A 56,365-nucleotide genomic window follows, 5' to 3' on the forward strand; every position below is an offset into this window, starting at 1 on the left:
CACCCCCCGGATCATGGACGACTGGGGGCAGGAATCATGCCGGACCTGGCTGGCCAGAGTCCCGACTATCTCGGGACAGGAAGATAGTAACGGGGTTGTCATGGCAGTTCCTCCTGCCCCGCCCGAAGGCAGGGGCGACGTACGCTTTACCGATAATTCACATTGGGATAGGCATTCTTCAGGTATTCGATCAGTTGGCGTTCCGTGCTGAGCGGATTCTGATGAAGCAGGATCTGGTGATTGCTCGACAACGGTTGCGTGATCGCAGGGATCGGCACGAGTGGCGCGGCTTGTCTGGTTTCGGTTTTCATGGCGTTTCCTCTTTGGGGCGGTGATCCGCAGGAAGGAGAGCCTGCCTGCGGAAGCGCTACCCCGGTTTATACGTACGTGCTGTGCGGCGTGGTGCCGTAGTAATCGTGAATGCTTTTTTCCCAGATGGGATCGGCCATGTCGGGCCACTGGTCTTTCTCGAAACCAGGGGCTTGCTTCAGGCGATCTTTGCTAGCGTCCAGGACAAAGCATTTCTTCGTGGTGTCCAGTGTCAGGGCGTTCCATGGCACGGCGAACAGCGAGGTGCCCATGCCCAGGAATCCACCGAATTCCAGCACGGCGTAGCTGACGCGGCCATGGCGCATATCCAGCATGATTTCCTTGATGTCGCCAAGTTTCTCTGCCTGCTTGTTGTAGACATCGTTGCCGATCAAGGTTTCGGCGCCCATGAGAGATGGTCCCGGACCAGTTTCATTACTGTTATGCGGCGCACTGGGCTGGAGTGATTTGTACATGCCGAAAGAATCTCGAGTTTCGTAGTTCATGGCGGATCTCAGTGAATTTGCTGCGGTTTTGTCAGGACATGCCACGATTGGCAAAGTCAGACGATACGCACTCACCGTACCTGCTCCGGCCGGATCGGTCTGTGCGGTACCCTACACAGCTGAACAATGAGGCTGCCGTGCGGTATTTTTCGCGCTGCTCTGTGCGCCATCAGACGGACGGGCTGTCGGCTTGCTGGGACACTTGAGCCAACGAACGGAGGTTCATGCCATGCATACAGTGACGACAAATGACAATACCCGCCTTTATGTCAAAGATTGGGGGGAGGGAAGTCCGATTATTCTGATTCATGGCTGGCCCCTGTCCGCCGACAGTTGGGACGCACAGGCGATGGCCTTGGCGCAGGCCGGGCACCGGGTCATCGCCTACGACCGGAGAGGTTTCGGGCGCTCCGGCCAGCCGTGGGAAGGCTATGACTATGACACGCTGGCCGACGATCTTTCCGCGGTGATTCAGCAGACCGGCCTGCAAGATGTCACGCTGGTAGGTTTTTCCATGGGCGGCGGCGAGGTGGCCCGTTATATGTCCCGCCACGGCGGCCGCTCGGTGTCCAAGGCCGCGCTGGTATCGTCGGTATTGCCGTTTCGGTTGCGCACCAGCGATAACCCAAGCGGAACGGAGCAGGCTGTGTTCGACAAGACGGAACGGGCGTTGATTGCAGACCGGGCCAAGTTTTTCACCGGCTTTTTCGACACGTTCTTTGGCGCCGCGCAGAACGGCCACATGATTAGCGGAGAATTGCTGGAATGGGCGCGCAGCGTCGCCATGCAAGCCAGCCTGAAAGCCACAATCGCCAGCCTGAAATCGTTTTCGTCCACGGATTTTCGCGGCGATCTGGCGGCGTTCAACATCCCCACGCTCATCGTTCACGGGACAGCGGACAAGACCGTTCCCATCGACCAGTCCAGCCGGCTCGCCGCCAGGGGCATCGAGCACAGTACGCTGATCGAATACGATGGCGCGCCGCATGGCCTGTTCGTAACCGACCAGGGGCGGTTGACCAAAGACTTGCTCGCATTTATGGCCTGGTGAGCCGGGCGATGGCGTCGCTTCGCGCTTTCGCATGGCGTTTGCGCGCATGACGGGCCCAGGCCTGCGGATAACATGCGGCTTCCCGCCGTGGGGGATATTGGTGCTATCCTAGCCATAGCTGCCGGTGGCGATCGACGCCCGGGTTGGCGCCTGCTTGCATAGGCCTTTTCATTGGCTGCAACCTTCAGCTGCACGCCGGGCTGGCTTGCCGCAGTCCATAGCCCTGGCTGGTATTCCAGGTTTTCCGCTTTACTTCTTTCTTGGCCGGTCTCTCTTGTGTGGCGATCGACGCATCTGGCGTTCTCGTCGCGGCCTACAGGTGTTTTCTGTGCAGCGCTCGTGGGGTATGTCATAGACAGCCAGTTGATGGCCTGATGCTGAACGCCATCGCTATGTTCTTCTCCGGGCGCCACTAAGGAGTGTCATATGCCTACTATGATGGATCCCCGGAGCAACAGCCTGCTCGCGGCGCTTCCAGAGGCCGAGTGGCTGCGGTTGAAGCCCATGCTCGAGCCGGTCGAGCTGCCGCTGGGCCGCGTGCTGTACGAGTCGGGCATGAAGTTAAGCCATGTCTATTTTCCTACCACCGCGATTGTCTCGCTTCTTTATGTGATGGTCAATGGCGCTTCGGCGGAAATCGCTGTGGTGGGCAGGGAGGGGCTGGTCGGCATTTCGTTGTTCATGGGCGGGGAAACCACCCCAAGCCGGGCCGTTGTGCAAAGCGCCGGCCATGGGTTCCGGCTCAGGGCTGACTGCATGAAGGACGAGTTCAACCGCGCCGGGCCTGTGCTGCACCTGCTGCTGCGCTATACCCAGGCCTTGCTCACCCAGATGGCGCAAACGGCGGTTTGCAACCGCCACCATTCTCTGGACCAGCAACTGTGCCGCTGGCTGCTTCTGAGCCTGGACCGGCTGTCTGGCGATGAAGTCGTGATGACCCAGGAATTGATCGCCAACATGCTGGGCGTGCGCCGCGAAGGGGTGACCGAGGCGGCCTCAAGGTTGCAGGCGGCGGGCTTGATCCGCTACGCGCGCGGCCACATATTCGTGCTTGACCGGCCAGGACTGGAAAGCCGCACCTGCGAATGCTATGCGGTGGTCAAGAAGGAATATGATCGTCTGCTTCCCAGGCAAGAGGCGCTCTGACGCGCTTAGTCCGCCAGTTCAAGCGCATGCGCCAAGCGTGAAGGCCGTTCGCCTGTCTCTTGCCGGGATGCGCTCGACATCGGCCTGGATGTCCGGGGCCACGTCAAAGGCCTGAGCCCGATGCAATACCGGATGCAGGCCTTCTTGTCTTGGCTTCCAATACCCAGCTTTTTCGAATCAGCTCATCTTGACCGCGCCACATCTGCGCCGTGCGGCGCATGGTGATGCAGAGCCAGCCGGGCAAAGCCGCTACCGATCAGCAACGTGCTGAGCGGCAAGCGGAAAGCGTACGTTACTGTGGGGTACGCTGCTTTTGCGGATCCGATTGCCCCAGCTTGTTCGAGGGGTCGGCCTTGTGCGGATCCGGTTGTCCGGGCTTGCCCGTGTGATCGGTCTTTTGCGGCTTTTGATCCTCATGGAACTTCTTTTCGGGCGAAGGCGATTGCTCCTGGTTGCGCTTGTCGGTTGCGCCTGGAGTCGGATTGTTTTGGTTGGGGAATGTCATGGGACTACCTCTTGTGTTGTTGTGGCCGATTGCCACCCTTTCAACATGCGCCCTAATCCCGTAACTGTCTATCGACCAGTTGAAACAGTTAATCTTTTCTCATTGATGCCGGCAGCCTTCAGTTGGCTCGTGTTCGCCAACGCACAGACGGGCGAAGAGATTGGTTCCATAGTGGAGCCATCCACGGTAGAAGCGCGACGCCGATCTGCGCAATGCCGCCACCGGAAACTCTGTGCATAAAGGTCAAAACCATGAAAGTTTCATACCGCTTCCCGATGCTCGTGCTGGCCGCGGCAGCTTTTGCGCTGCTCGTTGGCTGCTCTTCGACTTCCTCGCGGGAAAGTACCGGCCAATATCTGGACGATACCGCCATTACTGCCAAAGTCAAAGCCGCCATCTTCAATGAACCCACGCTGAAATCGGCGGAAATCAATGTCGAGACATACAAGGGCAGAGTACAACTGAGCGGATTCGTGAGCACACAAGCGGATATCAATACCGCCGTGTCCGTCACCAGGTCCGTCAGCGGCGTGACCTCTGTCAGAAATGACATGCGGCTGAAGTAAACAGCCGCTCCAAGTCAGGAGAATCATCATGCTATATACCGTTGCCGTCGCCATTTTCGTTCTTTGGCTGCTCGGCCTGGCCACCTCCACCACTCTTGGAGGCTATATCCATATTCTGCTATTGATCGCGCTTGCCGTCGTCGTGATCAGCTTCCTCAAGGGCCGACATCCTTTGTGACCATGCGCCGAAGCGCAAGTTTCGTTGTTCACGATTGGGTCAAGCTGCCATTGTCCGCATTCGCCCTTCTTCTACGAGGGAGTTTCTTCAGCGCCCGCACGCCCTTGCAATGTGTGCCAGCGCCGCTTCCACCTGATCAATCAGGATCAGGCACAGATCGTCCGGCCGCAGGCGCGCGAGCGCGGTATCGATGGCCAGAAATTCTCCATTGATTTCATCGACATGCCGGGTGCGGGCGGCCTGGGCCAGGCCCTGGCGCAGCAGGGCGACGACCTCGCCGTCGGCGCGGCCGCGCTGGCAGGCGTCCTGATAGAGCACGGCCTCGTCGAAGGCCTGGCCCAGGATTTCGGTCTGCCTGCGGATATCCTCGTCGCGCCGGTCGCCGGCGCCGCTGATGACCACCAGGCGGCGGGCCGCCGGCATCGCTTCCACGGCCCGCACCAGCGCCTCGATGGCATCGGGATTGTGGCCGTAATCGGCGATCAGCGTTGCGCCCCTGTAGTCGAACACGTTGAAGCGGCCGGGCGCGGTCACCGCGTCGCTGACGAAGCCGGCCAGGGCCTGTTCGATGATGTCCCACGACAGGCCCAGGGCCCAGCCGGCGGCCGTGGCCGCCATGGCGTTCTCGACCTGGAAGCCGACGCTGCCGTTGCGGGTCAGCGGAATCCGGCTGAAAGGAATGGCATGTTTCTCGCGGCCGTCCTGGCAGACCAGCGCGCCGGACTCGGCATAGACGACGCGCCGGTTCTGCGCGCGGTGCGTGGCCAGCACCGGGTTGGCCTTGTCGCGCGCGAAGAAGATCACATCGCCGGGACAGTGGCCGGCCATGCCGGCGACCACGGGGTCGGCGGCGTTGAGCACTGCGGTGCCGCCGGGGGCGACGTTTTCCACGATGACGCGCTTGACCACGGCCAGCTCGTCGACGGTGGTGATGTAGTTCAGGCCCAGGTGGTCGCCCTGGCCGATGTTGGTGACCACGGCCACGTCGCACATATCGAAGCCCAGGCCTTCGCGCAGCACGCCGCCGCGCGCCGTTTCCAGTACGGCGGCGTCCACGTCAGGGTGCATCAGCACATTGCGCGCGCTGCGCGGACCTGAGCAGTCGCCTGTATCTATGCGCCTGCCTTGCACGTAGATGCCGTCGGTGCTGGTCATGCCGACGCGCTTGCCGCCGGCTTCGAAAATTCGGCCGATCAGGCGGCTGGTGGTGGTCTTGCCGTTGGTGCCGGCGATGGCGACGAGCGGGATGCGGCCATTGTCCGGCGCTCCGTTCGGGCCGTTGCGGAACATCATGTCGATGATGGCCTCGCCCACCGCGCGGCCTTTGCCGAAGGAAGGATCCAGATGCATGCGCAGTCCGGGCGCCGCGTTGACCTCGACGATGCCGCCCTGCTGTTCTTCCAGCGGACGCAGGATGGTTTCGCAGACGACATCGATGCCGGCGATGTCCAGGCCGACCGTCTGGGCGGCGGCGATGGCGGCGGCGGCCAGTTCCGGATGCACGTCGTCGGTCACGTCGGTGGCAGTGCCGCCGGTGGACAGATTGGCGTTGTCGCGCAGGGCGACGCGCGCACCCAGCGGCGGCACCGAGTCGGCGCTATAGCCTTGTTCGGCCAGGCGGCCGAGGGCGACCTCATCGAAACGGATCTTGGTCAGCGAAGTGGAGTGGCCGTCCGAGCGGCGTGGGTCGCTGTTGACGATGTCCACCAGCTCGCGGACCGTATGCGCGCCGTCGCCGACGATTGTCGGGGGATCGCGCCGGGCGGCGGCGATCAGCTTGTTGCCGATGACCAGGATGCGCCAGTCGTGGCCGGGCAGGTAGCGCTCGACCATGATGTCGTCGTACAGATCGCTGGCCAGCCTGTAGGCCGCGCGCACCCGCTCTTCGTTGTCCAGATTGACTGAAATGCCTTTTCCCTGGTTGCCGTTCTGCGGTTTGACGACGACAGGCAGGCCCACTTCCTGCGCCGCGCGCCAGGCATCGTCCTCGTCTTCGACGGGACGGCCGATCGGCACAGGTACGCCGGCCGCATGCAGCAGACGCTTGGTCAGTTCCTTGTCCTGTGCGATGGATTCGGCGATGGCGCTGGTCAGGCTGGTTTCGGCGGCCTGGATGCGTTTCTGTCTGCTGCCCCAGCCGAACTGCACCAGACTGCCGCGCGTCAGCCGGCGGAATGGGATGCCGCGCGCCTGCGCCGCCGAGACGATGGCGCTGGTGGAAGGACCGAGCCGGATATCCTCGTTCAGCTCGCGCAGTTCCCCGAGCGCGCCCGCGAGATCGAACGGCGTGTCGTTCAGCGCCGCCAGGCACAACTGCTCGGCCCGTTCGAAGGCCAGCCGCCCAACGTCTTCTTCGGTGTATTCCACGACCACCTGGTAGACGCCGGCGTCGATGGTCCGGGTCGTGCGGCTGAACGTCACCGGACAGCCGGCCTGAGCCTGCAGGCCCAGCGCGGCGAATTCCAGCACGTGCGCCAGGGACACGGGATCGAGGGAGTCGTCGGGAACCAGGTGGCCGACTTCGGGAAAGCGCTCGCGCAGGCGGGCTTCGAAGCCGGGGAGCTGCTCGATGGCGCACTCGGCGCCCTGGCAGGTGACGATGGCCTGGATGGCCGTGCGCCGGCTCCACAGATTGGGGCCGCGCAATGCGCGGATGCGGGAAATATCCATGACGCCTGTTCTTCTATCCTGTTTTTCCGGTCGGTCTCGTGAAATGTTCGTGAGTCACTCCCGCCTGAAGTCGGGAGCTTCCTCGCCACAATACGGGGGCGCCTTCGGCGCCTTAAAAACACTGCCTCGCTCGACCTCGTCGTAAACGACGAGGCTTGCGCTTTGGCGCGTGGTCAAACGCGCGCGACGGCGGGCTCGGGCAATTCCAGGCCGTAGGTCTTGATGCCGGTGGCGATCACTTCCTGCGTCAGGTCCAGGGCCCAGCCGGCGGCAACGGCGGCCAGCACGGCGGCGATGTCCTCCGACCGTTCGTCCTGGCCGATCATCGGCACGTCGCACGGACGGCACAGCCGGATTTCGTCGTTGCCGACGGCCAGCGCGATGCGCCCGTCGACAACGAAGACGCCGCGCTCACCTCGGCCCAGATGGGCGTCCAGCGTGGCGTTCCGGCGGTCGGATGCGAAAAAGATCACTTTGCCGTCGCAGAGCCCGGCCAGGCCGGAAACCCGCTCGTCCTCGGCATTGAGCACGGCGCAGCCGGACGGCAGCACGACGTCGACCTGGGTGCGGTAAATGGCGCGCGGCGTCGTGTAGTACTCGCCGCCATCCGGCTGGACATCCCAGTGCGACAGATCCTCGGCGTGCGGCAGGATGTTGGTGACGATGCCGACGGAGCAGCGGTCGTAGGCCAGGCCCTCGCCCAGGATCAGTGCTGCGCTGCTTTCGATGACGGCGGCGTCGACAGCGCTGTTGAGCAGCAGGCGATGGCCGGCCGCCCAGTTGACGGCATTGCTTTTCTGCACTTGCCGGCGTCCCAGGTACACCCCGTCGGCGCAGGCCAGGCCGGTATGCCGGCCGGCCAGAAACAGCATGTGCGCGACCAGACGGGCGACCGGAGTGCGCCCCTGCGTGCCGCAGACGCCGACCAGCGGAATGCGGCCGCTTTCCTGCGGCGCGAACAGGTTGGCGACGATGGCCTGGCCGACCGGCCGCGTCTTGCCTTCGCCGGGCTTGATGTGCATCAGCAGGCCGGGACCGGCATTGACTTCGACGATGGCTCCGCCCTGTTCGGCCAGCGGCCTGCCGATGTTCTCGCAGACCAGGTCGATGCCGGCGATGTCCAGGCCTACGACGCGGGCGGCCAGTGCCGCGGCCTCGGCGGTGTCGGGGTGGACTTCGTCGGTGCAGTCGAAGGCGTGGTTGGCATTGCGCTGGATCAGCACGACCCGGTCCGGCGCCGGGACAGCCTCGGGGCTCAGGCCCTGGCGTTCCAGCTCGATGCCGGCGGCGGTGTCGATCCGGACGATGGACAGGGGATGCATCTCTGTGGCGCCGCGGCGAGGGTCGCTGTTGATCTGGCTGTCGATCAGTTGCCGGACGGTCTGCCGGCCATCGCCGGTGACGGTGATGAAGTCGCTGCGGTTGGCGGCGACCAGGCGGCCGCCGACGATCAGCAGGCGGTGCTCGATGCCGGCGATGGAGCGCTCGACCAGCACGCCCGAGCCTTCCTCCACGGCGATGGCGTAGGCCTTGGCCACTTCCTCCGGGCTTTTCAGGTCGATGAACACGCCGCGCCCGTGGTTGCCGTCGACCGGCTTGACCACGACGGGAAAGCCGATGTCGCCGGCGGCTTCGATGGCATCCTCGGCGCTGGCGACTTCGCGGCCTTCGGGCACCGGAACGCCGACCGAGCCGATCAGCTGCTTGGTCAGGTCCTTGTCGCGTGAGATGGCTTCGGCGATGGCGCTGGTCCGGTCGGTTTCCGCCGTCCAGATGCGGCGCATCGCGGCGCCGTAGCCGAGCTGAACGAGGTTGCCGTCGTCGAGCAGGCGGATGTGCGGAATCTTGCGTTCTTCTGCGGCCTGGACGATGGCTGCGGTGGATGGGCCGAGATACTTGCGGTCCACCAGGCGGCGCAGCGGCCTGAGCGCTTCGGCCACATCGAACGGCGTATCGTGGATGGCGGCCAGCAGCAGCTCGCGGCCGATCTCCAGCGCCAGACGGGAGCATTCCTCGTGGAAATTGCTGACCACCAGTTTGTAGACGCCGCGCTCGCTGGTTTCGCGGGTGCGGCCGAAACCGTCCGGCAGCCCCGCCAGCACCATCAGTTCGATGACGATGTGCTCGAGGATATGCCCGGCCCAGGTGCCTTCCCGCAGGCGGCGCAGGAAGCCGCCGCGCTCGTCGTAGTTGCAGCGGTGCTCGACCAGCGACGGCATCCAGGACGAAAGCCGCTCGTAGAGTCCGGGGATCTTGTTGGAGGGAAAGTCCTCCAGGTCGCCGATGTCTATCCAGGCTTCGATCGACGGATGATAGGTCCAGATGCTGGGACCGCGCAGCGAAATCGTGTTTCGGAAAACAACGTCATGCGTCTTCATGCTGGCTGGACCCGGTGATTCCTGGAATCTGTTGATGGGCTGTTCTGCGCATTATCTGCGCTTTCCCCGAGCGGCGGATTGCCGATAAAAAGAATAATTTGATACTTTTCATGACAGGATCGAAATCACAGAAAACGATCGAGCAGCTTCTTGCTGCGCCGGTCCAGCGCGCCCACATCCCGCACCAGGAAATGGATGCCGTGACTATCTGCGATCAGCAGCCGCGTGCGGCTCAGGCGGCGGATGTCGTCTTCGCCCTTCAGCCTCAGATCGGCCGGCCCGCGGTCGGTCAGCACCCGCCAGGTGCTCGGGCAGATGAAGCCGGATACCTCGACGATGCGCTGGATCTCGGGCATGAACTCGCGGGATGCGAGCTCCTCTTCGATCAGGGCTCGCGCCGGCGCCGGAAGATCGGACAGATGCTCGGCCCAGGCGATTTCGCGGCCTTCCGCGCTGACCAGGGACAGTCCTTCGTCCGGGGCGGCGATGGGGAAAGCCCGCACCGGCGTGACGCCGGCATGGCGCGCGCCGCCGGCCGTCGTCAGGACAAGACGGCCGAAAGCATCCCGCTGCAGGTCGAAAGAGGCGTCCGTCATGATGGCTCCGGGGCGGGTGCGACGGGCGTGGGCCGTTCGACTTCGTTGAATGCAGAGACATCCTCCCCGCCGTCGGCGGTGCGCGCCTGCGCCATGTAGAGTTTGTGGTAGTGGCCTTCGGCGGCCATCAGCCGGTCGTGATCGCCGATCTCGACGATCCGGCCGCGGTCCATGACCACCAGCCGATCGGCCTTGCGCAGCGTGGACAGGCGGTGGGCGATGGCGATGGTGGTGCGCCCCTGGACCAGGTTGTCGAGCGCCTTCTGGATTTCCTTCTCGGTCTCGGTGTCGACCGCCGAGGTGGCCTCGTCCAGGATCAGGATGCGAGGATCGATCAGCAGCGCGCGGGCGATGGAGATGCGCTGGCGTTCTCCGCCCGACAGGCCCTGGCCGCGTTCTCCGACCAGGGAGTCGTAGCCGTGCGGCAGGCGCAGGATGAACTCATGCGCATGGGCGGCGCGGGCCGCGGCGACGATCTCGGCGCGCGTGGCCTCGGGCTTGCCGTACGCGATGTTCTCGGCGATCGTCCCGAAGAACAGGAACGGCTCCTGCAGCACCAAGCCGATGTGCCGGCGGAACTCGGCCACCGGCACCGAGCGCACATCGATGCCGTCTATCAGCACCTGTCCCTCGGTCACGTCGTAGAAGCGGCAGATCAGGTTGACCAGCGTGGACTTGCCGGAACCGGAGTGCCCGACCAGGCCTATCATTTCGCCCGGTCGGATGCTCAGGTCCACGTCCTTGGCGACGGCTCGGGTGCCATAGCGGAAGCCGGCACGCTTCAGCTCGATGCGGCCGACCACCTTGTCCAGGTGTACCGGATTGGCCGGCTCGGGCACGCTGGAAACATGGTCGAGAATGTCGAAGATGCGCTTGGTCGAGGACGCGGCCCGCTGCGTTGCCGACACGATGCGGCTCATCGAGTCCAGGCGCGTATAGAAACGGCCGATATAGGCGAGAAAGGCGGTCAGCACGCCGACGGAGGAATCCCCCCGGGCGATCTGCCAGATGCCGAACACCCAGACGACCAGCAGGCCGATCTCCGTGAGCAGCGTCACGGTCGGGGTGAACAGCGACCAGGTCCGGTTCAGCTTGTCGTTCATCGCCAGGTTGTGTTCGTTGGCGGCGCGAAAGCGTTCGGCCTCGCGCTTTTCCTGGGCAAAGGCCTTGACCACGCGGATGCCGGGAATGGTGTCGGCCAGCACGTTGGTCACCTCGGCCCAGACGCGGTCGATCTTCTCGAACCCGGTGCGCAGGCGCTCGCGTACCAGATGGATCAGCCAGGCGATGATGGGCAGCGGCAGCAGCGTGACCAGCGCCAGCCATGGGTTGATCGAGAACAGGATCACCGAAGTCATGGCGATCATCAGCACGTCGGTGGCGAAATTGAGCAGGTCGAGCGACAGGAAAATGTTGATCCGGTCGGTCTCGTTGCCCAGACGCGCCATCAGGTCGCCGGTGCGCTTGCCGCCGAAATACTCCAATGACAGGCCGAGCAGATGGTCATAGGTATGGGTACGCAGGTCGCGGCCGATGCGTTCCGACACCAGGGCCAGAATGTAGGTGCGCAGCCAGCCGAGCACCCAGGCGAGCAGCGCCGCGCCCAGCAGGCCGCCCAGGTACATGCCGACCAGCGGCCAGTCGATGGGCTTGCCGTTCTGGAACGGGATCAGCACGTTGTCCATCAGCGGCATGGTCAGGTAGGGCGGCACCAGCGTCGCGGCGGTCGAGGCCAGCGTCAGCACGAAGCCGATGAACAGCTGCCAGCGATACGGCCGGGCGAAGCGCCAGAGGCGCAGCAGCGTCCAGGTCGATGGCGTGGCGGAGGTTTCCCGTGTGCAGACCGGGCATTCTTCCTCGCCGGGAGGCAGGGGGGTCTTGCACTTGGGACAGGCGTCCTCGGCCGGCCGCCGGGCCGGCGCGCCGTTTTCCAGGCTGTCGCGGCACAGTTCGAACTCCGAGATGACGCCCAGGGTTGCGAGATTGCGGCCCAGCGTATAACGCCAGCAGGCCAGTCTTCCCCTGTAGTCGAGGAGTTCGAGCAGGCCGACGCCGGCATGGTCGTGATGGTCGAGGCGCAGCCCGGCCCGCAGCGGCCAGCTTTGCCATGAAGTGTCGTGAGGAGCGCGGGCCAGCAAGCGCCGGTCGGTGACGGCGACCAGGCCGTCGGCAAAATGCAATTGCCCGTCGAGGTCGGTTTCTAGGCAAGCCCGTACCTGTTCGCCGTCCTGCAGGACGGCGGATAGTTCGTCGGCGAAATGCGCCGGTACGGCGAATGGGGAAACGCCGGAGGTATCCGTTGAAAGCGATGCAGCGGTCGTCACGCGAAAATCACCTGAAAATACCCTGGGGCTCCCTGGAGGAATCCGGTGCATGGCCGCTCATGCAACTGCATGGACTCGATCTCTGCACTGAGGGCGCGTAGATTAGCGCTGTTTCAGGCCGTCGGGTAAAAAAGTGGTGGGTTTGCGTGGTTTATGTGGCTGGCGCGATACAAACCGGGGCATGCCGGAAACCCCGCGCTCGTCTCAGCGTCCCATCAGCGCAGCAGCGAAGTCCCCAGCTGCTCTTCCAGCAGGCGGTCGTATTGGTCCAGGGCAGCCTTGATTTCCGTCACGAGGATATTCGCAAGCGGGTTGCTGGCGCGATAGCGGGGCCAGATCAATTGATAGTTGTAGTTCACCGAGGGCGAGAAGGGTTTCATGACCAGTTCTTCCTGCCGCAGGATGTGCATGGCGGTGTAGGGGTCCACCAGGGATACGGCATTCAGGTGCTTGGCCAGGGTACAGGCTACATGGCTGTTGGAGGCGTTGGCCATGCAGCGGGGCCGGACATTGAGGTCTTCGAACACCTTGTCGATCACTTCCCGCATGCTGCCGTCCTTGACGAAGGCAATGAAAGGCTCTCCGTCCAGGTCCTTTGCATTGATGTGCGTCCTGGCTGCGAGCCTGTGGTTCCTGGGCATGATACAGACCGCGTGGATGGTGCCGAGCGCCTCTTTGGAGACGGCCTCGTGCTCCATGGTCGTGGAGACGATGCCGAAATCGATCTGCTGGGCGATGGCCCACTGCATGATCTTGCTCGAGCTCCTGGCGCGGAAGGTGACGTCGGTGTTGGGGCGGGAGCGGAGGATCTTGCCGACCGACGAGGGAATGATGTGCAGGCCGAGCGCCATGATGCTGGCGACGGACAGCGAGCCGGCATGCAGCGCCCGAAGCTCTTCGGCGACCAGCGTGATGTTGTTGAACTCGGCCAGCAGGCGGCGCGCTTCCTTGTATAGAAAATGCGCTTCCGAGGTGGGAACGATGCGGCGATGCTCCCTGTCGAACAGGTTGAGCCTGGTGTCCTGTTCGAGAGAGGAAATGATCTTGCTGACCGCCGGCTGGGACAGGCACAGGCGTTCCGCGGCCATGCTGATCGAACCGGTCTCCACGGCTGCGCAAAAGGCTTTCAGCTGCTGTACTGTAACCATTCTTTCCTTGCCGGGCCGCAGTGCCGAAAATACCGGAAGCGGCCAGAGAGGGCATGAGCATTATCGTCCGCGAGTGTAAGTCATATTGCCGCAGCCGTGTTGCCGTTTGACCACGCGCCAAAGCGCAAGCCTCGTCGTTCACGACGAGGTCGAGCGAGGCCAGCCTATACCGGCGCCACAGGCGCCCCCGTATTGTGGCGAGGAAGCTCCCGACTTCAGGCGGGAGTGACTCACTTTCGAATAATCTGTGGTTATGGAAAGATCAAAATATATCAATTGACCCCCAGGGCGGCGATGGCGTTCAATCATTCCCATAACACGAGAATTCAAAAATAATGCCGGAGACAAGGAATATGCGCCTCATCCATTTATTTTCCACCTGACGGAAATCGGGCACCCGCCTCGCCCGCGACGCTTCTTCACGCTTTTTGTTTTTGCCGTTTCTTTAATAGGGATGGCGGGTGAATTGCGTCCCGCGCGAGCGGTATTCCGGTATTCATTCGATCGATCGATTTTCGCTATTCGCCGTTCCGGATATGGGGTGCGGCATGGCGCGGGTTTTGTCGCGCTCGATTTTTCGTGGATTTGAAAACTGGCCTTGGAATATGAAAGTAGCTGGGGAGAAAATGGAAATTCCGTTCACCAATATCGGACACCTGGTCGATCACGCGGCCGTGCAATACCGGGACAGGCTTTTCTGGCAGTCGATAGACGACGATGTCAGCCTGACGTTCGCCGGGCTCGCGTCCGACTCCGTGTCGGTGGCGCGCGCACTGCATGGCATCGGCGCGAGAAAGGGCGATCACATTGCCGTGATGATGCCCAGCGTTCCGGAATTCTTCATCGTCTGGGTGGCGATCGCCCGCCTGGGGGCGGTGGCGGTGCCGATCAATTATCAGTACACGGTGGCCGAACTCGAATATGTCCTGAAGGACAGCAATACGCGGTTCATGGTGGTGGAGCATGAGCGTATCGGTCTCATCGACGAACTGAACGCCGGCGGGAAAGCGCTCATTCCCGAAGATCGCATCGTCCTGCACGGCGGATCCCGGAAGGGAATGCATGACTGGACGGCGCTGCTCGAAGCCGGCAGGATTTCGGACGTGGAGATGCCGGCGGTCGCGCTCGACGATCTGCTCACCATCCAGTACACCTCGGGAACGACCGGCTTTCCCAAGGGCTGCATGCTGCCCCATGATTACTGGCTCGTGCTTGGCGCCGTGCGCTCCGGGCAGTTCGGCCTGCCGCACCGCCTCCTCGTCGACAAGCCGCTTTCCTATATGGGAGGCATCTGGCGCCTGCTGATGTGCCTGTTCCTGGGCGCCACCGGATGCGTCGCCCGGCGGTTCACGCTGTCCGGCATGCAGCAGCGCATCGTCGACAACGAGATCGATTTCTTCTCTGTGACCGATCCGGTCGCCAAGCTGCCGGATCATCCCGGCATCGCCGGCATGAAATTCACTTGCATCACGGCGAGCGGCCTGAACAAGGACGCCCATCTTGCCATCGAGAAGAAGTACGGCGCCCCAGTGCGGGAGATGTACGGAATGACCGAAATCGGCTCGGCCACCTATGTGCGGTACGACGATGCCGCCATGAGCGGTTCGGGTTCGTGCGGAAAGGTCGCTCCCCTCAGGGAATGCCGGGTCGTGGGCCCGGACGGAAAGGACGTGGCGCCCAACGTGCCGGGCGAACTGTGGGTGCGCGGCCGGGGATTGTTCAAGGGCTATTACAACAAGGAAGAGGCGACTAGAGCTGCTTTCGCCGGCGACTGGTTCCGGACCGGCGACGTCTTCCGCCAGGACGAGAACGGCTACTTCTACATCCTGGGACGCATCAAGGATTCGATCCGCCGCAGCGGGGAGAACATTTCCAGCCACGAAGTCGCCGCGGCCGTGACGTCGCATCCCGGAGTCCTCGAGGTGGCCGTGGTGGGCGTTCCCGATGCGTTCCGGGGCGAGGAGGTGAAGGCGTTCATCCTCCTGCAGCCGGGAATCGATGAAAAGGATGTGGCGCCTGATCGCATCATCGGACATTGCGAAGGCCTGCTGGCTGCATTCAAGGTGCCCCGTTATCTGCAGTACGTTCCGAGTTTGCCCCGCACCAGTTCGGGAAAAATCGCCATCAACGCATTGAAAACCGAAGAAGCCTTTACCAAGGGACCCGTTTTCGACCGCACACAGAATAAATGGATCTGAACATGACAGGCCTTTCCAGAGATATCGGCATCATCGGCTATGGCAGCGCGCGCTATGACAAGAAACCCCGGCAGAGCCTGTTCGGGTACATGGCCGAGGCGGCGCGCAATGCCCTGGCCAGCGCGGGCGTGGCCAAGCACGAAGTCGACGGCCTTGCCGCGGACATGACCAACACGCCGGATACGGCGGTCACCATGGCGGAGTATTTCGGCCTGACCACCACCTGGTCCCATTCCGGCAGTTCCGGAGGCACAGGCGCGCTGCTATCCGTGGCCCGGGCCATCCGCGCGGTGGAGGAAGGCCAGGCGAACTATGTGCTTTGCATCGGTGCGGGCGCCCAGGATGTGGCGGCGTTCAAGCAGCGCGTCACCCGGTTCAACTCGGCGATCATGGACTACATGATGCCCCACGGCTTCGGAGGCATGCCGGGCATCTTCGCGCTCATCCAGCGCAAGCACATGGAAACCTACGGGACGACCCGCGCGCAACTGGGACGCGTCTCGGTGGACCTGAGGGCGAATGCGCGCCAGAACGATGCCGCGCTGTTGCGCGGCCCTATGGAGCTGGACGATTATTTGAACGCGCCGGTCATTGCCGATCCGCTGGGCCTCTATGACTGTGTCATGCCTTGTTCCGGAGGCGAAGCCGTCCTGGTCGGGCCGCTGGACCGCGTGCCCCGGGAAAAAGGAGTGCGCATGCTGTCGGTGCGCGAGTCGAACAATTATCCCGCCAACCAGATCGTGCCGCTGAACGGCGGGTGGGAAGCGTTCCGCGACGATATGTACGGCCAGGCGGGTTATGGGCCGTCGGATATGGATTTCGTGCAGCTTTACGACGACTTCCCCATCATGGCCGCCATACAGATCGAGGACCTCGGGTTCTGCCCCAAGGGGGAAGTCGGGCGTTTCCTCGAAGACAACCGCCTGACCTTCGACGGCAGCTTCCCCGTCAATACCGGCGGAGGCCAGTTGTCCTGCGGCCAGGCGGGCGGATCGGCCGGCCTGCTCAGTGTCGTCGAGGCGACGCGCCAGCTGCGGGGAGAAGGAGAGCGCCGCCAAGTGCCTGGCGCCAGGCGCGGCGTCGTTTCAGGATTTGGAATGATTTCATTCGGGCGCGGACTTGCCGCCGCGGCCGCCGTCATGGAGCAGAATCGATGAGCCATCTCGCCACCCCTTATCCGCAGCCGGAGCGCAACGACTTCAATGCCCCCATGCTGGACGCCTGGACCCGAGGCGAACTGTGCCTGCAGCAATGCAAGGCCTGTCATCACAAAGTTTATTTTCCCCGGCTGCAGTGCCCGGAATGCTGGTCCGCCGAGCTGGAATGGAAGACCTTGTCCGGCCGGGGAAAGATCGTGTCGTTCGCCATCGTGCACAAGCACGTGCATGCCTCCTTTGCGGAGGAGGCGCCCTCGGTGTTCGCCGAGATCCTCCTCGAGGAAGGCTGGCCCATGCTGGCGAGGGTCATCGCGGATCCGCCCGGCAAGGTGAAGACCGGCATGCAGGTCGAGCTGGTGCCGGCGGCGCAGGCGGGGCGCTTCCCCCTGCCCACTTTCCAGCTTCGCGCTTAGGTCGAGGTCGGCCATGAACTCCCAACCGCTGGCAAGACTCGTCCAGGCGTTCCTGGTCATGCTGGCCATGACCGTGATCGTGTTCATCGGCATCCATTTGATCGGCAACCCCGTCGATATCCTGATCTCTCCCGAGGCGGACCAGATGGAGCGCGACCGCATGATGTCCACCTTCGGGATGGACAAGCCGCTGTGGACGCAGTACGGAATCTTCCTCATGAACGCCCTGCAGGGCGATCTGGGCACGAGCTTCGTCTACAACCTGCCCGCGATCGACGTGGTGCTGTCGCGGCTGCCCGCCACGCTCGAACTCGCTCTCGTTGCGTTGCTGCTGGCGGTGGTGATCGGCATTCCGCTGGGGCTGTATTGCGGCCTGCGTCCCGATTCTCCCGTGTCGCGCTTCATCATGGCATTTAGCATCCTGGGATTCTCGCTGCCGGGATTCTGGATGGGCCTGATCCTGATCATGGTCTTTGCCGTGGAGCTGGGCTGGCTTCCGAGCACGGGCCGCGGCGACACGGTGGAGTTCCTGGGCGTGCAATGGTCCTTCCTCACCTGGAACGGGCTGAGCCACATGCTGCTGCCGGCCATCAACCTGGCCATGTTCAAGCTTTCCATGGTGTTGCGCCTGACCCGCGCCGGAGTGACCGAAACCCTGTCCACGGACTACATCAAGTTTGCGCGCGCCCGCGGCCTTTCCCCGCAGCGGATCGTCGGCGTCCACGTGCTCAAGAACATCATGATTCCGCTGGTGACCATCATCGGCATGGAGTTCGGCTCCACCGTGGCTTTCGCCATCGTTACGGAGACCGTCTTCGCCTGGCCGGGCATCGGGAAGCTCATCATCGACAGCATCAACGTCCTGGACCGGCCGGTCATCGTCGCGTACCTGATGATCGTGGTGTCCCTGTTCGTTCTGCTGAACTTCCTGGTGGATCTCACGTATTACGCGCTCGATCCCAGGGCGCGCAGGGGAGGGAGGGCATGAAGATGCGCAACGACACTGACGCGGGCAACGGCGCGGCCGCCGTGGCCGTGGTCAAGGGGGAAAGCCCCTGGCGCCAGTCCATGCAGGAGTTCTGCGAGTCCAAGACCGGAGTCGCGGGGCTCATCGTGTTCGTGATCATGGTATTGGCCGCCATCTTCGCCAGCTGGATCGCGCCGCAGGATCCCTACGACCTGAACCAGCTCGACATCCTGAACGGCAACATGCCGCCCGGCACGGTGGCTGCGGGCAGCTACACCTACCTGCTGGGCACCGACCCGCAGGGGCGCGACATCTTTTCCGGCATCCTGTATGGCCTCCGTATTTCGTTGAGCGTCGGGGTGGGATCGGCGCTGTTCGCCTGTGTCATCGGATCCCTGCTGGGGCTGATCGCAGCCTATGCGGGACCGAAGGTGGAGGCCGCCATCATGCGGATCGTGGACCTCCAGCTGTCCTTTCCCTCCATCCTGGTCGCCCTGATGATCCTGGCCGTCCTCGGGAAAGGCATCATGAACGTGGTGATCGCCCTGGTCCTGGTGGAATGGGCCTATTACGCGCGGGTGGCGCGGGCCAGCGCCATGGTGGAGCGCAGCCGGGACTACATCGCCGCTGTCGAGTGCCTTTCCATCCCGCGCTGGCGCGTGATTGTGCGGCACCTGCTCCCGAACTGCCTGCCGCCGCTGATCGTGATCGCCACCATGCAGATCTCGCGCGCCATTGCGCTGGAGGCGACCTTGAGCTTCCTGGGGCTGGGCGTGCCGGTGACCGAACCCTCCCTGGGCCTGCTGATCGCCAACGGATATACGCAGATGATCTCCGGACAGTACTGGATCTGCCTGTACCCCGGCCTTGCGCTGGTCGCGATCATCGTCGCCATCAATCTGGTAGGCGACCAGCTGCGCGATATTCTCAACCCCCGGAATCGGAAATGACAGACGTGTCCAAGCATGCGCTGAATGCGCAGATCCCGGAACAGCCGCCATGCACGCTCGACGTGCGGGACCTGCGCACGCACTACAAGACCCGGGCTGGCGTGCTCAAGGCCGTGGACGGAGTCTCCTTCAAGGTGCGTCCGGGACGCATCCTGGGGCTGGTGGGAGAGTCTGGATCGGGCAAGTCCGCCACCGGCTTTTCCATCATGGGTCTGGTCGATCCGCCCGGCGCCGTCGTGGGCGGTTCGGTGATCTTCGAAGGCGAGGATATCTCCGCGTGGCCGGAAAGCCGGATGCGGAAACTGCGGGGCGACCGCATCGCGATGATCTTCCAGGATCCGATGATGACGCTCAATCCGGTGCTGAGCATCGGCACTCAGATGATCGAAACCTTGCTGGCGCATCGGAAGATGAGCAAGGAGGAGGCCATCGAGCGCTCCGTCGACGCCCTGGCGCAGGTGGGGATTCCCGCCGCCAGGGAGCGGCTGTCCGCCTATCCGCACGAGTTTTCGGGAGGCATGAGGCAGCGGGTGGCCATCGCGATCGCCTTGCTGCACTCGCCGTCGCTGATCATTGCCGACGAGCCGACCACGGCCCTGGACGTCACCATCCAGGCGCAGATCCTGAGCGAGGTGCAGAAGCTGGTCCGCGCCAAGAACATGGGCGTCATCTGGATTTCCCACGACCTGTCGGTGGTATCAGCGCTGGCCGACGATATCGCGGTGATGTATGCCGGCCGCATCGTGGAGCAGGGGCCGGTGTCCCGCGTACTGTCCTATCCCGCGCACCCTTACACGCGTGGACTGATCAGCAGCGTGGCCAGCAACAATCCGCCCGGACAGCGGCTGAAGCAGATCCGCGGCGCCCCGGCCCAGTTGATGAACCTGCCGCGCGGATGCGCTTTCGCGCCGCGCTGCGATTATGCCGACGCGCAGTGCGAGGAGGCGCCGCCGGGCATCACCCATCTCGACAAACAGCACCAGTTCCGATGCTTTCATCCATTGAGGTAGCCATGCAGACGGAGTCCTTCATTGCGGGCGAGGCGACCAGAGGCATCCAGCCGGAGCCCATCATCGAGGCGCGAAGCCTCTCCCTGTACTACCCCATGCCCAAGCGGGCGCCCTCGGTCCGGGCCGTGCATGAAGTCGACCTCGAGATCCAGCAGGGAGAGGTGCTGGGCCTGGTCGGCGAGTCCGGCTGCGGCAAATCGTCATTGGCCCGTATCATGGCTGGCGTGCGGCAAGCCTCGTCGGGCGAGATCCGCTACCGGGGCCGGCCGCTGGCCGGCTTGACGGGCAAGGAGAAAATCCAGGCCAAGCTGCAGATACAGATGGTGTTCCAGGACCCGTTCGCTTCTTTGAATCCACGCATGAATGTCGGCGAGATCATCGCCGAGGCCCCGCGGCTGTTCGGCCTGATCAAGACGGACGAGTCGGCGTTCATCAGCGAGCAGATGGAGCGCGTGGGGCTGGATCCGGCCTACCGGCTGCGCTATCCGCATCAGTTCAGCGGCGGGCAGCGCCAGCGCATCGGCATCGCGCGCGCGCTGGCGGTCAATCCGAGCGTGCTTGTCTGCGACGAGCCCGTGTCGGCCCTGGACGTATCCATCCAGGCACAGATCCTCAATCTGTTCATGGACCTGCGCGAACAGCTGGGGCTTACCTATCTGTTCATCAGCCACGATCTCAGCGTGGTCCGGCACCTGGCGGACCGGGTGGCGATCATGTATCTGGGGCGCATTGTGGAGCAGGCGCCCGCACGGGAGATTTTCGAGCGCCCCAACCATCCCTATACGCAAGCCCTGCTGGCCGAAATGCCCCGGATCGTGACACGGCAGAGGACATTCAGTCCGGTCGAGGGTGAATTGCCCAGTCCCTCGAATCCCCCCAAAGGCTGCCACTTCCATCCGCGCTGTCCGAAAGCCATGCCCATCTGCAAGGAGGTGATGCCGAAGCTGGAAGACATAGACACGGGCCACCTGAGCGCGTGCCATCTCAATGAAAAAACCGGCTGAACAGCCGGCGCGCCATTCAAACCAAAGGAGACATCAATGAGACATACCATACGCAGACTGTCGGGCATGCTCGTGCTGAGCGCCGCCATCGGAGCGGCCATGCCCTCGGCATCGGCCTGGGCCGAAGACCTGAGCATTGCCCTGGGAAGCTCCATCACATCGCTGGATCCCCATTTCGCCAACAACTCGCCGAACAAGGCGGTGGCGCGCCATTTCTTCGAGGCGCTGATCGCGTTCGACCCGGACACCAATCTCGTTCCCGCGCTGGCCACTTCCTGGAAGCGGATCAGCGATACCGAGTGGGAATTCAAGCTGCGGCCGGACGTGAAGTTCTCGGACGGATCGACCCTGACGGCCGACGACGTCGTCGTGTCGTTCGAGCGGGCTCCCGCAGTGCCCAACTCGCCGTCCTCCCTCGGCCTGTTCACGCGTTCCATCGCCCAGGTCAAGGCCGTGGATCCGTCCACGGTGGTGATAGAGACAAAATATCCGGATCCTCTGCTGCCGCATATGGTGCCCGAGATCCTCATCATTCCCGCCGAGCTGAAGGATGCCGAAACCGGGGACTACAACTCCGGCAAGTCGATGGTGGGCACCGGTCCGTTCGTCTTCCAGGCCTATACTCCCGGCGACCGCCTGATCATGAAGCGCAACGAGAACTACTGGGGCGACAAGCCGGACTGGGACAAGGTGACGCTGCGCTTCATCACGAACGAGGCGACCCGTGTGGCGGCGCTCCTGTCGGGCGATGCGGACCTGATCGAGAATGTATCGCCCAATCTGATGGACCGCGTCAAGGGCGGCAACTTCTCCATCGTCCAGAGCCCACCGGCCTTGCCGGTGTATATTGGCCTCGATGTGGGGCGCGACGAGACGCCCTTCGTCAAGGCCAAGTCGCCGGATGCGGGCGCGAACACCAATCCCTTGCGCGACAAACGGGTCCGGCAGGCGCTTTCGTATGGTATCGACCGCGAGGCGATTTCCGAGAAGCTGATGCAGGGCACCACGGCTCCCGCAGGGCAGATGCTGAACAGCAGCCTGTTCGGCGCGTCGCCCAATGTGACGGCGCCCAAGTACGATCCCGAGAAGGCCAAGCAACTGCTGGCCGAAGCAGGCTACAAGAACGGCCTGACGCTCACCTTCCACGGACCGAACGACCGGCTGACCAACGATAGCCGGGTCGTGCAGGCGATTGCTCAGATGTGGAACCGGATCGGCATCGAGGCGAAGGCGGAGGTCATGCCGTGGAGCGTCTATTTTCCGCAGACGGGAAAACGGGAGTTCAGTCTCTATCTGATCAGTTCCGGCGCGATATCGGAAATGGGCACCGCGCTGAACTCGGTGGTGGTCACGCATGATCCCAAGAACCGGCGGGGCGTGAACAATCGGGGCCGCTACTCCAACCCCGAGATCGACGAACTCGTGAATACGTCCTTCCAGACGCTGGACGACGACAAGCGCCGGGCAATGCTGGAGAAAGCGAGCGAGCTGGCCTTCGAGGAAATGCCGGTTATTCCGCTGTATTTCTATTCTTTCTCGATCGCGTCCAAGAAGAACATCGTCTACAAGCCGCGCATGGACCAGTTTACGCTGGCCCAGGGGGCGAAGCTGACGAAGTAGTCCGGGAGCTGTTCCGGCGCGCGTATCCGCGCCGCCGGAATGGTTTGTCGGCCTGCTTGTCGGGTAACAGTGTGGCTTGTCGTGTATCAGATAGCCTGAAGCAGGCTGTGTGTGGTGCCCGAGGCCGGAATCGAACCGGCATGCCTTGCGGCGAGGGATTTTAAGTCCCTTGTGTCTACCGATTTCACCACTCGGGCGGCAGGAGCGGCTGGCTGAAACAATAGGGATGGATGTCTGGCGGAAGCGGTGAGATTCGAACTCACGAACGGTTGCCCGTTGCCGGTTTTCAAGACCGGTGCAATCGACCACTCTGCCACGCTTCCGGGATGCAGCCTCATCGAAGCCCGACAGTGTAGCGCATGCGACATGGTTTGTGCGTGCGAATGGGGCGATAATGCGGGCTTGTCCATGTGTAACCGTCGATCTGGAGGCAGGGATGCAAGGCGATATGACAGCGGTGGAAATCACCAGGCCGGGAGGTCCGGAGGTGCTGGTTCCGGCACGCAGACCGATTCCGCAGTCGGGGCCGGGACAGGTGCTGATTCGCGTCGAGGCCGCGGGCGTCAACCGGCCCGATGTCGCACAGCGCGAGGGCAGTTATCCGCCTCCGCCGGGGGCGTCCGATCTGCCCGGGCTGGAGGTCGCGGGCGAAATCGTGGGCGGAGACGTCGGCGATACCGGGCTGCAAGTGGGGGACATGGTCTGCGCGCTGACGCCCGGCGGCGGCTATGCCCAGTATTGCCTGGCGCCGGCGGCGCATTGCCTGCCGATTCCCCGGGGCATGACGCCGCTGCAGGCGGCGGGCCTGCCGGAAACCCTGTTCACGGTCTGGAGCAATGTGTTCGAGCGCGGGCGGCTGGCGGAAGGCGAAACTCTGCTGGTGCATGGCGGCGCCAGCGGCATCGGCACGACGGCGATCCAGCTGGCGGCGGCGCTCGGGCATCGCGTTTATGCCACGGCGGGCAGCGATGAGCGGGTGCAGGCCATCCTGGGACTGGGCGCGGCGCAGGCATTCAATTACCGCACGCAGGATTTCGTCGAGGAAGTCCTCAAGGCCACCGGCAGCCGCGGCGTCGATGTCATCCTGGACATGGTGGCGGGCGACTACATCCGGCGCAACCTGAAGGCGCTGGCCGATGACGGGCGGTGCGTCATGATCGCCATGCTGGGCGGAGCCAAGGCGGAAATCAACGCCTGGGAGCTGATGCGCCGCAGGCTGACCCTGACCGGCTCGACCCTGCGCCCGCGCTCCGATGAATACAAGGCCGGCCTGGCGGTTCAATTGCGCCGCCATGTCTGGCCCTTGCTGGAGTCCGGGCGGATAGCACCCGTCGTGCATGCCGTATTCCCGCTGGAAAATGCGGCGCAGGCCCACCGCCTGATGGACTCTGGCGCGCATATCGGGAAAATCATACTGACTGCGACAGCTTGAATCCGCAGGAACACGCTACAATACGCGGTTGACCGCAAGTCTTCCCCGTTTTTTTAGTGTTGTATGACAGACTTTATCCGCAAGCGCCTGGTGATCGGTAACTGGAAAATGCATGGCACGTCCGTGCAGAACGCCGCGTTGCTGTCGTCGCTCGGCGACTATGCCGGGTCGGCCGAGCTGGCTGTGTGCGTGCCGTTTCCCTATCTGGCGCAGGCTAGCCAGTCCCTGGAAGGCAGCGCCATAAGCTGGGGCGCCCAGGACGTCAGCGCCCATGCGCAGGGCGCCTATACGGGTGAAGTCTCCGCCGCCATGCTGGCCGATTTCGCATGCCGCTGGGTTCTGGTGGGGCATTCCGAACGGCGAGCCTATCATGGCGAAACCGATGCGCTCGTGGCCGACAAGACGCAGGCCGCCATCGGCGCCGGCCTCACGCCGGTCGTCTGCATCGGCGAGACGCTGGCCGAGCGAGAGGCAGGGCGGTTGCAGGAAGTCATGCTGCGGCAGCTGGATCAGGTGCTTGCACTTGGAGGCGATGCCTTGTCGCGCATCGTTCTGGCCTATGAGCCCGTCTGGGCCATCGGCACCGGGCAAAGCGCCACGCCCGAGCTGGCGCAAGAGGCGCACGCCTTCATTCGTGCGCAGCTCGAGCGGGCCGGACAGCCGCAAGTCCGCGTCCTGTATGGCGGAAGTGTCAACGCGGCCAATGCGGCCAGTCTGTTTGAAATGCCTGACATCGACGGCGCGCTCGTGGGCGGAGCCTCGCTGCAGGCGCAGGAATTTTTACGTATAGCGGCCAGTTAGGCCACGGAGTTTTTACATGGAATGGTTGTCATCCGTCTTGCTGACGGTTCAGGTGATTTCATCGCTGTCCATCATCGTCCTGGTGCTGCTGCAGCAGGGCAAGGGCTCGGAAATGGGCGCTGCGTTCGGCAGCGGCTCCGCGGGCAGCCTGTTCGGCGCATCGGGCGCGGCCAACTTCCTGTCGCGCACGACGAAGTGGGCTGCCATCGTGTTCTTCGCATCGACGGCCGGCCTGGCCTACATGGCGCATCACCCGAAAGGCGCCGTAGTGGAAAGCGGCGGGGTGATGCAGGGCTTCGAGTCTTCCGTGCCTGCGGCTCCCAATAGCGGCAGCGCAGTGCCTTCGGTTCCCAATGCCGTGCCGGCCGCGCCTTCCGAAGCGCCCGCGGCGGCAGTCCCGTCCGCGCCGGCCGAAACGCCGCAAGCCCCGGCTCAGTAAACGTGCGACGGCAGGGGCGCCTTTTTCGGCGCCTCAGGCATGGCGCTGGTAGGCCAGCGTCACGATGCAGCCCAGCACGACGGCGCCTCCCGCCAGCTGTATGGGGGTCAGCACCTGCCCCAGCAGCAGCCAGCCCAGCAACAGCGAGAACACCGGTTCGACGTTCATGATGGGCGCGTTGCGCGACATGTCCAGCTTGGGTATCAGCACGAACAAGGTCGAAAAGCCGGCGGTATACAGCAGGGCCAGGCTGCACAGGCCGATCCATCCCGTGGATGAGGCGGGCAGGCTCAGGCCGCCGGGAACCAGCCCGGCAAGTCCGGTTGCCAGCGCGCTGGTGAAGATGATGCCGACGGTATAGAGGCTGCGCACGGTTCCCACCAGGCTTCCCAGCTTGTGCTCCGTGATCCACAGCGCGAAAGAGAACACGGTGGCGGCGGTCAGCGCGCCCAGGACGCCGATGGTCCATTCGGGGCCAAGGTCGGCGTTTCCGGACAACTGTGCCGGAATGTCCAGTACCAGCATCAGCCCTATCAATATGACTCCCATCAGCAGGCAAGCCTTGCGGGTGGGCGGCTTGCCGCCCAGCGCCCATGTCAGCAGCGCGAGCAGGATGGGGAAGCTGTTGGAGATCAGCAGCGCGATGGCGACGGGAATGCGCGCTACTGCAGAAAACATGGCAAAGCTCTGGATGGCGATGAGCAGGCCCACGATAAGCTGCCAGGGGGCGCTTCCCGCAGGTAGGCGCACTGACTGCCGCTGCCACAGGACAATGCCGGACAGCGCCAGAAAACAGAGTCCCGAACGGAACAGAATGGCAAGCAGCAGGCCTGCCTGGTCATCGAATGCAAAGCGGGCTGCGACGTGGTTGCTGGCGAATGCGCAGGCGGCCAGCAGAAGGACGGCGACTGCATGCCGGCGCGGAAGCAGCGCCGGCTGGGTTGCGGTTGGGGGCATGGTGCTACGTGGTCTCCTCTGGCGGGGCGGCGGCGATGAAGTGGATGCGCCTGCCATGCCGCAGTGTACGCTGGACTGCGCCTGGGTGCTTGGCTCAGCCGTCCTGCAGGTTCTTCAGATCCTGGCCTTTGGTTTCCGGAAGAAGGAGAGTGGCAAGGAACACGACGGCATAAGCGCCGCCGGCGAACACGCCGATCGCCATCGCCAGGCCCATGCTTTGGCTGAGGTATCCGACCAAGGTGGGAAACAGCGCCCCGATGCCCCTGCCGAAGTTGTAGGCGAAGCCTTGTCCGTTGGCCCTGATTTCCGATGGAAAGAGCTCGGTCAGGAAGGCGCCCAGGCCGCCGAAAATGCCCGAAGCTGCAAATCCCAGGGGAAAGCCCAGAAACAGCATCTGAGTGTTGCTAAGCGGGATTTGCGTATAGGTGTATACGCAAAGAATGGACAGCACGGAAAAGATGATGAAATTCATCCGGCGTCCGATCCTGTCCGCCATATGGGCGCCTGCAATATAGCCGCAGAAGGATCCCAGGATGATCACCAGCAGATAACCGCCGGTATTCAGGACCGACAGCTCTCGCTCCACTTTCAGGTAGGTGGGCAGCCAAGTGGTGACCGCATAATAGCCGCCCTGGATGCCTGTGCAGAGCAGGGCGGCCAGCAGTGTGGTCTTCAGCAGCGCCGGAGAGAAAATCATCCATGGCGATATCCGTGGGGCTCCGGCGGCGTGGCGCGCTTGCGATTGTTTGAATACTTCGGGTTCCGGAACATGCTTGCGGATATACAGCACCAGCAAGGCAGGCAGGGCGCCGAACCAGAACAGCGTGCGCCAGGCCCATTCCTCGGGGAAGATAGTGAAGGCGAGTGTATAGAGCAGCGCGGCGCATCCCCAGCCGACCGCCCATCCGCTTTGCACCGTACCGACGGCGCGCGCCCGGTTCTTGCCCTTGATGATTTCGCCCATGAGCACCGATCCCACAGCCCACTCGCCGCCGAAGCCTAGCCCCTGCAGCGCGCGCAGCACGAAGATCTGCTCGAAATTCTGTGTGAAGCCAATGGCCACGGTGCAGGTGGAAAACCAGATGATCGTGATCTGCAGTATTCTCACGCGCCCGTATTTGTCTGCGAGGATGCCGGCCGCCCAGCCGCCGATGGCCGAGAACAGCAAGGTGATGGTGCCCAGCATTCCGGCCTGGCCGCGATCGATGCCCCAGAGGGAGATCAGGGTGGAGATGACGAATGTGAATACCATGTAGTCAAGCGCATCTATGGTCCAGCCCAGGAAAGAGGCGTGGAACGTGCGTTTGCCGCTTTTGTCCAATTCACCGTACCAGCTCATGCCATATCTCCGAAAGAGGATGTAACGTTTGCTTTTTCAATTGCTTGGTGGGAAGTCGTACAGGCGTTGCGGGTTCTCTACCAGAATCCTGTGGCGCGTTTCGGGGGAGGGAGCCCATTTCAGCAGCAGGTTGCGAAGCACGCCGGTGTCGGGCATCCGGTCGATGGCGACATGGGGCCAGTCGCTGCCCCACACCATGCGGTCCGGCGCGGCGGCGATCAGGGCCTGGGCCCAGAGGGTGACGTCGTCGTAGTAATCGAACTGGTCGCTGATCCGATAGGCGCCGGATAGCTTGCTCCACCAGCCATACTCCCTGACGCCGTGCAAAAGCGTCTGGAAGCCGGGATGATCGATGCCTTCGGAAACCGGCATGTGCCCCATGTGATCGAAAACGCATGGGACCGGCAACTGTCGCAGGCGGGGAGCCAACTCAGGAAGGTGCCGGATATCCATCAGAAGCTGGATGTGCCATCCTAGCTCCGCTATGCGCGGGGCCAGTGATTCCAGGGAGTCCAGTCCCACGCCGCCGCCAAAAAGAACATTGAAACGGATGCCGCGTACGCCCTGCCGATGCATTTGCTGCAGTTCGCCGTCGCTGATGGATTCATCGACGACGGCAACGCCGCGCAGCGTATCCGGGTGATGCTGCAGAACAGACAGCATATAGCTGTTGTCCGTTCCATGTACGCTGACCTGGACGAGCACTCCGCGCTCGCAGCCGCAGCTGGCAAGCATCGCCAGGTACGCCTCTTCCGGGGCGGGGGGAGGCGTATAGCTGCGGCTATCGACGTAAGGATGGGTGACGCCGTCTCCAATGACATGGGCGTGGGTATCGCAAGCCTTGGGCGGCATGTCGAAACTGGCGGCGGCGATGTCTGGCAATGGCCCAAGGCAGTAGTCGTGGCTGCGGGGGAAAGTGGAAGTCGTCATAGGTCATCGATTCATGTTTTTTTATTCTTTTGGTTATATACAAGCAAGGAAGCCATGAAATGCGAATGACAAACATTACGCCTCGCCATAATCGATGTCAACAATTGCAGCGCTAACGATTGAGGAGCGATAACAGTGGAAATCATGCTAGAATATTCCTCTTGCTAAAAGGCCGTCGTGGTGGAATTGGTAGACACGCTATCTTGAGGGGGTAGTGGCGAAAGCTGTACGAGTTCGAGTCTCGTCGACGGCACCACAGTTAAAAATCAGGTTGTTTCATAACAGCTTGAGAAGTACCAGAAACCCGCATGGACATTAGGTTTGTGCGGGTTTTTTGCGTTCAGGGCGTCTCATGGGGGTTCAGTAAATCCCGCGTTTTTTGGTATGCGTTTTGGTATGTTAAAAATTACATACCATAGAATGGCCCACTTAGAGACCCGACATGCCAAAAATCCCTCCACAACTCACTGATCTTGCGGCTCGCAGGGCGAAGCCCAGGAATGCGGTTTACACGTTGGCTTCTGGGCGCGGCTTGTTCCTGGTTGTGCAGCCAAGCGGTCAGAAGCAGTGGATGGTTCGTTTTCAGTTTCCAGACGGGAAGCGTGGTAATCGGATCATAGGTGTCAACGCCGGTTGAAAACTGACCCACTTTCGTCGGAATCGTCGGAGTAAAACTGACCCACCCCGGCGTCCAAGAATCTAACTGTTTACCTTGATATTTCCTGCTCTTCGCTTGTCCCGGCACCATCAGTTGGTTGCCCTGGCGGGTGTGCTTCAGGGTGCGTTGGTGCGTCGCCTTAATGCGCACCGACCCCTGTTGGCAATGCACGCAGACCGGGCGATTGGCCGGTCTGGCCCAGACGTGAATATCGCGGCGCCGTTCTACGCGCTCAATCACTAAGCCTTTTAATCCTAAGATAGAATCTAGTGGGGACATCGGCATTCACTCCATTAAACATGTTTCTTCGCAAAAACAAGTCTAATGAATGTCGCTGTCCCCCGTTAATGATGAAGAGCCCAAAAACGTTGCCGACGTTACCCCCATATTCGCCTATGTGTTTCAGTGTCCACTGATACCGCTTGGGCTGTATCCTCAATGAAGACGGGATATGCTACCTCAGGAGACAGGCGGTAATCGGCCACTACGGCCATGATGCCTCGTGAAGCCAGCGCTTTACCTACAAAGCCATACTGCCCACGCGACCCGCTGTTCCAGTTTCCCCCGTAGAGGAATACGACCACATTGGGCGCCGACTCCGATTGCGCAGGAATATAGATATCAAGCTTTTGGCGCATTTCGTTGCCATAAGACAGGTTTTTCACCACCTTGCTTTTTACGTCAGCCCAAGCAAGCATGTTCACAAGCCTCTGCGGGGAAAACACGGCCAGTGCCGCCAACGACAGCAATACTATTATTGAGGCATAGATCACGGGACGAAGCACCGTCAATTCAATAGCCAGAGAGAAAAATTGAGCACCGAAGCAAAGGCCACCCATGCCAGATAGGGCAACATCAAATAGCCTGCCAGCCGGTCGCGACGCATAAAAAGCATAGTCACTATCGCGATCATGACGAGCAGGATACCGATATCGATCAGCGCCAGGCCGGAGCGGTGCAAGCCAAAGAAAATCCAGGACCATAGTCCGTTCAAAACTAGCTGTATTGCCCATAAAGCAAGAGCGCTGTCGATCCTCCCGACTCGTGTCCATATGCGCCAGGCGGCAACCGCCATCATCACATACAGAACGGTCCACACAGGCGCGAAAATCCAGTTCGGCGGGTTGAAAAATGGTTTGTTTAACGACGCATACCAAGGGCCTGGCAGGAACTGGCTTCCTATCAATGCCGTTGCCCCGGTCAAGGCAAGAAAAACGACCAACGATTTGTATTGATGCATTGTCATCTACCTGATTTGATTAATAGCTCTAAGCGCATGGCAGTGCCTTATCCGATACAACGAGAAGATCGCACGTCATCACTGCTTCATCATCTGCCCCAGCGCAGTCAGCCGCAGACGATATGGCAACAGTTCAATTACCTTGAGCAGCCGTGTAAATCGTTTCGGAAAATGAATCTCAAACTGTCCCTTCTCGATACCATCGATTATCTGCCTGGCAGCCTCGTTCGCGGAAATCATGGCGGGCATAGGAAACTTGTTATTGGCGGTCAGCTTGGTTTTCACAAAACCGGGGTTCACCAAATAGACACCCAGGCCCTTTGGGTGCAGCTCTGCATAAAGCAGTTCCGCCAAGTTGATGAGTGCAGCCTTGGTCGGCCCGTACACGGTGGCATTGGGCAGCCCCAGGTAGCCAGCCACACTGGCGATCAACGCAATCGAACCATTGCCTCGAGCGATCAGGCCAGGCAGGATCACTTCAAGCCCGTAATAAACGCTGGAAAGATTGGTTTCAATTGTTCCTCGAACCTTGTCTGACTGCAGTTCCCATGGACGTATCTGCTCATACTGCGCGGCACAAAAAACGATCAGATCCAGCCCGCCCCACTCTTGAATCAATCGATCGTGCACGACCCTCCAGGCGGCAGGATCCGTGACATCCATGGGCAGCACGCTGGCCAACGCCGAATTGGCAGCAACAGCGAGAAGCGCATCTTGCCTGCGTGCGCTCAAGGCGACACGCGCTCCCTGCTGCAGCAGGTCACGGGCAACCGCCGCGCCGATACCGCTGGAGGCACCAACCAGCCATACTCGTTTCCCCTGCCAGTGTGACCAGCGAGGATTAAGCGCCTTCAGAAACATGATAGCCTCGTTATGCATGCAACCAATTATTGGTCACGGCGAAAAAACACGGTAACCTGCCCAACTTCGAAACCAAACTTCGTCACGCTCGCCCTGTTCACGACGGTCTTCTCATCCACCCTGAAGAGCCAATCATCAAACTTGACGTTGTAGACGGAATCGCCAACCGGCAACTTAAGCGTGTAGCGCATGCGAAAAGCATTGCCGGCCCCCTTGCCTATGGCTACGCCCACCACATCATCAGCGCTGCCGTGCAGTGAGCCATCCGTCTGCGGCGTAAAAGTCCATACACGCTCCTGACTCGTTCCATCGGTATAGAAGAAATGCTCTTTTAGAATGAACTTGTCATCCTGGTTATGGCCCTCCATCTTTATGTGAAAGCGCTTGACGACCTCGCCATTGCGTTTTTGAAACATGCCCCATGCTTCGGTCTTGCCCTGGAAATACTGGGTGACATCGAGCTTGGGTTCCTCCTGGGCGTAGCGGGAGACATCGGGCATGGCGCAGGCAGTAAGTGCCAGCACACTTCCCAGCATAAGCAGTCTTTTCATGTGGTTTGTTCTCCATTTGAATCGTGAAAATTACGCAAGCGCCACAAGGCCAGCAACTTCAAAAAACATGGCAACCCACCGTAGGTCCAGGCCAAGGCATGCCCGCCGCTGCCGATCTCGCCGGGCTGGTAATCCAGAATGGCCAGCCAGGGCAGAGCAAGACCCGATAAAGCCAGCGCGAGCTTCCCGAGCAGGCTCCATAAACCGTAGTAGGCCGCTGGCGCTTGGCGATCGGGTATCAGGCGGGCCAGCAAAACCGGAGGCAACACCAGGTCGGCGCCAAGTGAAAGGCCTGCCAATACACAAATGGCAAGATAAGGGTAGCGATCACCAGGCCCCAGCGTGGCAGCCCACACAAAAGTGATGATTGCCAGAATCATGCCCAGTCGCCATGCGCGAGCCGGGCCCAGGCGCGTTGCCAGTTTCATCCATACCGGCATGCCTGCCGCGCCGGCCAGAAAATACGTGCCCAGAAAATAGCCCGACCAGTGCGGTTCCACGAGCACATCGGCAATAAAGAAAAGCGCAAGTGTGGCCGGAACGGATACCGACAAAGCGTTCAGAAAATAAGGAGGCAACAGGCGCCTGACCGGCTGGTTAGCCAGGCAGACGCGCCATGAAGCGCTATTTTCCGCCAGTTGAGCATGAAGCCACGGCGGCGCCCGATGGAGCAAGGCAGTAACGCCCAGCGCCAGCAGGAGCGCGAACGCGATGGAGTAGGCACCCATGCTTTGTTGAGAACTCCTGTCTGCGGCATTGACCAGCCAGGCTGGAAGCGTGCTCGCAAGCACAACCCCGGCCAGGCCGAAGGCCTCACGCCAGCCCGCAGCTTTGGTCAACCCAACGGTATCGGGCGCCAACCGGGCACCCCAAGCCAGATAGGCGATGTTCAGCACGCTGTGAGCGGTATAGACAATGATCAGAGCAAACGCCAGCCATGCAGCCAGCAGCGGACCGGATACTGGCGCCAGCCACAATCCGGCAAAGGCAATAATAAGCACCAGACATGCCACCCACAGCGCACGGCCAAGGCGGGATCGACGCGCAAGACGGTCCACCCACAGACCTATCCAGGGGTCCTGGACCGTATCGACAATCCTGGCGGCAAATAGCACAAACCCTGTCAGCGACAGCGACAGCCCAAGCTGGCTGGTGTAGTAAATGGGTACCTGAATGTAGACAGGCAAGGCTGCCATGGCCAGCGGCATGCCAAGCAGTCCATATGCCGCGAACGAAGCTGCGCGTCGGCTCATGGCCTTGCCCTCAGCAAATCGTTGCGCAGGCCTGGCGCCCGTGTCTCCGCATGCAGCCAGATTTCAAAAAAGGCACGTGCAAACTGAACGTCGTCGATATCCGCCGTGAGCCGGGTGCCGGCATAGAACCTCGCGCCTTCGCCGGGTAGATAAACTCCAGTAAGCGTGTCGCCCGACTTTACATCAACAAAGGCCGTCTGCATCAGGTCGCGCCAATGCGCCAGCGTGGCACTGGACAAAGGACTGGACGCCAGACGCATCATTTCATCCAGGCTGCTGTCAACAATCTTGCTGCGCGCGATAGTGCGATGGTAGGTCAGTTGCAATGCAAACGGCGCGTCAAAGGGGGCTGAATCGCAGCTACCCCACAATTGCGCAGTATAAATATCAAAGCCAAACACTCGAAGCTCGCCCTGCCCGCAAAGCTGTGCATCCGGCAGCGCTGGTCGCCAGTCCGACCATGCATGGCCGCTGAAGAAAAACAGGGCGAGTGCAATCAGGCCGCCGCGCATGTTAGCTGGGCCTGGTAAATACAAATTGCACAACGTCCGTGCGCTGCTCTTCAAACCCTGCCTCGCAATAAGCAAGGTAGAGCCGCCAGACACGCACAAAAGCATCGTCGAATCCCAGCCTGCGAACTTCTGCCAGATTCTTCTCGAATGCCTGTCGCCAGCGCCTGAGGGTTTCGGCGTAATCCAGGCCGAAGCGCAGCGTAATGTCACCCTCAAGACCAGCCTTGCGCCCTACCCCGAGCAGTCGCTCCGGGCTAGGCAGCATGCCGCCAGGGAAAATGGCCTGCCTGATGAAGTCGCTGCTGCGGCGATAATGCTCGAATCGCGCTTCGTCGATGGTGATGGATTGAAGCAGTGCCTGTGCTCCGGGCTTGAGCCGTTCGTGCAAGATGCGGCCAAACTCCGGCCAGAATTTTTCGCCTACCGCTTCGAACATTTCTATAGAGACCACGGCGTCGTACTGGCCATGCAGATCACGATAATCGCAAAGCTCTACCCGGACGACCTCAGTGAGCCCTTCATCCAGGATGCGTTGCCGCGCCAATTCGTACTGAGCTTCAGAAATCGTCACGGCATGCACTCGTATTCCCTGACGGGCGGCATGCAAGGCAAACCCTCCCCAGCCACAGCCTATTTCCAGCACCTGCATACCCGGCCGCAATGCCAAAGACTGCACGATATGCTCGTACTTGTCAGTCTGGGCCTGTTCGAGGCTCTTTGCCGCCTCTCCCGCAAACAGCGCGCTGGAATAACTCATCCCGGGATCGAGCCACTGTTTATAAAACGCGTTGCCGATATCGTAATGGGCATGGATATTGCGTTTGCTTCCCGCCCGGCTGTTCACGCGCAAGCGATGCAACAAGGCGTACCACAGGCGCGAAATCCATTTGCCCCACACCGCCTCGGGAAGCACCGCTTCATTGCACAAAGCAAAGCGCAGCAGGTCTGTCAAATCCGGGGTGTCCAGCCAGCCAGCCTGATAGGCATCTGCAAAACCGATGTCACCGCTCTTAAGTATCCGCGAGCAAGCACGCCAATCATGGATGGTCAGCACGGCCCCAGGCAGCGACATGGAGTTGCCGAATATTCGCCTCTCGCCTGATGGCATTACCAGAGTCAGATGTCCGACCCGGACGCGCTCGAGCAGCGAAAAAAATAGCTGGGCATACGTGGGCACACGCTCTATGGCGGAGTCAGACGCAAAGTAGGATGTCATGGTTTCTTTTCTGTTATTGCGTTTTCGGAAGTAACGGTGGGTGATGCCGCGTTCGAAACTTGAGGTTTTGGAAAAAATGGAACGTCAGCCAGCCAAAGACGCATTGCCTGCCAATAAATTCGCGCAATGATTGAAAAGGTCATGAAAGGCTGTCTCATCAAGGCTTGCGTAGCCGATTGGCGGTTGAGCACGCTCTTGCGCCCACCAATTGATGTACGCAACACCAGACCAGCGCTATCAAAATAATCAATGCCCACGAATGAAGTGTCTGCCGTGTCCCTTACGCGAAACTGATATCGGCCTTCTACGCGACAAAAAGGCGATACATGCAATTGCTTCCGGCATTCGAGCGTGGTGCTGCTGGTGATGGCCTGGCCTTCTGGCCCAGTCAGCAGATAACTGTGCCGCTCTCCGAAGGTACTGGTTACCTCAGCCAATAGCGCTCGCAATCCGCCTGCGCTGTCATGGCAATACCAGAAACTTACCGGATTGAAGACGTAGCCGAAGACGCGGGGAAAGGTCTGCAGCCAGATCTCGCCATCGGCCTGCACGCCCGCTTCGGCAAGATGCCGACGCATCCAGACGGCCAGATCAGATCCGTCGCATGCCCCATAGTCGCGCGTACGGATGCCCATCAAGCAACGGCGATCTACACCAAACCACCATCGATCAAGATCTTTCAGCCGATCAAGATTGAGCCGTACGCAGAACACCGGGTAAACAAAACGGTTGTGCGCAGGCCGCAGCCGTTCATGCATAACCCGCTCAACCAGCAACAAGGGGGGACTTAGTGTGTCTGAAGTGGAACCAAAGGTGCTCATAACTTGGCCCATTCCGGAGAAACGCCAAAACTTTTGGCGATGCGAAGCGCTGATTTCAGGCCGTCTTCGTGAAAACCATAACCCGTCCAGGCACCGACATGCCAGGTGCCGTTCAACCCCTGCAGCGAGGAAAGCTGCGTCTGTGCCGCAATGGCATGCAGGTCAAGAATGGGATGCGCATACTCGAAGGAAGACAGCAGCTTCTCCGGCGCGGGCGGCTCGATGGGGTTCAGGGTTACCACCAGTGGCGTGCTGAACGGCAAGGGCTGGAGCTGATTAAGCAGATAGCTAACACAAACAGGACGGCTGGCGCCCGCCGCATTTGCGCCCAGGTAGTTCCAGGCGGACCATACGCGGCGACGGCGAGGCAAAAGAGAAGCATCGGTATGAAGCACCGCCGTATTTTTTTGATAGCGCACGGCGCCGAGTATGGCTTGCTCGCGCCTATCGGGATTTGCCAGCATGCGCAGCGAGTCAGGAGCGTGCGTAGCCATGATGACAGCATCGAATTGCTCTGCGCCCGACGCGGTCAATATGGAAACGCTGCCTGCGTTGCGAGAAATCCCGAGCACCCGGGAGTTCAGGCGCAGGCCGGGAATCTGGCGAATCATGCGTCCCACGTATTCACGGCCACCGCCGACCACGGTTCTCCATTGAGGACGATTGCGCACTTGCAACAGCCCGTGATTTACGCAGAAACGAAGAAAAGTTGCGGCCGGGAAGTTCAGGATATCGGCGGCGGCGCTAGACCAGATAGCCGACGACATGGGAAGCAGATAGTTGTTCCTGAAAGTGATGCCATAACCGCCCTGCAACAAGAGCTCGTTCAAAGAGCAGCCCGTGGTCTCTGCCATATCAAGATGGCGCTGCGCCGAACTATTGAAACGCACGATATCGCGCAACATGCCAATAAAGCTCGGCGAAAAAATGTTGCGCCGCTGCGCAAACACCGTGTTCAGATCACTGCCCGCCCATTCAAGCCGGCCATCATCGAGCGACACGGAAAAGCTCATGTCACTGGGATGTGTCGCTACGTTCAGCTCTTCGAACAGCTTGATGAGATTCGGATAGGTGCGGTCATTGAGAACCAGAAAGCCGGTATCGACGGGATGCGTCACGCCGTCCAGGGTCACATCCACCGTATTGGTATGCCCACCGGGATAGTCGGCGGCTTCGAACAAGGTGACGTCGTAACGCCTGGCCAGCAAGTAAGCGCTGGCCAGGCCACTGATGCCCGCACCCACCACGGCGACACGCGCGCCATAAACGGGGGCGCTAGACATGAAGCACCCTGACGGTCGGCATACCGCTTTGATGTGGGTGGCGACGGCGGCACGGTGGTGGCGCGATGCAAACCCTAGGAATATCTGTGCGAGCAGTAAACATTGTGCGCATTCTCAGCAATCAGTGATAAGATTAAATCTACTTCCATGTAAAAACCGCTACTAGTTAGTATTTATATTTACGAATGAGTATTCTAAATCGATCCAGCTTCAAAGACAAGGCTTTTAAGATGCGCGAAGACGCAATTCTTGACGCCACCGCGAAAACCCTGGGCGTCAAGGGTTTTGATCTGATGACGATGGACGACATCGCCATCGAGGTCGGTATCTCCAAGCCCAGCTTATACAAGCATTTCAAGTCCAAGGAAGATCTGGTTTGCGAAGCCATGATTCGGCTGATGAATGGAGCGCTGGAGCGTCTTGATGATTTGCCAAAAGAGGCAACGCCACGCGAGCAACTAAAGGCATTGCTGGAGTGGGCACTAAGGGTGCGGCTGACCGGCGGCTTGCCGTTTCTTCCCTCAACCAGTCCTCATGTACGCAAGATGCTTACACGCAACTTGAGGTATGTCACACGCGTACTCAAGCTGCATAATCGGCTCAAGAAAATCGTTGGGCAAGGCAAAGCCAAGGGTGAGCTCAGCACCAGCCTGCCCGATGACGTGATCCTGTTCTCTTTCTATGCCAGAACCTGCGACCCGTCAGTCGAATATCTTCAGCTCTATAGCAAGCTGGATGACGATGCCATCGTGCAACATATGCTGAAGGTCTGCTTTGAAGGCTTACAGTAGCTTTGCCCCGGGAACCAGCGCCATGCCCAAATTCGAACGCGGCCTGATGTGGTTTCGGCGTGACTTGCGCCTTGAGGACAATGCCACCCTGGTACAGGCGTTACGCGAATGTCGCAGGCTTTTTTGTGTTTTTGTCTTTGATACCGACATTCTGTCGACACTTCCTGCGGATGACCGGCGCGTCGCTTTTATTGACGACTGCATCACCGAACTTGATGCTGAGCTGCGGGCGGCCGGCGGTGGGCTGATCGTTCGCCATGAGGCTGCGCATAAGGCAATACCCGATTTGGCGCGAAGCCTGAATGCAGACGCCGTCTTCGCTGGCCGCGACTACGAGCCTGAAGCAAAATCGCGCGACCAGCGGGTGGCTGCCGCGCTCAAGCTGGAACAGCGTCATTTCCTCCAGTGCAAAGATCAAGCCATCTTCGAAATGGACGAAATTCTTAATGGGCAAGGCGAACCTTATAAGGTGTTTACGGCTTACAAAAACGCCTGGCTCAAGGCACTGCGCCCGACGCATATTGAACCGTTTATCAATCAGCCGCCATCAGGCACGTTGGCGCCGCCGCCAGCCCAGCTGACGCAACGCCCCTCCCTTAATGATATTGGCTTCGGCCATCCAGCGCATCCGATTCCCGTAGCTACCGGCAGTCGCGGCGCTCAGGGTTTGCTTGCTGATTTCCTGCCACGCATGGATCTCTATCACGAACGCCGGGATTTCCCCGCCGTTAAAGGGCCGAGCTATCTGTCCGTGCATTTGCGCTTCGGCACCATTTCAATTCGCGCCCTGGCCCGCGAAGCCTATCCCGCCATGCAAGCAGGCAGCGTCGGTGCGGCGACCTGGTTAAGCGAACTGATATGGCGTGATTTCTATTTCATGATTCTGCATCACTTTCCCCATGTCGCTGGACAAGCATTTCGCCCTGAATATGATTCCATTTCATGGGAATGCGGCCCCGAAGCTGACAAGCTTTTTCGGGCCTGGTGCGACGGCATCACAGGCTATCCCATCGTGGACGCTGCCATGCGCCAGTTGAACCAGACCGGCTATATGCATAATCGACTCAGGATGGTCGTTGCAAGCTTCCTGACCAAAGACCTGGGTATAGACTGGCGCAGGGGCGAACAGTACTTCGCCCGGCAACTGAACGACTTTGACCTCTCGGCCAATAATGGGGGTTGGCAATGGGCCGCATCCACAGGCTGTGATGCGCAGCCTTACTTTCGAATATTCAATCCCATCACACAATCGCGCAAATTCGATGCACAGGGCCACGTCATTCGACGCTACGTTCCCGAGCTCGCGGCTCTTTCCAGCAAAGATATCCATGCTCCGTGGCTGGCTCAGCCAACTGCGCTAGTCCACGCCGGGATAACGCTGGGCGTCAGCTACCCTATGCCCATCGTCGATCACGGCTGCGCGCGCAAGGTAACCTTGGCGCGCTACGGGATATTGAAAGACTGAACCCACAAAAGAACCCACCCCCATTCCCTCGCCAACCGCGCTGGTTAAAAACGTCCGAAACATACGCCAAAAGGAGGGTGGATGGATTTTCTGTCATACTTCGTATAACATATATTTCATCTTGCATGTGGATCGGTATGATCGCAGGTTCCATTGCTTTTATTGTAAGGTTCCTCTAAATGCCCCGTCCCCAAACCATGTCAGCCAGCTTTCTATATACCTTGTTGGAAAGTATTGATGATATGGTCATTGTTACCGAGATTGACCCCCTAGATGCTCCAGGCCCGAAAATTGTTTATGTAAATAAGGCATTTACCGGCATCTCCGGCTATACGTTCGAAGAAGCAGTGGGGCAAAGAGAGGTGGCTCCGGTTGTTTGGACAGTATTTTGAGATTTTAAGTGGAACGCTCCGGGCACATCATGCTGCCGTTTTAATCGCAGGCAGCGTCGCGAAGTATGCCTCATCGGGGGTCTGATCGGCCAAACTGGAGTGAGGGCGCCTCTGGTTGTACAACTGGATATACGCCCCGATGGACTGCCTGGCCTGGCTGACCGATTCGTAGGCCTTCAGATACACCTCCTCGTACTTGATGCTGCGCCATACCCGTTCGACAAACACGTTGTCGCGCCAGCTTCCCTTGCCATCCATGGATAACCGGATGCCTCGGCTTTGTACTGCTTCAGCGAAGGCGCTGGCTGTGAATTGGCTGCCCTGATCGGTATTGACGATATCAGGCAACCCGTAGCGGGTAAAGGCTTCTTCCAAGGCGTCAACGGCATGCACCGCCTCCAGCGTGATGGCCACCCGATGAGCCAGAACCTTGCGACTGGCCCAGTCTACGACTGCGGTCAGATACACAAAGCCCCGAGCCATCGGGATATAGGTCGTGTCCAGCGCCCACACCTGATTGGCCCGATCGATCCGCATATCGCGCAGCAGGTACGGCCAAACTTTGTGCTGGACGTTGCGCCGGCTCGTGTTGGGCTTGCAATACAGCGCCTTAACGCCCATGCGTTTCATCAGGGTGCCCACGTGTCGTCGGCCGACCTCATGGCCCTCACGGCGCAGTAGCCGCGCCAGCATGCGGGCCCTGGCAAACGGAAACTCCAGATGCAGCTCGTCGATCCGGCGCATCAACATCAGATCTCTATCGTTGACAGGCCGGGCCTGATAATACACGCTCGATCGAGCAATCCCCACCAATTTGGCCTGGCGTGACACCGGCAGTGCATGCGTACGGTCTATCATCGCTTTGCGCTCAGCAATCCCGCCTTGGTGAGCGCGCTTTCTAAAAAATCATTCTCCAGCGTGAGCTGGCCGATCTTGGCATGTAGCACCTTCAGATCGGCCGGCGGCTCGTTGTTGCTCTGTCCTGCCGACCCGAATACGTCCGCCGCCTTCTCCTGCAACTGCCGCTTCCATTCCGTGATCTGGTTCGGATGCACATCAAATTGCTGAGCCAGTTCGGCCAGGGTGCGATCCCCCTTGACCGCCGCCAAGGCCACCTTGGCCTTGAACGCCGCTGAGTGTGTTCGTCTCGTTCTCTTGGTCATCTCTCTGGTTCCTTTACCGGCATTATCGCCGGATCAGGCCCAGAGCTCTCCACTTATCGGACTGTCTGAATTTCCGCCGCCACCTCTGCTAGCACTACAGCAACAGCGCGAATGCCACGAAGAGGTTCTGAACTATCACAAGGACGGCACCCCTTATTGGTTGCACCTGCATATCGTGCCATTGCCTGATGAGGCTGGCAAAGTACGTTACTTCGGTGCGATCGAACGCGACATCACCGTGCAGCGCAAGCAAACGGAACGGCTATTGCGCCTGGCGCACCGCGATGTGCTGACCGGCCTGCCTAATCGAGCCGCCCTGGAAGAAAAGTTCCGCAGCCTGTCAATCAGGCCATCGGCGCGCGGCCATTCGCTTGTGTTGCTGGATCTGGATGAATTCAAACAGGTGAATGACACTTACGGTCACCTTGCCGGCGACGAATTACTTAGAATGTTTGCGACCTTACTATTGTCGAATCTTCGCCGGGATGATTTCGTGGCTCGCCTTGGGGGTGATGAATTTGTCATCCTGCTGCCGGATACACTACTTGAAGATGCGCACCAGGTGGCCCAGAAAATCGTTGCTGGAAGTTTTGAGCTTGAAATTAAAAAGAACAATCCAATCCAGTTTGGATCAAGCGCCGGAGTAACTGCGTTATTGTTTGGCGAAGGCTTGAACTCTGCCATGGCTCGGGCCGACAAGGCGTTATATAGCGCAAAGTCAGGCGGAAAGAGAACAGTAAAAATCAAATTGAAAAGCGCCACTCACGAATGAAACACCCTCGGCAGTGATGCACGTCAACCAATCTACACATAGCATCAACCAATGTTCATTACTTCAACTGACCACCCTTCATCGGCTTCTAAATGCACGGCATGCCGGGATGGACATGGCCTGAATTTTGATTTCACAATGGCGTTTCAGCCCATCCTGGATCTTCACACCGGGCGGCCGTACGCATATGAAGCACTGGTTCGAGGGCTGCAAGGCGAATCCGCCGCGACAGTCCTCGCCCTGGTCAACGACGGCAACCGATATCAATTCGACCAATCATGCCGCATCAAGGCCATAGAACTGGCCAGCAGCCTTGGGTTGCAGGATTTGCCGGACTGCAAACTGACCATCAACTTTCTGCCTAACGCCGTCTACCAGCCCGCAGCCTGCATACAGGCCACATTGAAAGCTGCCCGCCAGTGCGAATTTCCGCTGGAAAGGCTCATGTTCGAAGTAACCGAAGGCGAACAGCTGGACGACCCGGCACACCTCGTAAATATTTTCGAGGAATACCATCGACACGGATTCACGACAGCAATTGATGATTTCGGCGCCGGATATTCAGGCTTGAACTTATTGGCCCGATTCCAGCCACACGTGCTCAAGCTTGATATGGAGCTGACCCGCGACATTGACAGCAATGTGGCGCGGCAAGCCATTGTGGCGGGCGTCGTACTGATGGCCGAGAAACTTGACATCCTGATAATAGCCGAGGGAATCGAAACCCAGGCCGAATGCGATTTGTTGAGCGACTTGGGCGTTCGCTATATGTAAGGTTACTTATTCGCCCGACCGACGATTGGCAAGTTGGTGTAACTTAAAACCCCACACTTACACTCCGGGTCAGGATAGTGGCAATTTCACCGGCGCACTGGCCGGACTTGTATTTTTTTTGTAGCATTACGCGTCAGGGCAACAGCGCATCGGCCCAAACTACCAGATGATCGGAGAACACGGTCGACAGATCGCGCAGGCTACATATTCCATCTTCTTGTTTCTTCAAAAGCTGGTTGGTTTCCTTGCTGACCGGAATCGAAGATTCCGAGCGGATTTTCCATTCCAGAGGCGTTTGCCTGGAGCAAATTGAGTGCGGGTTGTGGTTACAACGCGGACAGTCAAGCTCTTGAAATCTCCTGGGTCGACCCCAAAATAATCACTGGAAGCGCCACGGCGTGGTAAACGAACGGGGAACACACATTGACGAACGGCCGCAGTAGCGGCCGTCAGTGTTTGGGCTTTAGGTTAACGGCGTTCACTACGCCGTGTCAGGCCGCCACCGATGCGGTAGCAATTCCTCTATCCGGCTATTCGGATGCGTGGGCAGGCGTGTGAGCACGTCCTTCAGATAAGCATACGGGTCATGCCCATTCATCTTCGCCGACTGGATCAGGCTCATGGCGGCAGCCGCGCGGCGGCCCGCCCGCAGGGAGCCTGCAAACAGCCAGTTCTTCCTGCCCAGGGCAATCGGTCGGATCTGGTTCTCGATGTGGTTGTTGTCGATGGGCAAGCGGCCATCATCCAGGTAGCGCGTCAACGCCGCCCAACGCTTCAGGCTGTAATCGAGGACACGGGCGATGTCAGTGCCCTCGGGCACCTTTATGCGATGTGCCGTCATCCAGGCATGCAAGGCTTCAGCAATGGGCCGCGCCTGTTGCTCTCGTAATCGCTGCCGTTCGTCAGGAGACATGCCTGCACTCAGGGCTTCGATCTCATAGAGTTGGCCGATGGTTTTCAGCGCCTGCTCAGCGATCTGGCTCTTGCCCGACTTATGCAGTTCGTAGAACTTGCGCCGAGCGTGCGCCATGCAGCCGGCTTCGGCAATGCCTTGCGCGAAGCCGGCTTTGTAGCCCGAGTAATCATCGCAAACCAGCACACCACGCCAGTCGCCGAGGAAGGCTCGGGCGTGAGCGCCTGAGCGCCCTTCGGTAAAGTCGTAAACGACCGCCTTCAGATCCTGGAAGGCGCCTGGGGCATAGGCCCAGAGATAGGCGCGATGGGTTTTCTTGCTCCCCGGTTGCAGGACCTGCACCGGCGTTTCATCCGCGTGCACCACCGGCGCATTCAGGATGACTTCCCGCAGCGCATCGACCAGCGGCTGCAAGCGCACCCCGCACACTCCCACCCATTCTGCCAAGGTGGAGCGTGGGATCTTTACCCCCGCTCGCGCGTAGATCTGCTCCTGGCGATAGAGCGGTAGATGGTCTGCATACTTCGCCACCAGCACATGGGTCAACAGCCCTGATGTGGCGATGCCCTTGTCGATGACCTGAGCGGGCATCGGTGCCTGGGTCAGGGTCTCACACTGGCGGCAGGCCCACTTGCCCCGGATGTGCTGCTCAACACTGAACACACCGGGGATGTAGTCCAGCTTTTCGGTGATGGCTTCCCCGATGCGCTGCATCTGGCAGCCGCAGGGGCAGGTGGTGGAATGCGGTTCGTGGTGTATCTGGACGCGGGGCAGTTCCGGCGGCAGCGCCTGGCGCTTGGGCTGAGAGACGGTCTTCTGCTTCGGCTGCGGGCCGCCCAGGTTGATGAGCTCCTGCGCGATGGCCGCGATGTCAGCATCGACCGCATCTTCCAGCAACAGCCCCTGTTCGCCGCCAAGCTGCTCACTCTTCTTGCCGAAGCGATAGCGACGCAGCACCGCGATCTCGTGCGTGAGCTTGCGGATGTGGGTGCCTTTGAAGTGAATGTCGTGGGCTTGCTTGGCCACCACTTGGCGGGTCTCATCCAGCTCACCCATCAACTGCTGGGCCAACGCCCGCAGGGCGTCGGCATCAAGTTGATCAGGGTGGGCAACAGACTTCACAGACATGATCTCCATGATCTCATGCCTGTGTGCAGCGCACCATTCGCACTGCTACGGATTGCAAATCCGCGTCACAACAGCGTGATAGACGCGTGCTCGCCCAGGCGCTGCCAGGGCAGGCCAATGACCAGGGCGCGGGCCTGTTCGGCGGTGAGTGCAATCTGTGTGTCACCCGGCCGGGGCCAGTGGATACTGCCCTGATGCAAACGCCGTGCGGCCAGCCAAATGCCAAAGCCGTCGCACACCAGCGCCTTCAACCGTGTGCCACGGCGGTTGGCAAACACGTAGGCGTGATGTGGCTGTGAGGCCCCAAAAACTTCTACCACGCGCGTCAGCAGCCGATCCATGCCGCTACGCATATCCACCGGCTCCACCGCGAGCCAGACCTGATCAATGCGAATCACCGCAACCACTCCCGCAGCAGTTCGGTGCAATGCGCCGCAGCACTCACCGGCCAGGTGACCCGCACGGTCGTGCTGCCACGGGTCAGGCTCAGACTGATGGCGTCGCTGCTTGGCGGCGCCGCAGCCAAGCTGACAGGAACGAAGGGAGGCGGCAATACAGCAGAGGGCATCGGCTGATCCTGGGCAGTAGAGGGGGCTGCGACCGCGTCGCCCCCGTGATATCCGTAGCGCTCGTGTTCCGTCACCCAACGACGCAGCAGATTAGCGTTCAGGCCGTGCTCCAGTGCAATGGCGGCCACCGAGACGCCGGGATACTGGCAGGCTGCCACAAGCTCAGCTTTGAAAGCGGGATCGAAGGTCCGGCGCCGGCGGCGCCCGGAAGAGCTCTTAGCAATAGTGTTCACGTGTCCACCAAGAAATATAATGGACACGTATGCTCTTATGCGAGAGCCGAGGATTCAATGTGTGTTCGGCGGATGCTTACGATTGAAGGGCTGCAATGCGAGACTGCCGTGCATATTTGCTATGGCTACGGCATCAAGGCCAACACTGACTGGAAAAAGACGCTTGGGTCGGAATGGCGTCAGTACGAAGAATCGTTCCCGAAACTGCAGAAGTCCAATATCGACATTATTTCGCTCGAATGTCATAACTCGCATGTGCCGATTGATTTAATTGAACTTATACGCGGGAAAAAGGTGATGGTAGGTGCCATCGACGTGGCGACCAACAGCATTGAAACGCCTGAAGAAGTGGCGGCCACCCTACGAAAAGCGCTTCAGTTTGTGGATGCTGACAAGCTGTATCCCTGCACTAACTGCGGCATGGCACCCTTGTCTCGTGCGGTGGCAAGAGGCAAACTTCAGGCGCTTGCGGCTGGTGCGGAAATTGTCCGGGCGGAGCTGGCTTAGAGCGAAGCGGCTATGGCGTAAATCATGCCCAACGCAAGGCGGAAATATCGTGCGTGTAGATGGGGTAGTTCATCCACAGCCCTTGCAGCCCCTTGCGCGCCACCGTGCTGATTTGTGAGGAAAATAACCACACATTGACGGCATCGTCGGTCAGGTAGCGCTGCAACTGGGCGTACAGTAACTGCCGTTCGCGGGGGACGCGACTGGTGGCGTGGCGGGTGGCCAGGTCACGGAAGGCAGGGCTGTCGTAGCCGAAGTAATAGTCCGGGTCGGCGTAGATCATGTGGTCCAGCGGCTCGACGTGCGTGATCAGGGACATGTCGAAATCGCCCTTGAACGTGTGCTGCATCCAGTGCGCCCATGATACGGTTTCTATCTTGACGCGAACGCCGATCTGCTCCAGATAGTGGGCAATGAAGGGTGCGCCTTCGCGTGCGTAGGGTACGGGCAACGTGCTCAGGCGCAATTCCACGGGCTGGCGCACGCCTGCTTCGTGCAGCAGTTCGCGGGCGCGTTCGGGGTTGTAGGCATACAGGTTGGCCAGATTCAAAAAACCAGGGTCAGAAGGGGCGAAGTGGGAGCCAATGACCGTTCCTTTGCCCTGAAGCACCTGGCTGATGAAAGCCTGCCTGTCGATGGCATGCGTCAGAGCCTTACGCACGCGCGCATCGCCCAATAGCGGGTGGCGGTGGTTGAGCGCCAGCAGCCCTTTGCCGCTGGTGGTACCCAGCAGCATCTGATAGCGTGGGTTGCTGTGAAAGCGGTGCAGATCCTGGGTGATGAAGTTGATGAACACATCGACTTCGCCCGTTTCGAGTGCGCGGATCTGTGTCGGCAGGTCGTGAATAAAGTGAAAGGATGCGTTGACAATGGCTATGTCTTGCGGGGCGCGGTAGGTGCCGGCTTTCCGTAGGGCGATGCTGTTGCCCTTTTGCCAGTGAACAAACTCATATGGGCCTGTGCCTATTGGGTGTGTGGCGGCTTGGCCGGCGGTGTCGGGGTGCAGGATGACGGCTGTGGCCTCGCCCAGGCGGAACAGAAAGTGTGGGTCAGGGTCGCGCAATGTGAGTCGCAGGCGGTATGGGCCTTCGGCCTGCATGTGGGCGATGTTCTCGAAAACCCGATGGGCTTTATTTTGTGTGCCGGCAGCCCTGGCGCGTTCAAAACTGAAGATCACGCAGCTGGCGTCAAACGGCGCGCCGTCGTGAAAGTACACGCCCTGGCGCAGTTCGAACAGATAGTGCTGCGGGTTGTTGTCCTGGTTGTTCCAGGCAGTGGCCAGCAAGGGGTGGAGCGCGCCGCTCTCGTCAATTTTGACGAGGCTTTCCAAAATATTGTAGAGCGTCACCTGGCCCGCAGCGGAGGCTGCATTCGTGGTGGGGTCCAGGCTGACTGGTTCCTGAGAAATATTGAAAGAGACAGCGTTGCGCTGGATATTCGAAGCTGTAGCGAGGTTGCCCCAATGGCCCAGAGCCAGCAGACCCGCAGCGCCCAGTTGCTGGAGGCAGCGACGGCGTTCAAGGCTAATGGGAGAGGTGACGTTGACCATGCGCAGGTGTCAGAGAGTCAGAGGGATTTCTTATTATATTTTCAATTATCATATTCAGTATCATCTGATCAAGCCGATGAAAAATTCGGTTTGAAGTCTAAGACTCCTCTGAACAAGTCATCGCGCCGCGTGCTTTGCAGAATTGGGCGTACTGCTGCCGTTGCGAGCGCTCCCGAATGACTCAGTAGAATTTCGCGATTTTTCGCAATATGGAAAAGATGAAAGAAAACAAGCCTCGGTATCTTTTCCTCATGCTGGCATTTCTGCTATTGCTGTTGGCGCTGACGGCCTGGGGTGGCTGGAAGGTGTACGAAGAACGCGAAGTCCGCTACCGCCACCAGGTGGAAACAGATCTCAAAAACACCAGCGACCTCACCGTGCGCAACCTGTCTGGTTGGCGCGACCGCTTGGTGACCGGCGCTGCCGCCATGACCGACGATACGCTGTTCGCACGCGCCGCAGCCACCTGGCTGCGCGAGGCCGATGCTACCGCCCAGGCCGACCTGGAAGCGCGCATGCGTGTGCTGGTGGAGAGGGGGCGGCTTACCAAGATCATTTTGGCAGGCCCGCAAGGGCAGGTGCGCCTGGTCACCGGCAATATGATGGCCGGTGAGTTACCCGCGCGTGAAATGCAGGCCTTCCAAGAGGCGCTGCGAAGTGCGCAGGCGGTGGTGGTAGAGCCTTCCGCCGATGGTCACTTTGCCTACCCCTATATGGGGGTGATTGCCCCTTTGTATGATGGTATGCAGTCTCTGGGCGCTTTGTGGATGGTGGTGGATCTGCGCGATACCTTGTTCCCCTTGCTGGAAACAGTGCGGGGCGGGCGGGCCACCGCAGAGTCCGTGCTCTTGATGCCGCAGGGCGATGAAATCCTGCACATTAATCCGCTGCGCCATGACACCACCGCACAGGGCGTGGGGCATTTTGCTGCGCTGACGCAGCACGAAATGGTAGAAGTGCAGGCCGTGCGGGGCATTCGCGGTGTGGCCTATGGCCAGGACTACCAGGGGCAGGCTGTGCTGGCGGCTAGCAGTGTGGTGCCTGATTCGCCCTGGTTGCTGGTTTCCAAAATGACGGTCGCCGAGGCGTTTGCCCAGGACCGGCGTCGGGAAGGGCTGTATTTTGGCCTGCTGATCGGTGGCTCTTTTCTGAGCATTCTGGCTTTCATCATTTACTGGATGTGGTTGACCCGGCGGCGCGAACAGGCGTTGAAGCAAGAGCTGGAAAACTACCGGCATATGCTGGAGCAACAGGTGCGCAATGACAGCCTGACGGGCCTGGCCAATCGCCGTGCGCTGGATGAACTGCTCGAGCGGGAATGGGGGCGTGCAGTGCGCGACGGCCTACCCATCGCTGCGCTCATCATGGACATCGACTTCTTCAAAGGCTACAACGATTGTTACGGACACTTGGTGGGCGACGGCTGCTTGCAGCGCGTGGCTCAGGTGCTTCAGTTCAATATTCAGCGCTCTAAAGATATGGTTTTTCGATACGGCGGCGAGGAGTTTGTCGCGCTGCTGCCCAACACCCGCCTGCCCGAAGCCCGTCAACTTGCCGAGAAACTCTGTCAGGCATTGCAACGCGAGGGGATCGAAAACCAGGCGTCCCCGTTGGGCGGCGTCGTCACCATGAGTGTGGGCGTGGCCTGCATGCAGCCGCCGCACGACAGCGCGGACAGCGGCCATCGTTTGCTGGAAAATGCCGATACTGCGCTGTACGCGGCCAAGCATGCGGGCAGAAATCAGGTGGCAGTGTGCGCCGACGCAGCAGGCGAGGGCGGTAGAGCCAGCCCCACACCCCGCTGAATTTTTAATATCTGTTAGTGGAATCATCCGCAAGATTAGGACGACGCCTTTATTTCTGTCGTCTAAGAAATCGGGCCACGATCTATCTTTGTCAGGGCTTTCTGTACTTCAAATATCTTGCCGTTCACCTGCGGCACACCGAAGCTTTGGAGCCGTGCCGTGTGCATCGCCAGGTACGCATCTGCGCTCGGGCGGTCCTGGAAAAGGTAGATGCCGCCGGCTTCACCGGTGGTTTCGTTTGCAGTCCATATCTTCCAGATAAGGCCGGGTTCTTCGGCGATAGAACGAGCCAGGTCTTCCATCGCCTGGGTCATTTCATCGCCCCAGGGGCCGGAATAAGGAAAATCGACTTGAAGGATATAGCTCATGCAACGCTCCGGTTGAAAGTCCAAGACTGAAATTGGCATAGCCCGATAGCCAGCACCGATTTCTTGTCAACGTTTATGGATTGTGCTTGCCCTGGGCCTGTGGTCCAACAATGGGCTGCAGTGGATGTAATTAAACTGACTTCGTCGAGGTTCTCGATTGCCTGCGCCAACCTGCAGCGCTATCTGAATACGCGTACCGCGTCGACCAGTTGCCTGGCCTGCCAGTCGAGGGCCGCCGATGAGGCGGCGCTTTGTCTGACCATTTCCGTATTTTGTTGGGTGATGTGGTCCATGCGCGCTACGACGCTGCCAATCTGGCCTATTCCGTCACTTTGCTCGCGTGTGGCGGTGCTGATTTCTGCGATCAGGCCCGACACTTGCTGCGCTTGCGTGACGATCTGGCTGATAACTTCTCCGGCTTCGCCGACCACTTTTGACCCGGTTTCTATTTTACGGGCGCTGGTTTCGATCAGAGCCTTGATTTCTTGTGCTGAGGCGGCGCTGCGTTGGGCCAGCGCACGGACTTCGCTGGCTACGACTGCAAAGCCCCGGCCTTCAGAGCCGGCGCGCGCAGCTTCGACGGCTGCGTTGAGCGCCAGGAAATTGGTTTGAAAGGCAATTTCGTCGATCACACTTGTGATGTCCATGATGCGGCGCGAATCGCTGGAGATGTCTTCCATGGTGGCAACGACCTGTGCCATGGCCTTGCCGCCCCGGACAGCGGCCTGAGAAGCTGCGTGCGACAGGTCATTGGCCTTTTCTGCTGTTTCGGCGTTGTTCTGAACCGTTGCAACCATTTCTTCCATGGCTGCTGCCGTTGATTCAATGCTGGCAGCGGCCTGTTCCGTGCGTGCGCTGAGGTCTTGATTACCCTGCGCGATGCTGTTGACGGTAGTTTGCACTGCCACGGTCTGTTCGCTGACATCGTCAACCAGCCAGCGGAACATCAGGCCCAACTGACTGATGGTTCTCATGGTCATACCGATTTCATCGACACGAGCCAGATGCATGACATCGCGGTTGTTCCCGGTTGCGACATCAAGCGCGCATTGTCTGAGTTGTTCGAGCGGGCGGGCCAGTTGAGTTTCTAGTGACGCACCACAGCGCAAGCTGTCCTGGCTTCAGCAAAGCCGATCCAAACCCGCACGCATCCGCTCTGCGGGTTTTTTGTTGGCCATCGGCTCCTGGCGTACATTTTGGGCGGCTTCGAGCCGCTCACGCTTACTGCGTGTCTAGTGTTTGTATTTTGGCTTGGTCTTCCGCTTGGTTTTGGCCAATTCCCTGAGTTCTTTTTCGCTCATGGAGTCGTACATGGATTTGGCCGCCCCCTCCAGGTTGCTGACCTTGGTTTCGCCTCGCTTGGCGGACAATGCCGCACCGGCGGCTTTTTGCTGGGCCTGGGATTTTGCTGGCATGGTAAACCTCCAGAATGAACGGCTGCTTCCGAAAACAGCGCGCATTCATTGTTGACTCAAAATACGCGAGCATCCAACAACAAAACCCTTGCATGTGTAAGAAACCATGCCTGGCGGCCGCTGGAAAGTCTCCAAAAAAAAACTGCGATTCCCTTGACTGTGATCATATTGACCTAGCAGTTCTTGGCGTTGTTTCCCGTGTGGCATGCCGTTAAGCTTTGCGACGACAAAAGAACAGTCGCCAGTATGCTGCGTTTTCACGGGGGAGCAGAGCCATGCGGGAGAACTTTGATTGTGCGTTACTGATGCCTTCGGGCTGCGAGGCCTGGGCCGGCCAGTGGGAAGGCAGCCTTGCGAAAGGCAGGCTGCAAGTCAGGCGCCTGGAGGGTGGCGTCGATACACAGGCCGAGGACGCCACGCGCGCGCTGGGCAGGCTCGCGGGAATACTGAAGGCCTACGATGCGTGCCTGCTGCCGGTATCCAGCGCCAATCTCGCATGGGCCAGAATCTCCCTCTCCAGGGCCAGGTGCGTGCTGAAAACTCCCGTCATCATCCTGGCGCAGGACCTGCAGGCGGTTGCTTTGTGCGACCTGATACGCATGGGGGTGACTGATTTCATCCGTACGCCGGGGTGCCCGGAGGAGCTGCGGGCCCGACTGGAAAAAATCCGCTTCGGCCAGATGCGGCAAGGTGCGGCCCATGGCCAGCCGCTGTATTCCCTTGCGCCCGGCAGGCAGCCCGCCGGCATGCTGGACGAACCTCGGACGGCGGGTGGCGGTGAGCCCTCGGGCATGATGGAGTTTATCGATCAGATAGACGACGCCGTCCTGGAAAGCTGCCTGCAGCGCAAAGGCATCGATCTCAAGGCCTTTGCCGTGGCGGCGGCGAACCGCTGCGCGGCTTCTCAGCTGTCCTTCAGGGAAGCCAAGGGGCAGATCGTCGCCGGATTCGAGCAAGCCTATCTCAGCGCCATGCTGGGCCGCTGCGCAGGCAATATCGCCCAGGCGGCCCGGTGCTCCGCCAAGCATCGCAGGGCGTTCTGGGCGCTGGTGCGCAAGTACGAAATTGACGCGGCGCAATTCCGCGAGCTCGAGCGCCCCTTTCATAGTCAAGGCGGTTAAAATCAAAGGTTCATCATTTGAAGGACTGCCGTGACTGCCCCGACTTTGAAAAACGACGTATTCCTGCGCGCGCTGCTTAGGCAGCCTGTTCCTTACACGCCTCTCTGGCTGATGCGCCAGGCGGGACGCTATCTGCCCGAATACAACCAGACGCGCGCCCAGGCCGGTTCTTTTCTCGCGCTGGCGCAAAATCCGGAATATGCCTGCGAGGTAACGCTGCAGCCCTTGCGCCGTTTCGATCTGGACGCGGCCATCCTGTTTTCCGACATCCTCACCGTCCCGCATGCCATGGGCCTGGGGCTGGATTTCCTGGCGGGAGAAGGCCCCAAGTTCGCCTCTCCGGTACGCACGGAAGCCGATGTCGACCGCCTGCAGGTGCCCGACATGGGGGAACTGCAATATGTATTCGACGCCGTTTCCCTGATCCGGCGCGAACTGGACGGCAAGGTGCCGCTGATCGGCTTCGCCGGCAGCCCCTGGACCATCGGCTGCTACATGGTGGAAGGACAGGGCTCCAGCGATTACCGCCTGATCAAGAGCATGCTGTACGGCCGTCCCGATCTGCTGCATCGCATCCTGCAGATCAATGCCGATGCCACCGTGCAGTACCTGAACGCGCAGATCCGCGCCGGCGCTCAGGCCGTCATGATTTTCGACAGCTGGGGCGGGGTGCTGGCCGACGGCATGTTCCAGGAGTTCTCGCTGGCCTATACGCGCAAGGTCGTGCAAGGCCTGATCCGTGAGCATGAAGGCAATACCATCCCGTCCATCGTCTTCACCAAGGGCGGCAATCCGTGGCTGGAAGATATCTCCGCCTGCGGCAGCGATGCCATCGGCCTGGATTGGACCGCCAATCTGTCCCAGGCGCGGCGGCGCACGGGCGACCGTGTGGCGCTGCAGGGCAACCTGGATCCCAATGTGCTGTTCGGCGGCGAGACGGCCATACGCCAGCAGGCCAGGCGTGTCATCGACGATTTCGGCGTCGTGGGGCCCGGGGGGCACGTATTCAATCTCGGGCACGGCATTTCCCGTTTCACGCCGCCGGAATCCGTCGGTATTCTAGTGGACGAGGTGCATTCCTACAGCAGGGGCAAGCACCAGGCCTGAGAGAGGCCGGCTTGCCTTCGCATAGGCTATTTGTCCTAGGTTTCTTGGCGTATGCGAACTCAGCCGGCGGGCCTGCACTTCCCTGCATGGATGATAGGGTCTGCGGGTTGTTCACATGAATCAGAACTTTGGCTTTTTACGGGCAATTCGCTGAAGATAGCAGCGTGTTTTTATTAAGCCATTGTTTTTAAAAGAATAATTTTATTCTTGTCGCATAGCGTATGAAGCCCGTCCTGACTGCTGTTGGTTTGTCCAGAGGATTTTACGGGGGTTTTCCCCAAAGTTATCCACAGGCTGTGCAAACATCAAGATGGAATAGGAGCTTAGGCCGTTTAGCCAGAATTCACTTTAACTGTCAGTCGGTATGAACTCCAGCGTCACCTCCGCCTCTGTCGATGGTTCCGGGCCAGCGCATTCGGCTCCCGAACCGGATTGCTCCGGGCCGGAGCCTGATGCCGCCGGAACCGCGGCGGGGTGGCTCAGGGTTGCGCTGGACGTACCGCTGCGCGGCCTGTTCGACTACAGGGGAAGGGCGGACCAGGCTCCCGTCGGCAGCCGCGTGATCGTTCCGTTTGGTTCGAGAAAGATGATAGGCGTGGTGGTGGAACATCCGCTCAACCCGGATACACCGGAAGACCAGGTGCGGGATGTAGAGCAATATCTGCCCGATACCGCGCCGTTGCCGGACGCCTGGCTGCGCATGACAGCGTTTGCCGCCCGGTATTACCAGCGTCCCCTGGGCGAAGTCATGCTGCCGTCCCTGCCTGCCAGCCTGCGTAAGGTATCGGCCTACCAGGGCAAGCGTTCGGCGGAGGGGCCGGTGGCAAGGCTGCGCAAACGTAAGCGCAAGGCGCAACCCGTCGTTCAGCAGGATGCGCCGCCGTCGCTCAACGACGAGCAGCGCAGGGCGGCGGAGGCGATCGCGGCGCAGCAGGGGTTCCGGACCCTGTTGCTGCACGGCGTGACTGGCAGCGGCAAGACGGAGGTCTATCTGCACGCGGCGAACGCTGTGCTGGCGGCGGGCAGGCAGGTCTTGTTCCTGGTGCCGGAAATCAATCTGACGCCTCAGTTCGAGCAGTCGCTACGGGCCAGGCTGGCCCCCGTGGTGGGCGAGGACGGGCTGGCGATCCTGCATAGCGGCCTGGCCGAAGGCGAGCGGCTGGATGCCTGGCTGCGCGCCACGGAGGGCAAGGCGCGGATCCTGCTGGGAACGCGGCTGTCTATCTTCACCCCCTTGCCCGAGCTCGGCCTGATCATCGTCGACGAAGAGCACGACACCTCCTACAAGCAGCAGGAGGGCCTGCGCTACTCGGCCCGCGACCTGGCTGTCTGGCGCGGGTACGACGCCGGCGTCCCCGTGGTGCTGGGGTCGGCCACGCCTTCGCTGGAAAGCTGGTTCCGGGCGAGCAATGGCAGCTATGACCTGCTGCGGCTGACGAAACGCGCCAGGGATGTCAGCCTTCCTGGCATCCGCCTGGTCGATACCCGGCGCCTGCAGCTGCAGGACGGGTTTTCTCCGCATCTGCTCACGGCGATCGGCGAGTGCCTGGCGCGGAAAGAGCAGGCGCTGGTGTTCCTGAACCGCCGGGGTTACGCGCCGGTGCTGCGCTGCAACTCCTGCGGCTGGGTCAGCCAGTGTCCGCGATGCACCGCGCATACGGTGCTGCATCGCGGCAAGGGCTACCGGAATTTCCTGCAGTGCCATCACTGCGGATACCAGGCGCCGGTGCCGCGCGCCTGCCCTTCCTGCGGCGACCAGGATCTCAAGCCCATGGGGCGGGGCACGCAGCGCGTGGAAGAAGTCCTGGGGGAGTATTTCCAGGGCGCCCGCATTGCGCGCATCGATGCCGACAGCACGCGGCGCAAGGGCAGCGCCGCCGAGCTGTTTGCCCAGGTGCATGCGGGCGAGGTCGATATCCTGGTCGGCACCCAGATGGTGGCCAAGGGGCATGATTTCTCTCGCCTGGGCCTGGTGGGAGTACTCAATGCCGACAGCATGCTGTTCGCTCAGGACTTTCGCGCTCCCGAGCGGCTGTTCGCGCAATTGATGCAGGTGTCCGGCCGCGCCGGCCGCCATGCGGGGCAGGGGCAGGTCATACTGCAGACTGACTACCCCGAGCAGCCGGTCTACCAGGCCCTGCTGCGGCACGACTACGAAGGCTTCGCGAGGCACACGCTGCAAGAGCGCGAGGAAACCGGCCTGCCGCCCTATGCGCACCAGGCGCTGCTGACGGCCGAGGCGCGCGAGCTTTCCGCCGCCCTGGCGTTCCTGGCGCAGGCCGGCGCGCAGGAAGGCATGCCGTGCGCCGACCGGGTGACGCTGTATGATCCGGTGCCGCTGCGCGTGGTGCGCGTGGCGAATGTGGAGCGGGCCCAATTGCTGGCCGAAAGCGTGGAGCGGCCGGCGCTGCAGGCGTTCCTGGCGGCATGGTCCGAGCGGCTGCATGCGGTCGGACGGGAACACAAGGTGCGCTGGCACCTGGAAGTGGACCCGCTGGAAATCTGATGGAAGCGCAATGACGACGATGCCCGTGGGCTCCACCGTTCCGGCAGACCTGAATCCCAGGCAGCGCGAGGCGGTCCTGTACCTGAACGGCCCCTGCCTGGTGCTGGCGGGCGCCGGCAGCGGAAAGACACGCGTCATCACCCAGAAAATGGCCTACCTGCTGCGCGAATGCGGCTATGCGGGCAGGCACGTGGTCGCGCTGACATTCACCAACAAGGCCGCCCGCGAAATGAGCGAGCGCCTGCATGCGCTGGTGGACAGGAAACTCAGCAAGGGATTGATGGTCAGCACCTTTCATTCGCTCGGACTGCGCTTTTTGCGGGAGGAGGCGCAGGGCGTCGGCTTGAAGCCGGCATTTTCCATCCTGGACGCCACCGATGCGCTGGCCATCATCCAGGAGCTGCTGGCCACGACCGACAAGGGGCGGCTGCGCTCCGTGCAGCAGACGATCTCGCTCTGGAAGAATGCGCTGCTGGATCCCGACCGCGCCGCAGCGGGCGCGGCCACGCCGGAGGAGGTGGACGCCGCCCGGGTCTACCGCAGTTACCAGGCCACGCTGCAGGCATACCAGGCTGTGGATTTCGACGACCTGATCCGCTTGCCCGCGCAATTGCTGGAGGCGGACGAGGACGTGCGCCGCCGCTGGCAGGCCAGGGTGCAGTACCTGCTGATCGACGAATACCAGGACACCAATCAGTGCCAGTACCAGATAGTGCGGCTGCTGGTGGGCGACAGGGCCATGTTCACGGCGGTCGGCGACGACGACCAGGCCATTTACGCCTGGCGCGGCGCCACGGT

The 56,365-nt window shown here is 60.7% G+C and carries 53 protein-coding genes, 3 tRNA genes and 2 pseudogenes (1 of these 58 cut by a window edge); 27 read left to right on the top strand and 31 right to left on the bottom strand.

From position 1 onward, the window contains the following. Window positions 1-146: 146 nt before the first annotated feature. Both EV686_RS18575 and EV686_RS09220 read right to left on the bottom strand, forming a co-directional pair. Complete coding sequence (locus EV686_RS18575; RefSeq protein WP_165972561.1) at window positions 147-311, bottom strand: hypothetical protein; 165 nt, start codon at window positions 309-311, stop codon at window positions 147-149. 66 nt (window positions 312-377) lie between these two features. Further along, the gene (locus EV686_RS09220; RefSeq protein WP_243650826.1) at window positions 378-719 is read right to left on the bottom strand and encodes a PRC-barrel domain-containing protein; all 342 of its coding nucleotides are present in this window, start codon (window positions 717-719) and stop codon (window positions 378-380) included. Between the two features lie 325 nt (window positions 720-1,044). Here EV686_RS09220 and EV686_RS09225 point away from each other — a divergent pair, with 325 nt between their 5' ends. Continuing rightward, complete coding sequence (locus EV686_RS09225) at window positions 1,045-1,866, top strand: alpha/beta fold hydrolase (protein ID WP_132476102.1); 822 nt, start codon at window positions 1,045-1,047, stop codon at window positions 1,864-1,866. 426 nt (window positions 1,867-2,292) lie between these two features. Continuing rightward, the gene (locus EV686_RS09230; RefSeq protein WP_132476105.1) at window positions 2,293-3,012 is read left to right on the top strand and encodes a Crp/Fnr family transcriptional regulator; all 720 of its coding nucleotides are present in this window, start codon (window positions 2,293-2,295) and stop codon (window positions 3,010-3,012) included. 292 nt (window positions 3,013-3,304) lie between these two features. Here the strand turns inward: EV686_RS09230 and EV686_RS09235 are convergent, their stop codons facing one another. Next, window positions 3,305-3,517 carry a hypothetical protein gene (locus tag EV686_RS09235; RefSeq protein ID WP_132476108.1) on the bottom strand — a complete coding sequence of 71 codons (213 nt, stop codon included), beginning with the start codon at window positions 3,515-3,517 and terminating at the stop codon, window positions 3,305-3,307. Between the two features lie 251 nt (window positions 3,518-3,768). Here EV686_RS09235 and EV686_RS09240 point away from each other — a divergent pair, with 251 nt between their 5' ends. Beyond that, the gene (locus tag EV686_RS09240) at window positions 3,769-4,083 is read left to right on the top strand and encodes a BON domain-containing protein (protein ID WP_132476111.1); all 315 of its coding nucleotides are present in this window, start codon (window positions 3,769-3,771) and stop codon (window positions 4,081-4,083) included. A 28-nt stretch (window positions 4,084-4,111) separates the two neighbouring features. Then, window positions 4,112-4,261 carry a lmo0937 family membrane protein gene (locus EV686_RS09245; protein ID WP_132476114.1) on the top strand — a complete coding sequence of 50 codons (150 nt, stop codon included), beginning with the start codon at window positions 4,112-4,114 and terminating at the stop codon, window positions 4,259-4,261. An 87-nt stretch (window positions 4,262-4,348) separates the two neighbouring features. On the opposite strand, the gene cphA is transcribed toward EV686_RS09245, so the two are convergent. The 5 genes from cphA to EV686_RS09270 form a co-directional block, all read right to left on the bottom strand. Continuing rightward, window positions 4,349-6,931 carry a cyanophycin synthetase gene (gene cphA, locus EV686_RS09250; protein ID WP_132476117.1) on the bottom strand — a complete coding sequence of 861 codons (2,583 nt, stop codon included), beginning with the start codon at window positions 6,929-6,931 and terminating at the stop codon, window positions 4,349-4,351. Window positions 6,932-7,104: 173 nt separating this feature from the next. After that, a complete protein-coding gene (locus EV686_RS09255) occupies window positions 7,105-9,309 on the bottom strand; it encodes a cyanophycin synthetase (protein WP_132476121.1) in 2,205 nt (734 codons plus the stop codon). Window positions 9,310-9,434: 125 nt separating this feature from the next. Next, window positions 9,435-9,905, bottom strand: a complete 471-nt coding sequence (locus EV686_RS09260; protein ID WP_132476124.1) for a cyanophycin metabolism-associated DUF1854 family protein — start codon at window positions 9,903-9,905, stop codon at window positions 9,435-9,437. Next, window positions 9,902-12,280, bottom strand: coding sequence for a cyanophycin metabolism-associated ABC transporter (locus EV686_RS09265; RefSeq protein ID WP_132476127.1), 2,379 nt, complete (start codon window positions 12,278-12,280; stop codon window positions 9,902-9,904). The genes EV686_RS09260 and EV686_RS09265 overlap by 4 nt, the downstream gene beginning before the upstream one ends. 164 nt (window positions 12,281-12,444) lie before the next feature. Further along, entirely contained in the window at window positions 12,445-13,377 is a 933-nt protein-coding gene (locus EV686_RS09270; RefSeq protein WP_132476130.1) for a LysR family transcriptional regulator, read from the bottom strand. Window positions 13,378-14,003: 626 nt separating this feature from the next. On the opposite strand from EV686_RS09270, the gene EV686_RS09275 reads away from it, so the two are divergent. Genes EV686_RS09275 through EV686_RS09310 form a run of 8 tightly spaced genes read left to right on the top strand, consistent with a single transcriptional unit; the run spans window position 14,004 to window position 22,696 of the window. Beyond that, a complete protein-coding gene (locus tag EV686_RS09275; protein ID WP_165972562.1) occupies window positions 14,004-15,575 on the top strand; it encodes a class I adenylate-forming enzyme family protein in 1,572 nt (523 codons plus the stop codon). 2 nt (window positions 15,576-15,577) lie between these two features. After that, complete coding sequence (locus EV686_RS09280; RefSeq protein WP_132476136.1) at window positions 15,578-16,732, top strand: thiolase family protein; 1,155 nt, start codon at window positions 15,578-15,580, stop codon at window positions 16,730-16,732. After that, entirely contained in the window at window positions 16,729-17,145 is a 417-nt protein-coding gene (locus EV686_RS09285; RefSeq protein ID WP_132476139.1) for a Zn-ribbon domain-containing OB-fold protein, read from the top strand. The genes EV686_RS09280 and EV686_RS09285 overlap by 4 nt, the downstream gene beginning before the upstream one ends. Before the next feature lie 13 nt (window positions 17,146-17,158). Then, window positions 17,159-18,133 (top strand): ABC transporter permease, encoded by a 975-nt coding sequence (locus EV686_RS09290; RefSeq protein WP_132476142.1) that lies wholly within the window; start codon window positions 17,159-17,161, stop codon window positions 18,131-18,133. A 2-nt stretch (window positions 18,134-18,135) separates the two neighbouring features. Beyond that, window positions 18,136-19,062 (top strand): ABC transporter permease, encoded by a 927-nt coding sequence (locus EV686_RS09295; RefSeq protein WP_132476892.1) that lies wholly within the window; start codon window positions 18,136-18,138, stop codon window positions 19,060-19,062. After that, window positions 19,059-20,072 carry an ABC transporter ATP-binding protein gene (locus tag EV686_RS09300; protein WP_132476145.1) on the top strand — a complete coding sequence of 338 codons (1,014 nt, stop codon included), beginning with the start codon at window positions 19,059-19,061 and terminating at the stop codon, window positions 20,070-20,072. Before EV686_RS09295 ends, EV686_RS09300 begins: the two co-directional genes overlap by 4 nt. Then, window positions 20,051-21,076: an ABC transporter ATP-binding protein gene (locus tag EV686_RS09305; RefSeq protein ID WP_279389460.1), complete on the top strand. Its 1,026-nt coding sequence runs from the start codon at window positions 20,051-20,053 to the stop codon at window positions 21,074-21,076. Before EV686_RS09300 ends, EV686_RS09305 begins: the two co-directional genes overlap by 22 nt. A gap of 36 nt (window positions 21,077-21,112) precedes the next feature. Continuing rightward, entirely contained in the window at window positions 21,113-22,696 is a 1,584-nt protein-coding gene (locus tag EV686_RS09310; protein WP_132476148.1) for an ABC transporter substrate-binding protein, read from the top strand. A gap of 112 nt (window positions 22,697-22,808) precedes the next feature. Here EV686_RS09310 and EV686_RS09315 read toward each other — a convergent pair. Beyond that, a tRNA-Leu gene (locus EV686_RS09315) sits at window positions 22,809-22,893 on the bottom strand. A 38-nt stretch (window positions 22,894-22,931) separates the two neighbouring features. Next, window positions 22,932-23,019: transfer RNA gene (locus EV686_RS09320), tRNA-Ser, on the bottom strand. A 125-nt stretch (window positions 23,020-23,144) separates the two neighbouring features. Between EV686_RS09320 and EV686_RS09325 the strand changes: the two genes are divergently transcribed. From EV686_RS09325 to secG, 3 genes are all read left to right on the top strand, one after another. Further along, window positions 23,145-24,128, top strand: coding sequence for an NAD(P)H-quinone oxidoreductase (locus EV686_RS09325; RefSeq protein WP_132476896.1), 984 nt, complete (start codon window positions 23,145-23,147; stop codon window positions 24,126-24,128). A 63-nt stretch (window positions 24,129-24,191) separates the two neighbouring features. Then, a complete protein-coding gene (gene tpiA, locus EV686_RS09330; RefSeq protein ID WP_132476151.1) occupies window positions 24,192-24,929 on the top strand; it encodes a triose-phosphate isomerase in 738 nt (245 codons plus the stop codon). Between the two features lie 16 nt (window positions 24,930-24,945). Beyond that, window positions 24,946-25,368: a preprotein translocase subunit SecG gene (gene secG / locus EV686_RS09335; protein ID WP_132476154.1), complete on the top strand. Its 423-nt coding sequence runs from the start codon at window positions 24,946-24,948 to the stop codon at window positions 25,366-25,368. Window positions 25,369-25,401: 33 nt separating this feature from the next. Here the strand turns inward: secG and EV686_RS09340 are convergent, their stop codons facing one another. From EV686_RS09340 to EV686_RS09350, 3 genes are all read right to left on the bottom strand, one after another. Beyond that, a complete protein-coding gene (locus tag EV686_RS09340; protein WP_132476157.1) occupies window positions 25,402-26,325 on the bottom strand; it encodes a DMT family transporter in 924 nt (307 codons plus the stop codon). 94 nt (window positions 26,326-26,419) lie between these two features. Next, on the bottom strand, window positions 26,420-27,664 hold the full coding sequence (locus EV686_RS09345; protein ID WP_132476160.1) for an MFS transporter: 1,245 nt from the start codon (window positions 27,662-27,664) through the stop codon (window positions 26,420-26,422). 36 nt (window positions 27,665-27,700) lie between these two features. Next, the gene (locus EV686_RS09350) at window positions 27,701-28,594 is read right to left on the bottom strand and encodes an amidohydrolase family protein (protein WP_132476163.1); all 894 of its coding nucleotides are present in this window, start codon (window positions 28,592-28,594) and stop codon (window positions 27,701-27,703) included. A gap of 171 nt (window positions 28,595-28,765) precedes the next feature. Between EV686_RS09350 and EV686_RS09355 the strand changes: the two genes are divergently transcribed. Beyond that, a tRNA-Leu gene (locus tag EV686_RS09355) sits at window positions 28,766-28,850 on the top strand. Between the two features lie 150 nt (window positions 28,851-29,000). Here the strand turns inward: EV686_RS09355 and EV686_RS19115 are convergent. The 10 genes from EV686_RS19115 to EV686_RS09405 form a co-directional block, all read right to left on the bottom strand. Next, the gene (locus EV686_RS19115; protein WP_165972560.1) at window positions 29,001-29,531 is read right to left on the bottom strand and encodes a hypothetical protein; all 531 of its coding nucleotides are present in this window, start codon (window positions 29,529-29,531) and stop codon (window positions 29,001-29,003) included. 98 nt (window positions 29,532-29,629) lie between these two features. Then, window positions 29,630-30,037, bottom strand: a complete 408-nt coding sequence (locus tag EV686_RS09365) for an alpha/beta hydrolase (RefSeq protein ID WP_243650853.1) — start codon at window positions 30,035-30,037, stop codon at window positions 29,630-29,632. 2 nt (window positions 30,038-30,039) lie between these two features. Further along, entirely contained in the window at window positions 30,040-30,492 is a 453-nt protein-coding gene (locus EV686_RS09370) for a TspO/MBR family protein (RefSeq protein ID WP_132476166.1), read from the bottom strand. Between the two features lie 78 nt (window positions 30,493-30,570). Beyond that, window positions 30,571-31,353, bottom strand: coding sequence for an SDR family NAD(P)-dependent oxidoreductase (locus EV686_RS09375; protein WP_132476169.1), 783 nt, complete (start codon window positions 31,351-31,353; stop codon window positions 30,571-30,573). A gap of 26 nt (window positions 31,354-31,379) precedes the next feature. Beyond that, window positions 31,380-31,904 (bottom strand): DUF3833 domain-containing protein, encoded by a 525-nt coding sequence (locus EV686_RS09380; RefSeq protein ID WP_132476172.1) that lies wholly within the window; start codon window positions 31,902-31,904, stop codon window positions 31,380-31,382. Further along, a complete protein-coding gene (locus EV686_RS09385; protein ID WP_132476175.1) occupies window positions 31,901-33,157 on the bottom strand; it encodes an MFS transporter in 1,257 nt (418 codons plus the stop codon). The genes EV686_RS09380 and EV686_RS09385 overlap by 4 nt, the downstream gene beginning before the upstream one ends. After that, on the bottom strand, window positions 33,154-33,669 hold the full coding sequence (locus EV686_RS09390) for a chalcone isomerase family protein (protein ID WP_132476178.1): 516 nt from the start codon (window positions 33,667-33,669) through the stop codon (window positions 33,154-33,156). The genes EV686_RS09385 and EV686_RS09390 overlap by 4 nt, the downstream gene beginning before the upstream one ends. 1 nt (window position 33,670) lies before the next feature. Beyond that, window positions 33,671-34,885, bottom strand: coding sequence for an SAM-dependent methyltransferase (locus tag EV686_RS09395; RefSeq protein ID WP_132476181.1), 1,215 nt, complete (start codon window positions 34,883-34,885; stop codon window positions 33,671-33,673). After that, window positions 34,882-35,643: a DUF1365 domain-containing protein gene (locus EV686_RS09400; RefSeq protein WP_132476898.1), complete on the bottom strand. Its 762-nt coding sequence runs from the start codon at window positions 35,641-35,643 to the stop codon at window positions 34,882-34,884. The genes EV686_RS09395 and EV686_RS09400 overlap by 4 nt, the downstream gene beginning before the upstream one ends. A 59-nt stretch (window positions 35,644-35,702) precedes the next feature. Further along, window positions 35,703-36,989, bottom strand: coding sequence for an NAD(P)/FAD-dependent oxidoreductase (locus EV686_RS09405; RefSeq protein WP_132476184.1), 1,287 nt, complete (start codon window positions 36,987-36,989; stop codon window positions 35,703-35,705). 185 nt (window positions 36,990-37,174) lie between these two features. Here EV686_RS09405 and EV686_RS09410 point away from each other — a divergent pair, with 185 nt between their 5' ends. The 3 genes from EV686_RS09410 to EV686_RS09420 all read left to right on the top strand — a co-directional run bounded on the left by EV686_RS09410 (window position 37,175) and on the right by EV686_RS09420 (window position 39,637). Further along, window positions 37,175-37,780, top strand: a complete 606-nt coding sequence (locus EV686_RS09410; protein ID WP_132476187.1) for a TetR/AcrR family transcriptional regulator — start codon at window positions 37,175-37,177, stop codon at window positions 37,778-37,780. Between the two features lie 22 nt (window positions 37,781-37,802). Continuing rightward, window positions 37,803-39,245: a cryptochrome/photolyase family protein gene (locus EV686_RS09415; RefSeq protein WP_132476190.1), complete on the top strand. Its 1,443-nt coding sequence runs from the start codon at window positions 37,803-37,805 to the stop codon at window positions 39,243-39,245. Between the two features lie 179 nt (window positions 39,246-39,424). Next, a complete protein-coding gene (locus EV686_RS09420; RefSeq protein ID WP_132476193.1) occupies window positions 39,425-39,637 on the top strand; it encodes a PAS domain-containing protein in 213 nt (70 codons plus the stop codon). 27 nt (window positions 39,638-39,664) lie between these two features. On the opposite strand, the gene EV686_RS09425 is transcribed toward EV686_RS09420, so the two are convergent. Beyond that, window positions 39,665-40,800 (bottom strand): IS3 family transposase gene (locus EV686_RS09425; RefSeq protein WP_377748161.1). Its coding sequence is split into 2 segments (ribosomal slippage): window positions 39,665-40,536 and window positions 40,536-40,800, totalling 1,137 coding nucleotides; the frame shifts between segments, so codons are not numbered across the junction. Here EV686_RS09425 and EV686_RS09430 point away from each other — a divergent pair. Then, window positions 40,793-41,572 carry a GGDEF domain-containing protein gene (locus EV686_RS09430; RefSeq protein ID WP_165972563.1) on the top strand — a complete coding sequence of 260 codons (780 nt, stop codon included), beginning with the start codon at window positions 40,793-40,795 and terminating at the stop codon, window positions 41,570-41,572. The two genes, EV686_RS09425 and EV686_RS09430, sit on opposite strands and share 8 nt — an antisense overlap. Before the next feature lie 51 nt (window positions 41,573-41,623). Beyond that, window positions 41,624-42,346 (top strand): EAL domain-containing protein, encoded by a 723-nt coding sequence (locus tag EV686_RS09435; RefSeq protein WP_132476202.1) that lies wholly within the window; start codon window positions 41,624-41,626, stop codon window positions 42,344-42,346. Between the two features lie 481 nt (window positions 42,347-42,827). Here the strand turns inward: EV686_RS09435 and tnpC are convergent, their stop codons facing one another. From tnpC to tnpA, 3 genes are all read right to left on the bottom strand, one after another. Continuing rightward, a complete protein-coding gene (gene tnpC, locus EV686_RS09440; RefSeq protein ID WP_377748311.1) occupies window positions 42,828-44,387 on the bottom strand; it encodes an IS66 family transposase in 1,560 nt (519 codons plus the stop codon). A 65-nt stretch (window positions 44,388-44,452) separates the two neighbouring features. Then, entirely contained in the window at window positions 44,453-44,785 is a 333-nt protein-coding gene (gene tnpB, locus EV686_RS09445; RefSeq protein ID WP_132476205.1) for an IS66 family insertion sequence element accessory protein TnpB, read from the bottom strand. Further along, window positions 44,782-45,189: an IS66-like element accessory protein TnpA gene (gene tnpA, locus EV686_RS09450; protein ID WP_132476208.1), complete on the bottom strand. Its 408-nt coding sequence runs from the start codon at window positions 45,187-45,189 to the stop codon at window positions 44,782-44,784. The genes tnpB and tnpA overlap by 4 nt, the downstream gene beginning before the upstream one ends. Before the next feature lie 81 nt (window positions 45,190-45,270). Here tnpA and EV686_RS09455 point away from each other — a divergent pair. Further along, window positions 45,271-45,696: pseudogene (locus EV686_RS09455) on the top strand (uroporphyrinogen decarboxylase/cobalamine-independent methonine synthase family protein); the annotation flags it as partial. A gap of 22 nt (window positions 45,697-45,718) precedes the next feature. Here EV686_RS09455 and EV686_RS09460 read toward each other — a convergent pair. Continuing rightward, window positions 45,719-47,245: an ABC transporter substrate-binding protein gene (locus EV686_RS09460; RefSeq protein WP_132476211.1), complete on the bottom strand. Its 1,527-nt coding sequence runs from the start codon at window positions 47,243-47,245 to the stop codon at window positions 45,719-45,721. Between the two features lie 209 nt (window positions 47,246-47,454). Between EV686_RS09460 and EV686_RS09465 the strand changes: the two genes are divergently transcribed. Beyond that, a complete protein-coding gene (locus tag EV686_RS09465; protein WP_132476214.1) occupies window positions 47,455-49,050 on the top strand; it encodes a GGDEF domain-containing protein in 1,596 nt (531 codons plus the stop codon). Window positions 49,051-49,112: 62 nt separating this feature from the next. On the opposite strand, the gene EV686_RS09470 is transcribed toward EV686_RS09465, so the two are convergent. The 3 genes and pseudogenes from EV686_RS09470 to EV686_RS09480 form a co-directional block, all read right to left on the bottom strand. Then, window positions 49,113-49,418, bottom strand: coding sequence for a monooxygenase (locus EV686_RS09470; RefSeq protein ID WP_132476217.1), 306 nt, complete (start codon window positions 49,416-49,418; stop codon window positions 49,113-49,115). Window positions 49,419-49,597: 179 nt separating this feature from the next. Beyond that, window positions 49,598-50,530 (bottom strand): annotated as a pseudogene (locus EV686_RS09475) (methyl-accepting chemotaxis protein); the annotation flags it as partial. 120 nt (window positions 50,531-50,650) lie between these two features. After that, on the bottom strand, window positions 50,651-50,833 hold the full coding sequence (locus EV686_RS09480; protein WP_132476902.1) for a DUF3008 family protein: 183 nt from the start codon (window positions 50,831-50,833) through the stop codon (window positions 50,651-50,653). 275 nt (window positions 50,834-51,108) lie between these two features. On the opposite strand from EV686_RS09480, the gene EV686_RS09485 reads away from it, so the two are divergent. From EV686_RS09485 to EV686_RS09500, 4 genes are all read left to right on the top strand, one after another. After that, entirely contained in the window at window positions 51,109-51,954 is an 846-nt protein-coding gene (locus EV686_RS09485) for a hypothetical protein (protein ID WP_132476223.1), read from the top strand. Window positions 51,955-51,984: 30 nt separating this feature from the next. Next, window positions 51,985-53,061: a uroporphyrinogen decarboxylase gene (hemE, locus tag EV686_RS09490; RefSeq protein ID WP_132476226.1), complete on the top strand. Its 1,077-nt coding sequence runs from the start codon at window positions 51,985-51,987 to the stop codon at window positions 53,059-53,061. A gap of 364 nt (window positions 53,062-53,425) precedes the next feature. Beyond that, window positions 53,426-55,567, top strand: coding sequence for a primosomal protein N' (locus EV686_RS09495; protein WP_132476229.1), 2,142 nt, complete (start codon window positions 53,426-53,428; stop codon window positions 55,565-55,567). A gap of 10 nt (window positions 55,568-55,577) precedes the next feature. Then, window positions 55,578-56,365, top strand: the 5' end (the start) of a protein-coding gene (locus EV686_RS09500; protein WP_165972564.1) for a UvrD-helicase domain-containing protein. Its footprint extends 1,243 nt past the window's final position; 788 of the gene's 2,031 nt are visible here — the first part of the coding sequence; the start codon lies at window positions 55,578-55,580; the stop codon falls past the right edge of the window.

This window comes from Paracandidimonas soli (assembly GCF_004342005.1).
Taxonomy (GTDB): domain Bacteria; phylum Pseudomonadota; class Gammaproteobacteria; order Burkholderiales; family Burkholderiaceae_B; genus Paracandidimonas; species Paracandidimonas soli.

Excerpts from the sequence above, each read along its gene's own strand:
- EV686_RS18575 (WP_165972561.1), bottom strand. The coding sequence starts at position 311 with ATGAAAACCGAAACCAGACAAGCCGCGCCACTCGTGCCGATCCCTGCG.
- EV686_RS09220 (WP_243650826.1), bottom strand. The coding sequence starts at position 719 with ATGGGCGCCGAAACCTTGATCGGCAACGATGTCTACAACAAGCAGGCA.
- EV686_RS09225 (WP_132476102.1), top strand. The coding sequence starts at position 1,045 with ATGCATACAGTGACGACAAATGACAATACCCGCCTTTATGTCAAAGAT.
- EV686_RS09230 (WP_132476105.1), top strand. The coding sequence starts at position 2,293 with ATGCCTACTATGATGGATCCCCGGAGCAACAGCCTGCTCGCGGCGCTT.
- EV686_RS09235 (WP_132476108.1), bottom strand. The coding sequence starts at position 3,517 with ATGACATTCCCCAACCAAAACAATCCGACTCCAGGCGCAACCGACAAG.
- EV686_RS09240 (WP_132476111.1), top strand. The coding sequence starts at position 3,769 with ATGAAAGTTTCATACCGCTTCCCGATGCTCGTGCTGGCCGCGGCAGCT.
- EV686_RS09245 (WP_132476114.1), top strand. The coding sequence starts at position 4,112 with ATGCTATATACCGTTGCCGTCGCCATTTTCGTTCTTTGGCTGCTCGGC.
- cphA (WP_132476117.1), bottom strand. The coding sequence starts at position 6,931 with ATGGATATTTCCCGCATCCGCGCATTGCGCGGCCCCAATCTGTGGAGC.
- EV686_RS09255 (WP_132476121.1), bottom strand. The coding sequence starts at position 9,309 with ATGAAGACGCATGACGTTGTTTTCCGAAACACGATTTCGCTGCGCGGT.
- EV686_RS09260 (WP_132476124.1), bottom strand. The coding sequence starts at position 9,905 with ATGACGGACGCCTCTTTCGACCTGCAGCGGGATGCTTTCGGCCGTCTT.
- EV686_RS09265 (WP_132476127.1), bottom strand. The coding sequence starts at position 12,280 with ATGCACCGGATTCCTCCAGGGAGCCCCAGGGTATTTTCAGGTGATTTT.
- EV686_RS09270 (WP_132476130.1), bottom strand. The coding sequence starts at position 13,377 with ATGGTTACAGTACAGCAGCTGAAAGCCTTTTGCGCAGCCGTGGAGACC.
- EV686_RS09275 (WP_165972562.1), top strand. The coding sequence starts at position 14,004 with ATGGAAATTCCGTTCACCAATATCGGACACCTGGTCGATCACGCGGCC.
- EV686_RS09280 (WP_132476136.1), top strand. The coding sequence starts at position 15,578 with ATGACAGGCCTTTCCAGAGATATCGGCATCATCGGCTATGGCAGCGCG.
- EV686_RS09285 (WP_132476139.1), top strand. The coding sequence starts at position 16,729 with ATGAGCCATCTCGCCACCCCTTATCCGCAGCCGGAGCGCAACGACTTC.
- EV686_RS09290 (WP_132476142.1), top strand. The coding sequence starts at position 17,159 with ATGAACTCCCAACCGCTGGCAAGACTCGTCCAGGCGTTCCTGGTCATG.
- EV686_RS09295 (WP_132476892.1), top strand. The coding sequence starts at position 18,136 with ATGCGCAACGACACTGACGCGGGCAACGGCGCGGCCGCCGTGGCCGTG.
- EV686_RS09300 (WP_132476145.1), top strand. The coding sequence starts at position 19,059 with ATGACAGACGTGTCCAAGCATGCGCTGAATGCGCAGATCCCGGAACAG.
- EV686_RS09305 (WP_279389460.1), top strand. The coding sequence starts at position 20,051 with ATGCTTTCATCCATTGAGGTAGCCATGCAGACGGAGTCCTTCATTGCG.
- EV686_RS09310 (WP_132476148.1), top strand. The coding sequence starts at position 21,113 with ATGAGACATACCATACGCAGACTGTCGGGCATGCTCGTGCTGAGCGCC.
- EV686_RS09325 (WP_132476896.1), top strand. The coding sequence starts at position 23,145 with ATGACAGCGGTGGAAATCACCAGGCCGGGAGGTCCGGAGGTGCTGGTT.
- tpiA (WP_132476151.1), top strand. The coding sequence starts at position 24,192 with ATGACAGACTTTATCCGCAAGCGCCTGGTGATCGGTAACTGGAAAATG.
- secG (WP_132476154.1), top strand. The coding sequence starts at position 24,946 with ATGGAATGGTTGTCATCCGTCTTGCTGACGGTTCAGGTGATTTCATCG.
- EV686_RS09340 (WP_132476157.1), bottom strand. The coding sequence starts at position 26,325 with ATGCCCCCAACCGCAACCCAGCCGGCGCTGCTTCCGCGCCGGCATGCA.
- EV686_RS09345 (WP_132476160.1), bottom strand. The coding sequence starts at position 27,664 with ATGAGCTGGTACGGTGAATTGGACAAAAGCGGCAAACGCACGTTCCAC.
- EV686_RS09350 (WP_132476163.1), bottom strand. The coding sequence starts at position 28,594 with ATGACGACTTCCACTTTCCCCCGCAGCCACGACTACTGCCTTGGGCCA.
- EV686_RS19115 (WP_165972560.1), bottom strand. The coding sequence starts at position 29,531 with ATGTCCCCACTAGATTCTATCTTAGGATTAAAAGGCTTAGTGATTGAG.
- EV686_RS09370 (WP_132476166.1), bottom strand. The coding sequence starts at position 30,492 with ATGCATCAATACAAATCGTTGGTCGTTTTTCTTGCCTTGACCGGGGCA.
- EV686_RS09375 (WP_132476169.1), bottom strand. The coding sequence starts at position 31,353 with ATGTTTCTGAAGGCGCTTAATCCTCGCTGGTCACACTGGCAGGGGAAA.
- EV686_RS09380 (WP_132476172.1), bottom strand. The coding sequence starts at position 31,904 with ATGAAAAGACTGCTTATGCTGGGAAGTGTGCTGGCACTTACTGCCTGC.
- EV686_RS09385 (WP_132476175.1), bottom strand. The coding sequence starts at position 33,157 with ATGAGCCGACGCGCAGCTTCGTTCGCGGCATATGGACTGCTTGGCATG.
- EV686_RS09390 (WP_132476178.1), bottom strand. The coding sequence starts at position 33,669 with ATGCGCGGCGGCCTGATTGCACTCGCCCTGTTTTTCTTCAGCGGCCAT.
- EV686_RS09395 (WP_132476181.1), bottom strand. The coding sequence starts at position 34,885 with ATGACATCCTACTTTGCGTCTGACTCCGCCATAGAGCGTGTGCCCACG.
- EV686_RS09400 (WP_132476898.1), bottom strand. The coding sequence starts at position 35,643 with ATGCATGAACGGCTGCGGCCTGCGCACAACCGTTTTGTTTACCCGGTG.
- EV686_RS09405 (WP_132476184.1), bottom strand. The coding sequence starts at position 36,989 with ATGTCTAGCGCCCCCGTTTATGGCGCGCGTGTCGCCGTGGTGGGTGCG.
- EV686_RS09410 (WP_132476187.1), top strand. The coding sequence starts at position 37,175 with ATGAGTATTCTAAATCGATCCAGCTTCAAAGACAAGGCTTTTAAGATG.
- EV686_RS09415 (WP_132476190.1), top strand. The coding sequence starts at position 37,803 with ATGCCCAAATTCGAACGCGGCCTGATGTGGTTTCGGCGTGACTTGCGC.
- EV686_RS09420 (WP_132476193.1), top strand. The coding sequence starts at position 39,425 with ATGCCCCGTCCCCAAACCATGTCAGCCAGCTTTCTATATACCTTGTTG.
- EV686_RS09435 (WP_132476202.1), top strand. The coding sequence starts at position 41,624 with ATGTTCATTACTTCAACTGACCACCCTTCATCGGCTTCTAAATGCACG.
- tnpC (WP_377748311.1), bottom strand. The coding sequence starts at position 44,387 with ATGTCTGTGAAGTCTGTTGCCCACCCTGATCAACTTGATGCCGACGCC.
- EV686_RS09460 (WP_132476211.1), bottom strand. The coding sequence starts at position 47,245 with ATGGTCAACGTCACCTCTCCCATTAGCCTTGAACGCCGTCGCTGCCTC.
- EV686_RS09465 (WP_132476214.1), top strand. The coding sequence starts at position 47,455 with ATGGAAAAGATGAAAGAAAACAAGCCTCGGTATCTTTTCCTCATGCTG.
- EV686_RS09470 (WP_132476217.1), bottom strand. The coding sequence starts at position 49,418 with ATGAGCTATATCCTTCAAGTCGATTTTCCTTATTCCGGCCCCTGGGGC.
- EV686_RS09480 (WP_132476902.1), bottom strand. The coding sequence starts at position 50,833 with ATGCCAGCAAAATCCCAGGCCCAGCAAAAAGCCGCCGGTGCGGCATTG.
- EV686_RS09485 (WP_132476223.1), top strand. The coding sequence starts at position 51,109 with ATGCGGGAGAACTTTGATTGTGCGTTACTGATGCCTTCGGGCTGCGAG.
- EV686_RS09495 (WP_132476229.1), top strand. The coding sequence starts at position 53,426 with ATGAACTCCAGCGTCACCTCCGCCTCTGTCGATGGTTCCGGGCCAGCG.